Source organism: Neobacillus niacini, from assembly GCF_000759675.1.
Lineage (GTDB): Bacteria > Bacillota > Bacilli > Bacillales > Cytobacillaceae > Neobacillus > Neobacillus niacini_A.
Genome location: NZ_BAWM01000046.1, coordinates 103,234 through 160,904 on the forward strand (window position 1 = coordinate 103,234; position 57,671 = coordinate 160,904).

A 57,671-nucleotide genomic window follows, 5' to 3' on the forward strand; every position below is an offset into this window, starting at 1 on the left:
GATGGTCCCTTATTCCAGTTGGCGTTACAAAGTCAGTCCATGTTTCCTACCCTTTCTGTTGAATTAATAGAATTGACTGGGATCGATATTGAGTATGTGAACAAAGGGATGTTGAAGATTGCCGAATCAGAAGAATTAGCTCTTGAAGTAAAGAAACAGGTGACCTTTCAACAAAAATGGGATCCAATGATCACCTGGTTAGATTCCAAGGAAATATGTGAAATGGAGCCTGCTCTATCTGGTAATGTTGCGGGTGGAATGTTTCTTCCAAACGACGGGCATGTGCAACCAGCAAAATTAACAGAAGCGTTTGCAAAAGCGGCTGAATCCTTTGGCGCAGAAATTCGAGAACAGATAGAAGTCGTTTCATTTATTTTTGAAAAAGGACACGTTAAAGGTGTACAAACGAACAAAGGTGTTATCCATTGTGAACAAGTAGTTGTTGCCACTGGTGCTTGGGCTGCGAAATTAATGCGTGAGACAGGGCTGGACCTATATATCAATCCTGTTAAAGGAGAATGCTTTTCTGTAAAAACGGAAGCCCCAATCATCAATACGACGATTTTCTCCGATAAGCGCTGCTATTTGGTGCCAAAGCGAAACGGAGAAATCTATATTGGGGCGACAATGGTAGAAAACCGGATTGATAACAAGGTCACACCAGAAGGTATCCGGACATTAATCGAAAGAGCGACACAGCTCGTTCCTCAAATAAAGGAGGCGGCTTGGGAACGAGTTTGGACTGGAATTAGGCCACAGACTGGTGATGGATTCCCTTACATTGGAGAGCATCCAAGCCTACGAGGATTATATGTCGCTGCAGGTCATTTCCGAAATGGAATTTTATTAAGTCCGATAACCGGGAAACTTGTAGCAGAGCTTTTAACTAGAAGTAGTTTGCTAGATCAGAAGCTTCTCTCAGCTTTTCGCTTAGTGAGACACAAACAAACAGTAGGATAGGAGGTAGACCATGGGGGTAGTGGTAAATGGTGAGTTCATGGAATTACCGGAGCGTGTCGTATTTGTTTCAGATATGCTTAGGCATTTTGACATTCATGAAAAGGTGGTTGTCGTGGAAATAAACGGAGAAGTATTAACGCGAGTAGAGCATCAAAGTACTAGATTATCAGAGAAAGATCGAATCGAAATAGTCCATTTTGTAGGAGGCGGTTGAGATGTTAAAAATAGGTTCCTTATCCTTTCAATCACGTTTATTATTAGGAACAGGAAAGTATCCAAGCTTTGAAATCCAAAGGGAGGCAGTGGAAGTTTCCGAAGCTGAAATTCTTACATTTGCGGTGAGACGAATGAATATTTTTGAGCCGAGTCAGCCGAATTTTCTTGAGCAGCTGGATACACAAAAATACACTTTGCTTCCGAACACGGCAGGAGCAAAGACAGCAAAAGAGGCTGTGCGTATTGCCAAACTTGCAAAGGCTTCTGGCCTCTGCGATATGATTAAAGTCGAAGTGATTGGCTGTGATCAAACCTTGCTTCCTGACCCGATTGAAACACTAAAGGCTACAGAGGAATTAGTAAAGGAAGGCTTTATTGTTCTACCTTATACCTCCGATGATGTGGTGTTAGCAAGGAAGCTTCAAGAAGTCGGCTGTCATGCAGTCATGCCTGGTGCTTCACCAATCGGCTCCGGTCAAGGGATCATCAATCCCATAAACCTGCGCTTTATTATCGAGCAAGCCGTTGTACCGGTTATCGTGGATGCTGGGATTGGCGCACCAGCGGATGCCGCTTTGGCAATGGAATTAGGAGCGGATGGTGTGTTATTAAATACCGCTGTGTCAGCAGCAAAGGACCCAGTGAAAATGGCTAAGGCGATGAAGCTAGCTATTGAAGCGGGTAGATTAGGCTTTGAGGCCGGCCGGATTGAGAAAAAGAAATATGCAACGGCTAGCAGTCCGAAGGAAGGAATGAGTATCGGGTGAATCATCGCTACTCGCGTCAAGAACTGTTTTCCCCGATTGGAAAAGCAGGACAGCAACAAATTTCCACGAAACATACACTTATCATCGGGATGGGTGCACTCGGTTCAGGAAGTGCCGAAGCACTCGTCCGTGCTGGAATTGGTCAACTAACAATCGTTGACCGTGATTATGTGGAATGGTCAAATTTACAAAGGCAGCAGCTCTATACAGAAGAAGACGCGATAAATCGGCTGCCAAAGGTCATCGCGGCAAAAAGTCGCTTAACAGCCATTAACTCTTCTGTAGAGGTTAAGGCAATTATTGCCGATGCTTCTGTAGAAGAGCTTGAAGGCTTGGCGCATGGTGTCGATCTTATCATTGATGCAACAGATAATTTTGAAACAAGAATGATCCTGAATGATGTATCACAAAAGCTCGGTGTCCCGTGGATCTATGGGGCATGCGTCGGCAGCTACGGAATATCTTATACAATCATTCCTGAAAAAACTCCATGTCTTGTTTGTTTACTAGAAAACGTGCCACTAGGCGGGCTAACCTGTGATACCGCGGGCATTATTAGTCCATCCGTAAACATGGTCGTGTCGCATCAAATGAGTGAAGCCTTGAAAATTTTGGTCGGAGATTTTGATTCGCTGCGAAAAAAATTAGTATCGTTCGATTTATGGAAAAATCAGTTTAGTGAGATACAAGTAGATAGGTTGAAGAAATCGTCTTGCCAATCTTGTGGGACGGAGCGAACCTATCCTTATTTATCTTTTGAAAATCAAACGAAGACCGCTGTCCTCTGTGGAAGAGATTCTGTTCAAATTCGCCCTTCTGTTCTAATTGAGCGTGATTTAGAAACGTTAGAGAGGCTATTGGCCAACCATGAAGGAGTGGTACAACGAAATCCATACCTTTTATCGTATACGGTATCACAACATCGATTAGTTGTTTTTAAAGATGGAAGAGTTCTTGTTCATGGTACGAAGGATATTTCTGAAGCAAAAGCACTTTATCATCGATATTTGGGATAGTAAGAATTGAAAGGTTGAATGTGATGTACAAGAAAAAAGATTTATTAAATCATCTGAAAGAATTGGGAATCGACGAAAATGGATCATTACTTGTTCATTCATCAATGAAAAGTATTGGACAAGTAGAGGGTGGGGTGGATACTGTCCTTGATGCACTTTCAGAATATATGAAAAATGGTCTTTTAGTTTTTCCTACCCATACATGGTCGTATATTAATGCGGAGAATCCTCGATTTTATGTTAATGACTCACCATCTTGTGTTGGATTATTAACGGAACTTTTTCGAAAACGTCCGGGTGTTGTTCGCTCATGGCATCCAACGCATTCGGTAGCTGCCCTGGGAAAAGAAGCACATGAATTTATTGCGGGAAATGAACAATTCGACACACCTTGTGCACGCGAATCGAGTTGGGGGAAATTACTCGATCAAAAGGCAGCCATCTTGTTAATAGGAGTCGATTTACGAAGATGTACATATATTCATGGAGTCGAGGAATGGCTTGATATACCAGGTCGATTGACCGATGATCACGAAATGCTTTACACAATATTACCGGATAAAACGGAAATTCCCATACCGCAAAGAAGACATATTGGTCACACCTCTGAAAAATACGAACGAGTTGAAGATATTTTTCTGAAAAATCAAGTTATGTACAAAGGACAATTTGGCGATGCAACCGTAAGAGTATGTGACACAGTTAAAATGACAGACTTGCTAAATCATTTACTAAAAGAAAAACCAGATTTATTTTCTTGATTTATAGGGTCTTTCTCCATCAATTAACCCAATCCTGCAGTATTTCATAATTGTAAAAATAGTCTAAATTTTATATAGTTTATCTGAAGGTCCTTTTCTAATTATCAGGGAGGTATGATTTCGATGAAGTACAGACGTTTAGGGAATAGTGGGTTAAAGGTAAGTGAAATTAGTTTAGGAAGCTGGTTAACTTACGGGAAAACGGTTGAAGATAACACTGCTGAGAAAACAATACATAAAGCATATGAGCTAGGGATTAACTTCTTTGATTCTGCTAATGTTTACGAGCGTGGTGAAGGTGAACGAGTTATAGCTGGGGCTTTAAAGGAATATCCACGTGAATCCTATGTCATTACGACAAAAGCGTTCTGGCCAATGGGTGAAGGTCCGAATGATCGCGGATTGTCGAGGAAGCATGTGATTGAACAAGCCAATGCGAGCTTGAAGCGAATGAACTTAGATTATGTTGATATTTTTTACTGTCACCGCTATGATCAAGAAACGCCAGTGGAAGAAACGTTGAGAGCCATTGATGATTTAATTCGTCAAGGGAAGATTCTTTATGCTGGTGTAAGTGAATGGAGTGCGGCTCAGATTGAAGAGGCAGTCCGTGTGGCTGATAAATTCCTTTTAGATCGAATTGTCGTGAACCAGCCTGTATATAACATGTTAAACCGCTATATTGAAAAGGAAGTTATTCCAGTGAGTTCAAAGCATGGAATCGGACAGGTGGTCTTTTCACCACTCGCTCAGGGGATTTTAACAGGAAAATATAAGGGAAATACCATTCCAGAGGATAGCCGTGCCTCAAATGCAGAAATCAACAACTTCATGAAGGGTATGTTGACGGAGAATACCTTTAACAAGGTGGAACAGTTAGAGAAGATTGCTAAGGAATTAGAAATCACTCTACCTAGCCTTGCGTTAGCATGGATTTTACGCCAGCCAAATGTTTCAAGCGCATTAATTGGTGCAAGTAGACCAAGCCAAGTAGAAGAAAATGTCAAAGCCGTTGCAATTGAACTTACGAGTGAGGTTATTGAAAAAATTGAGGGGATTTTGGCATAGAGACATTTTTAGCTCGGACCGATGAAAGTAAGTAGTTCAATTTTTGAGAAAAATAACATTACAAATAGAGTGCTAAAGCTTCAAAGGTTTTAAGCACTCTATTTATGTTGTTATATTAATCGTATAAATATATAAACATTGAGTATAATCCTAGAAAATAGTTTTTAAGATTTCCGCACACTGAAAAAGGGGTTACCGTTGAGAATAGGAAAATGAAATAATAGGATAAAATGAGTTTGTACGCCATTATGTTCATTTTGCATTTAGCTACTGATCAAAAAGGTTTAAGCAGTGTGATATCGAGTATATGTTTTACTTAAAAGTTCTTGCCTTTCAGAATATACTAAAAAATAGTAGCTTGTAACGACAAGGAGTTGAGATTATGAAATTACTACTTACATCTGCAGGCATCAATAACAAAAGCATACATGACGCGCTGGTTGATATGCTGGGCAAGCCAATCGCCGACTCCAACGCCCTGTGCATCCCCACCGCGATGTACGGACACCCCTGGGTCGGTCCCGGCGTCAAAGCCTGGGAGTTCATCAGCGGAAAAGAAGAGAATCCCATGGTCGACCTGGGATGGAAGTCCGTCGGCGTGTTGGAGCTCACAGCGCTGCCAAGCATCGACGAAGACCGCTGGATCCCACTGGTCCGGGAGACGGACGTCCTGCTGGTGTCTGGCGGCGACGCCCTCTATCTGTGCCATTGGATGCGGCAATCCGGGCTGGCAGACCTCTTGCCGTCGCTGAACGCAGTCTATGTGGGAATGAGTGCTGGGAGCATGGTGATGTCACCTAACATCGGGGACTTCTTCGTTGGCTGGACTCCACCCAACGGTGGTGATGAAACGCTGGGACTTGTCGATTTTGCAATGTTCCCGCATTTGGATCACGAGATGCTGCCGCATAACACGATGGCTAATGCAGAGAGATGGGCCGCCGAGATGCAGGGGCCGGCGTATGCGATGGATGATCAAACCGCCATCAAAGTGAGCGACGGAGAGGTCGAAGTTGTCTCTGAAGGGCATTGGAAACTGTTTTCGCATTGATATTACTCCACCGCAAAACATATCAAAAATAAATTTTATTGGATTGAACAATAAAAAGAGATGCAGTAACTCCTATTTGATGGAGTGACTACGGATTGTTAAGGGAACTTTCCTATATGAAATTATATGGAATGTTCATTCGGTCAATAGAGAAGAAATAATTTGAATAAATGTAGAGTTGAAAAAGAGACATTGATCTTAAAAAAAATCAATGTCTCTTTTTATTGAAGGAATGTTTTAACTCTAAAATATGTTATGATGGGAATATATGTTCGTTATTGTGAAGTATACATATTAGGGGAGGTAACGAATGGAGAATTTAAGCTATTCTAAAGTGTGGAATCTAGATAAGGTTTTTATGGGGGGAAGCAAATCAGGTCAATTTTTGGATCATATTGATCGATTAGAAGATCTTATACATGAACTTGAAGGTAGTGTTGCTTCAATTATTACCCCACTTTCAACAAATGAAGTAACCAAATTGGTACATGTAATAGAAAACATCGGAAACATTCGCATGTACTTATCGCAAGCTACTTCGTTTATCGCTTGTCTCCTTGCTCAAAATCCAAAGGATCAAGATGCTACAATATTACGAGGCAAAATTGCTCAAAATGAATCTCGTTTTGAAAAAGAATTAACGAAAGTAAAGAAGATATTTACCTATACAAAGGAAGATGTTTGGGGTATTTTACTAAAAACCGAACTATTAAAAGAATATAGATTTATTCTAAACGAATGGCGTGAACAAGCAGATAAGAATTTGTCGGAAGAGGAGCTAAATTTAATCTCTGATTTAATGGTTGATGGGTACCATGCTTGGGGACAATTCTATCATGATCTAGTAAGTAGTATTAACGTAAAGATTCTTATTAATGGAAAAGATGAAAATTTATCAGTAGGACAAGCCATTAACTTGCGGTCGCATCCTAATGAAGAAGTTCGTAAGGAAGCTCATTATGTATTAGAAACTATATGGAAAGAGAAAGAAGAATTATTCAGTAAAATAATCAATCACATTGCTGGCTTTCGTTTACAAGTAAATAACAAACGCGGGTTAAAAAGTGCAATAGAAGATCCTTTGAAAAAGAACAGAATGAAAGAAGAAACGCTGAATACGATGTGGACAGTGATCAGTAAATATAAACAACCTTTCTCGAATTACTTGAAGCGTAAAGCTGAAATGATAGGCGGATCTAGTATGAAGGCTTATAACTTTTGGGCTCCCGTTACAAAAAGTAAGCAAGAAATAACATTCGAGGAAGCTGCTACACTTATTACCGAACATTTTAGTCAGTTTGGAACTGAATTAGAAGGCTTCGTTAAGCAAGCTTTCAATGAAGGCTGGATAGAAGCCGAAGATCGTCCAAATAAATCGGCTATTCCATTTTGTGCTGGTTTTCCACTTACAGGTGAATCAAGAGTTTTTATGACATTCAGCGGTACTTTTTTAAATGTGTTAACACTTGTTCATGAACTGGGGCATGCTTTCCATAATCATGCCATGAAGTCTGTTAATGGGTTGAATAAGCGTTATCCGTTATGTATTGCTGAAACCGCTTCAACCTTCGCAGAAATGATTATTTTTGATGCGGCTATGAAAAAGGCAAACTCAAAAGAAGAAAAACTATTTATACTGGATGAAAAATTAAAACGCAGTGTAATGAACTTTATGAATATTCATTCGAGGTTCTTATTCGAGCAGAGATTTTACAAGGAACGTAATGAAGGTATTGTTTCAGCCGATCGACTAAATCAGTTAATGGAAGAATCAATAAATGAGGCATATGCTGGTTCCCTAGAACAACCTTCAATTTATTCTTGGGTTTGGACGCCACACTACTATATTACACAATCGCCTTTTTACAATTTCCCATATACTTTTGGGTATTTATTTGCATTAGGCATTTATGCAAAGGCAAAGGAAAAAGGAAAAGATTTTGAGAAAGATTATTTAGCCTTACTTCGTGATTCAGGAAGTATGACTGTCGAAAATTTAGTTATGAAACATTTAGGAGAAGATATTACTTCAGAGGAATTCTGGAAAAAAGGAATGGAATTATGTGTAAAAGATGTAGAAGAATTCATTAAATTAACTTCTTCTTAAATTGTTGGATGAGAAAAAGTTGTATTAATCACAGGGTTAAGCGAAGGTATAGGTTTAGAAACTGCTCATATCTCGTAAATGATAGCGAGGTCAATTGGATATATACGTTAAGATGAAATAAAGTTCGTGAAAAAATGTACTCAAGCTAACGGGTAAGATTAGTTGGATTAATAGTAGAGTACTAATGCCTTATAATTAACTTCACAGAATAGTTAGATTAGGTTACATGAAAAAAGACCAGACACAGTAGAGGTTATGTTAATGAATAAATGAACATCGTTTGGAGAGTGGCTAATATAGTCACTCTTTTTATTTTTCTTAAATATTATCAAAATGTATGATCGGAGAAATACATGGTAAGTTTTCGTAATTAAAAATGAGAAAGCAAAAGCAATTAATGCTCTATCAAACACAACTTTAAAAAGTATGGAAATGGGAGAATTGCAAAAAGAACTGGACCAAATCAAGGAAGTGGTGCAAAGATTGGAAGGGAGGGGCAAATAGGTGAGTGTTAAAGCTAGTATTAATGCTATAAAAAAAATGAATGAGAAAATGTACCCGAAATTAAGTGCTGATGAACGTTTTAAAATGGTTATCAAAACATTAGTTAATGGTGACGAAGATCAACGTGAAAAGCTTGTAAAATCATGCCCAAAGGTTAATTATTCTAAATCGGATCATTCCTATACAGAAAGAATAGGGGCTTCAAGGGATATTGTTACAGTTTTTATTATTCAACTTTTAGAATACGATAAAATAATAACTATCATGAAGATAATCAATGGATTCAATTATATAGAAAGAGAGACAACTGCTGAGAGGGGAATTGTAACTGAAGTCCAGGCTTTTCTACATTCATTCGAGACCTTTTGTGGGGATTGACTCGAAGGATATGATTCAGGTTTGGTATGGCTATGATGATAGGTATATTAAAATGGTTAAAAAGATCGAGCAGTTCACGAATTTTTTTCAAATCAGCTGGATGAGGACCTAAAGGGAATATGGGTAGAAAAGGTCTTTTTAAATGCATGGGAAACCAGGGTTAAAGCTTAGATAATAAAGAAAGGCCGACCTCGGCCTTATTTATATTTCAGTATTTTTTTAGCAGCAGCTTTTAGCTTCTTGACATCCTCAGGCAAAATTAAATAGTGCATTTTTCAATGGCAATTTGGACAAATGCAGTACCAAATTTTCAATAGTATCTTTGCCACCATTAGATAACCTGTCTACATGATGATTTTCGAGACCACCATTAGTGTCTTCAAAAGGAGCTTCCTTTTCACATAACTAGGATACCCCATTGGCTAACCTTTTCACATACTCGGAGATATAAGGATTACGATCATATGCAATCGCTGTATTTGTTCTATTGGTTTTAAGTGGTCGGTACCTAGTCATTAAATTTGACTACGAAACATATATAAAGGTATTTTATCTTTAGTCAATAAAAACAGCTAAACCCTGATAAAATAAGGATTGTTCTAATTTGTGATTTTCCATATAATATAGACAAATTTATTATAGGATCTGTTAAACAATGATGTAGATTTCCTTGTTGAAGGGGGGAGTTAATTAGGCTAGATTTTTAAGTTAATCCTTCTACGGATTTAACCTTTTTTTAAAAAGATAAATTAGTTTAGGATTAATACTGTCATCCTCTTTCACCATCGATTAGGGACTAGTTATTACTGAGCTTGACTTTTATTTATTGCTAGATAAAGGATTTTGGAGAATTTTGTAGAAAAATAAAGAGAGAAGTGTTAACACAGATATGCAAATCTTCAAATACTAGACAGGGGGACTATAATGTCAATATCAGTGGCTAATATGGGCTTCATTCTTCCTATACTGTTGCTTCCATTTTTTATCTTGATTAATCGTCATCCTAATAGAATTATTCGTAAGGGCTCAAAGATGTTTCTCTTATTGTCAGCAATAGTGGCAATTATTGTTATTCCTCTAATCGGTATTTTTCAGTTAGGAACAAAGGTTCTCGTTATTCCGCTTGTCCCCTTTTTAAGTCGAGGGGTTACTTGGATACTCGAAAAAACAAATTTATTTAATACTAACTATATGGTTGTTGTCGATAAATTACTTAAGCTATCTATTGCTTCTGTTATTCTGGGGTTATTAGCGATAGCATATGAACAACCGTTAAAGCCAATTGTTGCAACCATTGTAGTATTGGCGTTTATTCTATTTGTTAATATTGGAAAATATATAATATCGGGTTATTTGTTTGGCATTGTACTAGCAGTATTTATGATCTCGCAATCGACGGATGCGATGTATACAGTAGTGTTTATTTTTATTGTTGTTATGCTTATTCTTAGATTTTTCGATAAAGTATTTTCTTTTAGTGATAAGGTAATATCAAGTACAGAAAGTACAGCGGCGATTATTGTTCTTCTTGCATCATATCCGTTAATAATTAAGGGAGGGCTTCAGTTACACTTTGAAGACTTCTTTATCCAGATAGTGGTATTTGTAGGACTTCTTTTTATTTATCTAGGAACAACGGTTTTAATTAATAAAATTAGGATTCCGGGTACGTTGCAGCACTATATTCCCACAGGAATTTCGTTAGCACTTGTATTATTAATTTTGGAATCTATAAAAAACTCAAATATTGCGAATAGTTTCGGAATAATATTCTACTTTTTAATTTTAATTTTTTTAGGGTTAACATTTCTACGAATATTGTCCCCACTTGATAAACTATTACATGTTACAAGTTTACTTAATTCAGCCAATATACTAGAGGCCTTACAATTTTACTTTGGAAAAAAGTTCGGTCAGCTACTATTTATATTTCTGTACGGAAAAAGTCCTCAGTCAATAAAGCCAATCTTCACTTTTATTATGTTGGGAGTCCATATAGTAGGTATATTCTTAATCATTAAACAATTACCCCCTGCAGTAAGCAGTTCTAGTTCACTTAATAATGACTATTTATACTACACGGTGTTATCGGTTTTTTCATCTTTTAGCTTTGTCTTTTCAATTTCAAGGGCAATTGATAAAGAAAAATTAAATGCAGGAATGGGTAATGAAGAAGCAATGAGCTGTAGCACAGCCATTGCTCTTAATTATTTTTTTACTCTTGTTCCATTCTTGCTAATCGGATACAAGTACTTAAACGAAATAGGGTTAGCGGGCATTATCTTTGGAATAGTCTATATCTTTATGATTATTATTAATACTAACTTCGCGTTATGGAGGGATTTTACAAAGCCTCAGTATAATAATTTTGCAATATCAAGAGGATACCTGTCATTCGCTATTTTAGTACTTCCTCATATTGCTCTAGCAGGTGCTTTTTATTATTTTTTTGATGTAATAAATCCATTAGAAAGTCTTAAGGGAATAATGGGAGTATTTCTTGTGGTTAGTCTAGTTTCCGCAATTGTTGCAAGAGCGATGTCTTATGATAATTTTTTAGGAAGCAAAAAGTTCCGGAAAATATCATTCTGGATTTTAGTTCTATTAATTATTGGGTTAAAACCGCTAACTATGGCCAATGCTGTGTTTTTTCTTTTGATGGGGTTCAGCCGTGAACTAGCTATGCAACTTACATTTTATCTTGAAGTTTCTTTCTTAATGAATATAGTTACTCTGATAATAATTGTTTTGTTGCCGTCTTCAAATGATGAATATAGGAATGTAACGACTCTTGTAAAAGAGTGGAGAAATGAATTGAGGAATCTTAAGAACGTTTAGTTGGAGTTGAGGACTATGAGAATAATCGATTTAATTTATCAAGAAGAGCAAGTATTAATAGAATCTCAACGCAATTTCGGTTTTTGGAAAAAGCAGAAGGAAAGATACAATTCTGATAACAGAAGTTGTCTAAGGAGTTAGTGGGATATCAAAGTTTTTACAAACAACATTGGGGGACTTTGAGTGATTTTGTTTTTGTAAAAAGAGATAACAAACAATTGACTGAAAACACATTGATGTTAGTTTTTAAATATCTAGGGCAGAAAATGAATTTCAAAGATATTACACTTAGTCGCATATGATTATTCATAGGGGGCTATTTTTTTTGCGAAAAGTAAATCGTAAGTATCATCGTGTCTTTTACCGCATTAGCCTATGTATAATCATTTCTACTATTTACAATACTTTATCATAGTTTACTGAATATTTACGCAAAACCTATCTTCTCTTAAAACTTCTCCATTAATCTATTAGTAGATTCAAAATTTACATAATGAGGAGAGATAGTCTATGAATAATGAAACTTCTAAAAATGGCTTCAACAGAAGAGACTTTTTAAAAGCAGGAGGAATGAGCACACTTGCTCTTACTCTTGGATCAACTGGTGTGCTAGCACTCGGTTCGAAAGCATTTGCGGATAGTACTAATAATCCTACCAGCGGTTTTGGCGGTTATGGTCCTTTGGTTCCGGATCCAAATGGAATTCTCGATCTTCCACAAGGGTTTCATTACAAACTTATCTCTAAAGAGGGAGATCTGATGTCAAACGGGACAAAAATCCCAGGAGCCTTTGATGGAATGGCAGCTTTCGAGGGTCCTAAGAATACGACCATTCTTGTTCGTAACCATGAATTAGGGGCAGGTGCAGCATTTGGTAGCAATCCTTATGATGCCGAAGCCAAAGGTGGTACAACAGCTTTGGTTGTAGGGGCAAACCGAGAAGTGATCGATGAATATGTAACCTCTTCTGGTACGATTCGAAATTGTGCTGGCGGAGCGACACCTTGGGGTACTTGGTTGACTTGTGAAGAAACACGTTCCGCAACACACGGATATGTATTTGAAGTAGATCCGAACCAGCCGGAAAACGAAATGTCCAGAACTCCAATCAAGGAAATGGGTCGCTTTTCTCACGAAGCCTGTGCAATTGACCCAGCGACAGGATATGTATACTTAACTGAAGATGCAAGCCCAAGTTACCTTTACCGTTTTATCCCAACTGACACTAGCCAGGTGCCAGGTGCATTACATAAAGGCGGAAAGCTTTATGCGGCGGCTATTGAAGCGGTACAACGTCCAGCAGCTAGTACCTTTAAAACAGGACAAAAATTTGAGATCGTTTGGAAAGAAGTAGATCCTCATCTGTGCCGCGAAGAAGCCAAGGCACAAAACTGTATTGAGTTCAGTAGATTAGAAGGAGCGTTCTTCCAAGAGGGTGTTTTCTGGTTCGATGACACCTCTGCCGGTGAGAAAAAACTTGGGCGCCTATACCGTTATGTTCCTCACACGAATACATTGGAGCTTTTCTATGAGGGAAATGATGCACGAGAAATGGAATATCCAGATAATATCTGCATGACTCCATGGGGTGACCTTTGGTACGCAGAAGATGGTTCAGGGCAAGATCGACTTATGGGAATTACCCCTGAAGGAAAAGTCTATCCTTTTGCTGCGAACCGTCAAAGTGGATCAGAATTGGCAGGACCAACCTTCTCGCCTAATGGAAACACGCTGTTTGTTAATATTCAAGAACCAGGTCAAACCTTTGCCATTTGGGGACCATTCCAACGCAGAAACTCTGCACGTGCAAGGGAAATGTCCTATGCTGCTCCTGCGAATCTTGCACCACAAGTTTCGGATAAAGTGGCTAAGGCTGCCGAGGAACAAGGTATGTCTATACTAGAAGCGGCAGCATTTGAGCGCCACGGAGTAAAATTAATTTAAATTGCGGATTTCAAGTTATATGTAAAGGTCTAAGTGGTGCCATGCTTGGTGCCACTTTTTTTAGAATTACAAATCACAAGGAAACATTAAAAAACAAGAAAACTTGATTTATCAGTACTTGAGGGTACATCAAGATACTAGAAAAGCAGGTGACAGCAAACTACAAAAATGCTTGAGACCTGCGTGCCAGGTCAGCTGGGTTCGATTCCCACGCAGTCCCACCAAAATAACATTTTCAATCAATCACTAAACTCCTTACCTCCACAGTCTTGTGTTCATTTTGAACGAGACTGTGTGTGACCGAGAAGCTAAAACTGTGTGTGTTCAGAGCCTTCAAATTATTATATTTGGAGGTTTTTTGCATGCGTTAAAATGTAAGAAAACATGGTAGAGTTGTAACGACGAGAACTGTCACTGAAAGCTTTACAATGTGTGAGATGTTTGAACGGTTTATGTGGTTAAAACAGTCAGAAGGTTTAGCACCTCGCACAATTGAGGAATATAGAATACACTTTCAGTGGTTACAAGATTATCTAGGTCAAGACTTATCAAGGGAGCAAATGACACTTGAATTGTTTCTTGATTGGGTTGATTTCATGTTGAATGATAAGTGTCTTCAACCAACTACTGTAAACATTCGAGTAAGAACAATGAGAGCGTTCCTCTGTTGGTGTTACATTGAGGAACTGATTGGAGAACCCGTTCATGAACGCTTCAAGCCAATTAAGACAGCTGTAGACACAATTGAAGCTCTGTCTGTTGCTGAAATAAAGACATTGTTGAGCTCCTTTAACGATAACACTTTTGTTGGTTACAGAGACAAAGTCATGGTCATGGTCTTGTTGGATACAATGGGTAGAATATCAGAATTACTTGCAATGAAGCGTTCGAATGTTGACCACAAAACTGGGACAATTAAACTAGAAGCCATGAACACAAAGACCAGAAAAGCTCGTGAGGTTCCTCTTTCAACAAAGTCTTTGAAGCTCTTGAAGGAATACATGAACGAGTCAGAGGACTTTAATGAAGACACGTTGTTCCTCACATATGACGGACGCGAAATGTTGTCGAAAACTTGGAGAACAAGTCTCCATGAAGTCGCTGGAATTGCTGGAATAAAAAAAACTGTTCGTCCACACGTTTTGAGACACACTGGAGCTTTGCTCTACATTATGAACGGTGGAGACCCTTTTAGCTTACAGAAAATACTTGGTCATTCAGACATTCAAATGACGAATATGGACATTAAACGTCAACACAATTCCTTCAGTCCATTGAAAAACGAATTTAAGTAAAGCCTCCTGTCATATGGGAGATATTTTCTCCCGTTATACCTCCTTTACTAAACTAGTATGTAGTCTATTTATGTTGTTGAAATTTGGGTATCAAGATTTTTTAGAAGAGGGATGTTGCAAAAACACAAAATATATAAACATTAGAAAAGACCAAACACTGCTTGGTGAATTTGTGTATTATAGCGTCCAGAATGAGGTTGTAAACGTCGAAACTGTCACTTTAAATAATGTAACAATATCTTTTAAAATGCCAAGAGTGTGGCAAAAAAGCGAGCGAGGACAATCAACAAAAAATTTTAAGAATCCGAGCATTTCTAAGGTCGAATGTGAAGTCATTAAATACATCCTGCATAACGAATAAAAAGCAAAAAAGAATGTTAAGATTGATGTTTTTACCGAAGAACAAATACGTCAAATGTTGAACTTCTATAGACGGTTTAAGCAACTAGAAAAGAGTTATGTTGCTTATCGTGATTACATGATGAAAGTCAATATCCTTGTAACGGGTATTATAAGAGGAGAAATCATAAATCTACAGAGGTCAGATATTGATTTTGTCAATCAAATCACTTCTGTTTTCTGAAAGAGCAGAAGGAAGATACCATTCCGATTACAGATAAGTTATTCAAGGAATTAGCAGGTTATCAAAGTTTTTACAAAAACATTAAGGGACTTTGAGTGATATTGTGTTTGTAAAAATTCAAAAGCTTTTGAGACACCAAAACATTGCTGTAACGATGAAGTATATGGCGATGTGGGGAAATGATTTGCGAGAGTAAAATGATAGGAAAAATCCATTGAATACATTAAATTTCTAAGTAAGTAAAAGCTAAGCTTGTTAAGTCTGAAGTAAGAGAATTAGAGGTTAATAAAATTTTATTTTTACGAAAGCTGTTAGCGAGACTAACAGCACTTTTTTGTTTTACTGCATTCACCCAGATAATTTATTCCCCTTTTTTTGAATAGACAGTATTGATAAAAATGGATAAAATTAGTATTAAAAGATAAAAATTTACTCGAATATTGTCAATGGCTACTAATTAAAGTATAGGAGGTTTTAGTATGGCATACGATTATGGAGTTTTATCACCAGATGAATTTGAAAAATTATCACATGACCTTTTAGAGAAACATTTACAAATAGAATTAGAACGATTTAAACCTGGTAAGGATGGGGGTATCGATTTAAGACACTATCAAAATAAAGAGGAGGCATTAATAGTTCAGTGTAAAAGATATAAAAACTATACAAGTTTAAGAAAAACTTTAGAAGATGAAGTGGAAAAAGTTATAAAACTAAATCCAAGTAGATACATAGTTACTACATCAGTTCCTCTTTCAGCAGTTAATAAGTCTGAAATCCAGAGAATTTTTAAGGGGTATATCAAGACACCCAATGATATTTTTGGAAAAGATGATTTCGATGATTTGTTAGATAGCCATCCTGATGTTGAGAAGAGACATTTTAAACTATGGTTATCAAATGTAAGCATTATGGAAAAGATGATTCATAATAATATCATGAACAGGTCTGAGTTTACAGAAGTAGAGATAAAAAAAGATATACAACTTTATGTAGAAAATGAAAGTTTGGTAGAGGCTCGTAAAATTCTAAAAGAGAGAAATACTGTGATTCTATCTGGAATACCAGGTGTTGGAAAAACAACCTTGGCAAAGATGTTAATATTGGAGTTATCTATCAAAGATTATGAGATTGTGAGTGTCTCAAGAGATATTGATGAAGCTGAATCTGTTTTCCAAAACGGAAAAAAACAGGTTTTTTATTATGATGATTTTTTAGGTAGTAATTTCTTGGAAGATAAATTAGATAAAAATGAGGATAAGAGGTTAATTTCTTTTATTGAGAAGATTAAACGGAATGGAAATAATGAAAAAAAGTTTATTATGACTACTAGAGAGTATATTCTCAATCAAGCTAGGATGAAGTACGAAGTTCTTAATAGAGAGCAGATTGAACTTACAAAACATGTAGTAGATGTTAAACAATATACCAACTTTGTAAAAGCTAAAATATTGTATAACCACTTATATTTTTCTGAAATTACTCCTCTATACATTACAGCTTTATTAATGGACAGAAATTACATGAAAATTATTAATCATAGGAATTACAATCCACGAGTTATTGAAGCTATGACAAAACAACTCAATACTCTTATCAGTCCTGAAGATTATGTGGATAGGTTTTTAGAGGCATTAAACAATCCTATTAATATTTGGGAACACGCACTAAAACACCAAATAAGTGAACAATCTAGATATATTTTATATATATTAACACTTGTAGGACAATCTTTTTCTGTAGAAAGATTAAATGAGTATTATAGAAATTATTGCTTGGAAATTACTTTACCCTACAGAGAAGATGATTATTCGAACGGATTAGGAGAGTTAGAAAATACATTTATTACAATACTTCGTGAATTTTCAAAGACAAATCCATCAAAAGTCACAGGGATTAAAGCTGGGTTTCAAAACCCATCTATAAGGGATTTTATGTTTAAATATCTGCAAAATAGACCGGAAATATTTATCTCATTTTGGAGGAGTTGTCTTGATTTTGATAATATGATTAAGGTTTTCTCAATTAGAGAAAAAGAAGGTAAAATTTTCCTTGATGATAGGATGGTTAAAATTTTTTCTGATATAATAATTGAAAAATATTCTACTTTAAAAAAGTCAGATGATGTTAATTTAGATTGGATTAAAAAATTGGTTGAATTCTTTAATATTAATATTACTAGTAATATTCGTGAATTAGTGGTAAGAGAAGTTAAAACGTTAAGGAACCTATATAAGCTAAACTACAATGATAAAGAAATTTTAATAAAAATAATTCCCGAATTGATAGGTGTATTAGAGGATAAAGAGATTTTATTAATGCTTACTGAGATAGTGGAAAATATAGAAGAATTTTATGAAGTTGAACTATTATCGGAAATAAAAATAAGTATCCCCTCTTTTTACAAAAAATTAGATGAAAAAGTAAATTTTCATTTAACTTTACGAAAATTAATACAATGGGAGATTGAATTTGCAGAAGAGGATACAAGTTATGATTATTACTCATTAATGGATTCTATATATGGATTTCAAGAAACCTTTAATTTAGATTTAGAGCAATACATTGAAAAGATTCAAGAATATGTCTCTGAAGAACCAGATTATGAACCCGATTATGATGATGATAGACATTTTGATTATGATGGACCTTCGGGTGATTCAACTGAATTAATAGATGATATGTTTGACACACTTTTACGTTAGCTTTTTAATTTCATATGGAGATATACGAGGAAACCATTTTTGTTCAAAAATTTGTTACTTGATAGTAAATGTTAAATTTACGAGAGAATGAGATAAATTTTAAATAAAAGAAGGATTTTATTCGTTTTCAATAAACAGTCCCTTGGGCTGTTTTTCTTTTTATAAGGCTATTATTTGAAAATCCATTGAAATTTAATCAAATAACTTAACATTGAGACTGTAATGCTCTGTAGGTCTTGATAGTGAAACCAAGTGACTACACAGCTGAAACACTTGATTTGATTGAATTTCTGTAAGCCCGTAGTCAAACAACGCATATAAAACCGCAGCATCTCCTGGTATGATCAACTTATCAATTTAAGAAGGTGCTTTCATATGCCAAAACGGCAACTAACAATTGTACCCGTTACATTACATACCGAAATCGAAAATACTACCTCGAAAGTTCCAGCAGTGCCTTCCTCAAATCCTACTTGCATGATCAAAACCGGCAACGTTGAAATTTCCTTCTTCAATGGCGTTGATGAGCACATCATCCAAACCGTCATGAGGGAGCTGAAAAATCAATGAAGCACGATTATACAAGTGTAAAAAATATTTACATTATTTGTGGTAAAACGGATATGAGAAAAGGGATTGATGGCCTGGCATCACTAATTCAAGATTCTTTCGAACTTGATCCATACAGCGATTCTATTTTTCTATTTTCCGGATGGAGTAAAGACCGATATAAATGCTTGTATTTTGATGGTGATGGATTCGCCATGCTTTATAAGCGTTTAGATAACGGAAAACTTCAATGGCCTAAAGATGAAAATGCAGTGCGTAATCTATCGCAAAAAGAGATTCGTTGGTTACTAGAAGGCTTATCAATTGAGCAACCAAAAGCGATTCAACCATCATTAAAAGGAGTGTTTTAAGGCAGGACCCATTACAAAAAAACTCTCTATTTTCAGCTATTCAACATGTTATAATAGACAGCACGAATACGAACGGCAAGTGGTGAATAAATTGGGGAACGCTTCTTCTAATAACGAAAAAGTCATTCAACTTCTTGAAGAACAATTGGCTTATATGAAACAACAAAACACAGGCTTATCGAAACAGATCGAAGCGTTAACTGAGCAAGTTCGCCATTTAACAAAGCTTTTATATGGATCGAAAACGGAAAAGTCAAAATACAACACACCTGACGGACAAGCATCTTTATTTGAGGGTGACTCGTCTTTTGGCGAAACTGAGCACACAGTAGAACAAAGCCAGCAGATGATTTCATATACTGTTGTACGAAGTATTCAAAAGAAAAAGAGAAACGACTCATTACATGATGGAGTCGAAATTGAAGTCGTTCACCATTATCCAGAAGATAAGGTATGCGACTGTTGCCAAGGCCAAATGATAGAAATTGGCAGCACAATTGTACGAGAAGAAGCAAAAATTATTCTTGCAAAAATGGTGAAAGTGCAGCATATTGAGCATGCCTTTGGATGCCAGGACTGTAAGGGTGATTCATCAAAGCAGGCGCAAATTAAACGTGGAAAAGCAACGTAACCAGCAATTCAACGTAGCAGTGCAAGCCCTAGCGTTCTTGCCAAAGTTATCTATGATAAATTTGTTCAATACTTACCTCTTTACCGCCAGGTAAAGGAATGGGAACGCTATGGTCTAAATACCAATGATAAGAACCTTTCAAACTGGGTCATTCGCGCATCACACGATTGGCTATTACCGATTTACGAACGGATGAAAGAGTTGATGATGACTAAATCCCTTTTACATGTCGACGAAACTTATGGGCAAATTATTAACCGATCCGACGGAAAATCTGGTCAAACCAATGCCTATAATTGGGTGATCGAAGTGTTCCGTGCCAAGGTCCTCCAATAACACTCTTTCAAAGCGCTTTATCACGGGCTCGGTCAGTCCTTGAAAGTTTCATAGAAGGTTTTTCTGGAACGATTATTTGTGATGGTTATTCTGCCTATGATAAGTTAAAAGGTGTTTCCTTCGCAAATTGTTTCGCCCATGTTCGTCGTTATTGGTTGAAAGCAGACAGCAAAAATGGCCGAATTGGTGTGAACTTTTGTGATGATTTATATCGACTCGAAAGGAAATTTAAACATTTGACTCCGAGTAAGCGACGAAAGAAACGCCAAAAATATTCGAAGCCAATAGTTGATAAATTCCTAGAATGGGTTGAAACTTCACCATTCTTGGGTAAAAATACCCTGGCAAAGACAGCTGAATACACATTGAACAGGGTAAATGGACTCAGAGCATTCTTGAATGATGGGCGCATAGAAATCGATAATAATCCAGCAGAAAATGCCATCCGACCAAATATTCTAGGGCGCAAAAACTGGTTATTTTCGGTTAGTAAAGCTGGTGCAGGATCGAATGCCATCTGTTTGAGTATCGCAGAAACAGCCAAAAGTAACAGCGTTGATTTCTATGAGTACATAAAGAAACTATTTACGGATCTACCAAATCTCAGCATCCATCAAAACCCTGAGATTTCAGATCAATACTTGCCCTGGTCAAAAATGATTCAGACAGAATGCAAAAAATAAATAAAATAAGCCGTAATTCGATCAATAAAATCAGAATTTACGGCTATTTGTAATGCGTACCGGAAGGTGCGCATTTTTATAATTCGGGCTTACTGTTTAAATAAAAAAGCAATCCTTTTTGGGGATTGCAATAAATTTAAAGAATATCTGTAACACCACTCTCAAGTTTCTCTCTTACATCTGAATAAAATTTAGTGTAATCCGTTTCCCTTATTGCTAGAATAGCAAGTTGTGTATTCGTGTTTAGAGGCTTCTCTTCATCTAGAAAACTAATCATTTGCCTATTATTTTTTACTTCATTGTACATTGATACAAACCAATAATTTAAGAGAACAACTCTCACGAATTCTTTAAGTTCCTCATATAAGGCGTATGTTATTCTATCTGTTCTTTGTCCGTGAATATACTTCGAACGTTCATCATACAATTTTTTTATTCTTGAATAGATTTCATCTTTCTTATCTTTATCAAAAATTAACTTACTTGTATAAGTTGAAACTTTTTCAGCAATTTTCTCTTTGTCGTAATTAAATAACGATTCAAGTGATGCGAATAGACATAAAAGTTTTACTGGGATGTTATTAACAGAAAAAGAATGATTAAAATACTCTAGGGCACGACTATAATCTTTATTTGTACTCATCATTTCTGTCATTAAATCCCAACGTATATGCAATCTTAGTCTATCTGATTGTAATTCCAAGTTATTTTTTGAAAACCTAGAAGTATGGTTCAATGGCGAGAAATTTTGCATAAAAAAGAACTTTTCTATAAAGTCCATTTCTTCATCGTAAACCTCAAGTTTTATTACTGGGATAAAAATATCAAGGTTTGTTACCAATCTAAGTACTTTTTCAAGGTATAGGACTTTGTTAAATAATTCATTAAGGTTCTTTTCAACGTATTTTTTTATACGATTTTTTGATGCCCCAATATTATTTGAAACCTCAATTTCAATTGGATTATCATTTTCAAAGCAACAATAATAATGTTTTTCATCGCCATTAAATTGCATACACCAAGAGAAGAGATTAGGATTTGCGAAATATGGATTAGCATTAAATGCTTCTTCGTATTTCGTTAAGTCTATTTGTTTTTGTTTGAAAACGAACTCGTCCACACTATAATCGTTTTCCATGGGATATAATCCGTATACTACTGCTTCATACTTCAATTTTAACTTTTTCATTTTTTCCCCTTTTTGATTTTTATTTTACAGCAATGGATATTAAAAGTGACCATTTAGTCTAACTTTTCTTAACGTAAGCGTCAAATTCTTCCCACCTAGCTATAAATCTCCATCTTATGTCATAATCTCCTCAAGGAAATACATGAGGAGGTTTTTTAATGGAAATAATGGATTTTCAAAAGGAATGGGAACTCCGAATAGACAATGGTTAGTTTTTGTTGTGGCATATGAAAGCACCTCCCTTAAATTGATACATTCATAGTACCAAGAGGCGCTGCGTGTTTATATGCGTTGTTTGATTGGGGGCTTACGAATTTCTTGGCTATGAAGGCAGCTCCACAGTCTTCAAAACTACTTGAGACCTGCGTGCCAGGTCTGCTGGGTTCGATTCTAGGCGGTCCCAAAAATGTTGACACTATTACAGATTTAACCCGTACAGTGAGTTTTTCACTCGTGCGGTTTTTTGTTTATTTTCGGTAGACCGTTGAAGACAGATGAATAAGGAGTGCGTAAACCAATATGGTATAAAAAATGAAAGTAAGAAAATACAATATAGTAAAGACTTCTAGTCAAATAATTCGTACAGCAAATCTCGATACCATCACTGGGTTATATGAACGGTATTGTAAATACAAGCAGATAGAAGGATTAATTTGTGCCAGGCTCCATCCAAAAAATTAGAAGATGTCTGATACTATTTTTGTATACTACAAGGAGGCTTGAATTGAAAAAATAGTGACCACTAAATGCTGGAAGTCATTTTGGTGTAGAATAGATGTATGATCATTAATACATAACACTTACAGGGGTGTAATAAATGCAATAGACATGATCGCCTGTAAAAACACTAGATAGCAGAATGGAAATATATAAAAGAGGTGTATGAAATGAAAAGGATATTAGATTGTAGAGGTTCTGATTTTCGGCAAATGGGTAGAGAAGAATTAAAACAGGCAATACGTGCAGCAGAAGGAAGAACGATTTTGGCTGAAACCGTAGTGACATCACAACCTTTACTTCCAGAGGTATCCAACCCGGAAGTGATGAAGGCATTCGGAGCGGATATGATATTACTGAATATGTTCAATGTGATGAACCCTGTAGTAAATGGGATAGAGTCATCCAGCATATTTCAACCAAGTACAGCAGGCAGTGAAGTAGATGAAAATATTATACAAAAAATAAAAGAACTAACCGGTCTGCCAGTCGGCATTAACCTTGAACCAGTTGATCCCAATGCCAATGCTTTAGAGAATTTGCATTCATTGCCGGAAGGACGTACAGCAACTGAAAATTCATTAGCGATGGCAAAGCAATTGGGGTGTGATTTTATTTGCTTAACTGGTAATTCAAAATCAGGGGTAACCAATGAGAAAATTGAACAGGCAATTACATTGGCGAATAAACATTTTGGTGGGCTTATCATAGCGGGCAAAATGCATAATGCTGGAACGGCAGGGAGCATGTTTGATTTAGATGCATTTTCTCGCTTTGCAGAAGCAGGAGCAGATGTTATTCTATTCCCCGCTCCAGGAACAGTCCCTGGTGTTCGGGAGGAAACTCTTGCTCATGCAATAGAAAACGTTAAAAACGAAGGGGCATTAACACTCGCTGCAATTGGCACCAGCCAAGAAGGAGCAGATGAAGAAACTATTCGCGCCATCGCTTTAAGCTCTAAAAGAGCAGGAGTAGATATTTTTCATATCGGGGATGCTGGTTATTCTGGTATGGCACTTCCTGAAAATATTCAAACCCTTTCGATTACTGTAAGAGGTAAAAGACATACATATATAAGAATGGCAGCATCTGCCATAAGATAATAATGAATAATAAACCCTTTCTTTTAAGAAGGGGATTTTTTGTCGAGTTGAGGATTATTTACTATTTAGACAAAGGGAAGGAAGAACTTTTTTGTTTATATTACCATCTCGTTAAAAAGAAATCATATGCTGTGGTTAGTGGAAAAATTGAACACAAGTGTTAAAATTAGGTAAAATAGTAAAAGTATTTCTATATACACATAGGAGAGAGCAGAATGAAAGATTTAATATCAAAAGTAGTAGCCTTCCGGGATGACCGAGGCTGGAGAGAATTTCACAAAGAAAAGGATTTGGCCATTTCCATTTCCTTAGAAGCAAGTGAGTTACTTGAGAACTTCCAATGGAGAACAAGTGAAGAAGCCATTTTAGAATCAAAACAAAATATAAAGGGTAGAAATGGCTGATATTTTAATCTATCTTGTTCAGCTTGCTGATAAAATGGAGATTAATCTAGAAGATGAAGTCTCCAAAAAACTGGAGAAAAATGCAGTGAAATAACCGGTGATCCAAAATGAGGTAACAAGAAAATGATCATCTTCAATGAAACCTCTTCAAACTGTTTGAACCATATTTATGAAAATAAAATTGGATATGTTCTTAAGAAAAATATCCTCACGAAGATGAATAAAGTGATTTCTGGAAGTGAATTAAAATCTTGGGAAAATTCTCTTCCACAAATGGTAAAGGTAATTAGGGATACAGATATAAAAGAGGATACACATGTATTGTTAGAATACAAGCTTCCTCCGCGAAAATAGGATTGATTTCCTTGTTGCTGGACAGGATGACCAAGGCAAGAAAAATGCAGTCATCATTGAATTGAAACAGTGGCAGAAAGCAAAGGTTTTGGAAGGAGATGGAATTGACCAGACTTATTTGGGGGGCAGAGAACGGGAAACGGTTCATCCTTCCTACCAAGCATCATCCTATAAGCGATATTTACAGAATTTCAATGAATCTTTATACAGTGAGTCTTCATCTATTCAACTTCATTCTTTTGCTTATTTACATAACTATATTATGGCTAGCATTGGAGAGCCGTTATTGGATAAAAGGTACAACAGTTATCTCAAGGAATCACCTTTATACTTCCAATTCGGTGACAGTGAATTAGCTAAAAAGATCCGAAAGTTGGTTTCAAGAGGAAATGGTAAAGAAATAGCGGAATCAATTGAAAAGGGGAAGATTCGACCTTCAAAAAAATTAGTTGAAACTGTTGGGTCATTGCTCAAGGGGAATGAAGAGTTTGTACTATTAGATGAACAAAAGGTAGCATATGAGAAGGTAGTTAGTAAATACAACCAATTTGTTGAACAAACCGACCAAAAGAATGTAATCATCATAAAAGGTGGTCCAGGAACAGGGAAATCAGTGATTGGATTAAATGTAATGAGCTATATGCTTACCAAGAAAGCATATGTCGAATATATAACCCCTAATCAAGCATTTAGGGAAGTACTTAGGAAAAAGCTAATCGGAACTTCTGGCCATGTGGAAGTAAGAGACCTGTTTAAAGGTTCGGCTTCTTATGTGCACGTACCAGAAAATTACTTTGATGTCCTTATATGTGATGAAGCCCATAGATTAAAAGAGCATGGCCATATGAAAAAAAAATCGAAGGGGAAAACCAAGTTACCCAAATCATTCGGTCCTCAAGGGTAAGTGTATTTTTTGTGGATGATTTACAAATGATCTCTAAAAAAGACATTGGAAGTGTAAAGGAAATTGAAAAGGAAGCGACTCGATTTGGGGCCGACATTCCCACAATCGAATTGGAATCACAATACCGCTGCTCAGGATCTGGAAATTACATCTCCTGGTTAGAAAATATCCTTTCAAATAGAAAAGAACCGATGAAACTTGAAGGCGACTTTGATTTTAAAGTGATTTCAAGCCCGCACCAATTAAAAGAAGAAATCGTTGATCACCGTGGCGGCAGGCTATTAGCTGGTTACGAATGGGATTGGAATAAAACCATGGTTAACGGTAAGCTTCCCGATGATGTAGTAATTGAAGAGCACAAGTTTGCCCTGCCATGGAACGATCCTAATCGGATTGATTGGGCAATTCATCCTGTATGTTCAAACCAAATCGGATGTATTCACACCGTACAAGGTCTGGAGATGGATTATGTCGGCGTGATTATTGGAAACGACCTCGGTTATGATGAAGAATCCAATCAGATCATTGTTAGGCGGGGAGCGTTTAAAGATAAAGGAGCAAAACCAGCTAAACCTAAAAAAGGACAAGCAGATCCAATTGTGGAGCTTGTTCGTAATACATATAAGACACTAATGACTAGAGGAATGAAGGGTTGTTATGTTTACTGCTGTGATAATGGGTTGGAAGGATATATCCAATCACATTTGTAGACTTTGAAAATATAGCTGTAAAAAAAAGAGAGAGATTTATTGAATATAATGGGGGAGAGGTACAATGCCGTATTTATGGCTAATAAGTCACCAAAGAAGATTAGGATATGAATAAGATCTTAGCTGATTGCTACCAAATTACAACCTTACTATTAGAACATACTGTAGAACATTTGGAAGGTGCCTGTGCCTTTTATTATTTCGACCAGATATGAATTAATTTTGTTTTGCACAAATTTTGCAAATTAATAATTTTTTTACACAAGTTTATACACACATTCTCTTGATATAAATAAAAAAAAGTTTGGTTCATTGATTAAATACATTAATAGTATAAAGGCAATGTAAAACAATAAAAGCACCACTTTATTTTATGAATATATTTTGTAATTGCTATAACTTATTCATCCAGACAAAGGATATATATATATAGATTATGTTTTAATTTTATTATAAATAATGAGTACTTTAATTTAAAGGATGGTTTCAATTAATTGGTCGATATAAAATATTAGTTGATTAAAAATGTTTAATTAGCTTTATAAAAACAATCTAATCAAGATTTATGGACTTGAGGGGAAATGAGTTATTTTTTTATACTACATTAATCAAAAAAATAATAAAGGAGGCTTTTTAGTGAAATTTTTTATAACGGGCTTTGGAGTGAAAAAATCCAAAGAGGGTATGCACTTGGTTCAAGATCATTGGGATGATTTTGGTTTTAATACTTTATATAGTATGTTCTATGTTAATGCTAAAGAAGAAATCCATATTGGTTATATAAAGATTGGACAAAAGAATATGGAGAATGGACGACCAGATTTAGAAAATGAATTTGACAATTTACATGAAGATTTTTTCTCAGTTGGCACAGATGTTAAATATTATAAAAACATAAAAATGTTAGGTAAGGCAATTCGTGAAGATATATTATCTTCATTAAACGATATTGCATATTCAGAAAGTGCATATGAAATAGCTAAAAAAGAGTTGGTTACAAAAAAATCACTTTTAAGAGATATTTATCCTAGTCAAATAAAAAATCAGTTTAACAGGATTGCTTATGGTGGAGTACCATTAACACCATACGAATTCGCTTTTATCATGAAACATTCGAAAAGTGATAAAAATCGGTTAGATTTCTCTGTTGAACCCAACTCACTACCTCCAACAAATATACATGCAATAATAGGAAGTAATGGGACTGGTAAAACTACAACCCTTAAAGGAATCTTAAACGAATATATTAACAATAGGAATGAATTAAATATTGAATTTTCTAATGCTATTTTTATTTCTTTTAGTTTATTTGATAGGAGTAATGAATTATTTAAGAAGATTAATAAAGAAGATGTTAAATTTTCTTATATTGGTTCTTGTAAAGAAGATGGCAGCAATAAATCTCACAATGAAATAGTTTCTGAATTCGTAGCCTCAGTAAATAATTTAATAAGAATGAAAAAATTAGAGAGTTTTTGCGATGCATTAGAAATTTTAGAAGGAGACATAAACTTAGCAGACTATGAAATTAAAGAAATTATTTCTGGATTTATAGAAGAGGAACAATCTAAAGAAAATATAAATAATTTTAAAGATAAATTAGCAATGATATTTTCTAATTGTAGTTCGGGTCATCAAATAACATTACTTACAACTGTAAGATTAATTGAACTTATAGTTGAAAAAACATTGATAATTATTGATGAACCAGAAACTCATTTACATCCACCTTTATTATCAGCTTTTATTAGATGTATCTCTGAATTAATAATTAATACTAATGCGGTTGCTATAATGGCAACACATTCCCCAGTTGTGTTGCAAGAAATACCACGAAATTGTATTTCGATTTTAAGAAAGAGTGGTGCCTATACTAGCGTATTTAGACCGAAAATTGAGACTTTCGGTGAAAATATAGGAGTCTTAACGGAAGAAGTTTTCGGGTTAGAAATTCAAAACACAGGTTTTCATACGTTACTGAAAAAAATAATAGATTCCTCTCAAGATTACGAAGAGGTATTAGAGGAATTTAATTATGAGCTTAGTATTGATGCTAAATCTATAATTAGAGCCTATATAAATGGTAAATGATTAATGAGTTAAGCGAGGTAAATTTGTGGATAAATTAATTGAGCCATCAATTTCTATAGAAGAGTTTTATATAGAACTTATTGAAAATAAACGAAATAATGAAAAAAATAACTTCCTCAAAAACAGACTTTCAAAAATAAAAGATGTATTAATTTCTGAGGAAAAAAACTATATTGACTTGGCCAAAACTAGTACACTCCATACTATAGTAGAACACACTGAGATACAAATTCCAAAATCTTCAGATGTTGTTACTAAAGATGAGATGGAATCTTTGTATACACAGAATCTTGTAAGCAGTCCAAATTCAGGTGATAGAGGACGTGAAGTGTATGATTATTTAAAATCTCTTGCACTTGATAAAATGTGTCCCTATTGCTCCATAACTAAAGCAAGAACTCTAGATCACTATTTACCTAAAGCTAAATTTCCTACATTTGCGGTAACACCAGTCAATTTAGTTCCTTGTTGTAGAGATTGTAATAGTGAGAAAGATGCGAGCTTTTCAAATGCTGCAAACGAGATGTTCATACATCCATATTATGATGATGTTAATAATTTTATTTGGTTGGTAGCTATAGTTGAAGAGAATGTTTGGCCAATTAGTTTTAAATATAATGTAAAAATATCTTACAATCAAAATTCCCTATTATCTAACAGAATTGCACATCAGTATGAATTATTAGACCTAAATAGTACTTTTAGTGATAAAGCAAACCGGCAATTTCGATATCGTTTAAAAAGTATAGTTGATAACTATAATAGTGGAGATATTGAGGCCGAAAAATTTTCCTACTAGAATCAGAACAGTCATGCCGAAATGCTGAATTAAATTCATGGGAAGCATGTATGTATATTGCACTATTAAATTCAGACTGGTTTTTAACAGAAGCTATTCAGAATCTTGAAGCACAATATGAATTAAAAAGTGGAGTTGAAGTATAAATTTTATAGATTTAGTTTTGTCTAATATATGAATATAAAATTGCTACACCCAGAAACCTGATAATTAGTGATTATCAGGTTTCCTAAAATTGTGATTATAGCTATTTTTTTAGGTAAGTAAGTTCACATCGGAAAAAGAGAAGATAATTTATTCTCTATTACTTTTAAAACCTAGGGACGTATTTTAATTTTACATTTCTGTAAAAGTTTCCACCACAAGTTGGTCAAATTTTCATATCTTCGAATCCTTATCATACACAACTGCTGCATTTTGTTAATTTCCTCTCTATCTAATTGCTTTCTTCTTGGTATAGAGGAAAAGAAATTAAAATTAATATTAGAGGTTGGTCCTATTAATGACGGTAATATAAGGTTAGATTTGATGGGACGGATAGTGGAACATGCGAGGGGTTTGTTTACAGCTACAAGATCAGCATTAACGAATATTAACTGAACATATACCAGAGTGATGAACAAAACTGTATAAATGACTGGCGATTCCAAACATTAATTGAACGTTAGTCATCTTTTAAAGGAATTTAATATAACAAGTTAATACTTTTGGGAGAAATATAAATTATTTTATAATTAAAATAAATTATAAGGTTAAGTTTATCTCGGCTGCAGAACTAGTAGAAGAACTCCATTTGTATAATGAAGAACACAAGCTAGGTCCATTGGAAAAGAGGTGGCTCAAATTTGAATTGATCATTATTGACGAGCTGGGTTACGTGCCATTCACGAAAATTGGGTCAGAACTCTTGGTTCTAATTCTTTGCCGGTCGCTACGAACGGTATAGCGTGATGATTACTACAAATCTAGAATTAAAGGAATGGACCTCCGTTTTTGGAGATGAAAAAATGACCGCAGCTCTCTAGACCGACTAACCCATAAAGCTCATATCCTCATTATTAATGGAGAAAAGTATCGATTTAGACAAAGTATGAAACAAAGGGATGAGAGTGACCAATAGGCCAGGCGCGCGAGGAGTTTAGGATATCTTGCCCCGAGGGGCAAGATACCCTAAACTCCAATTCCTCCCCCAAATATGGAAATAACACAGAATGAAGTGGCTCAAATTTGAAGTGATCACTCCGACTCAAATTAATATTGACAATTACACATGTCATCGAGACCACACTTTAGAGTCGCTTAGAATTGCTTAAAAGGATTCTAGTAATTATCCTCATTCAGTTAAACTTAGTAATTAATTTGATGAAACTGTGTAAGCCTGATGAGGTGTTAGGCACGGTTATACATACCTATCCAGTCGGAATATATCCAATACGACTCAAAATAATAGTTATTCTAATGAATAAATTAGTGGTGAAAGCCATTACATATCAATATAGGAAGATAAGGAATTACAAGATCTAAAAAATCTGATTGACCCGACTGTTATATTTTATCAGTACGATTAGAAAGGCTTTAAGGGACATGGAAGAAATGGTAAGATAGCACTATGTTACATTTTATTCCAAAGTGTAAACAGACAATAAGGAGAGGAGGTAGAAGGGATGAGTCAAGAAAAGTTAAGTGAGGATGCCTTAAATCAGATAATAAAAAGGGCAAAAGACTTTTTCAAAGATGAGATTGTACCTAGCCATAAAGCTAATACACTAAAACTTAAAAAATTAAAACAGTTTAACCTTAATCCTTTTTTGGACAAGTATAAAGCAAGTTTTCTAACAGGAAATGATGACCCTGAGAGTATTGCGAGAGCTTTAATCTATCCAAGAGTATTAGGTACATCCATTAATACAATTTTTGGGGACAGACTACAGAAATTTTGTAGTGAGGTATTAGAGGGATTTGCCTCCACTACATCAGGCATTGATATTGAGTTTATTGATAAGGTGGATGGGAGGAAAAAATACTGCCAAATAAAGGCAGGCCCAAATACAATCAATAAGGATGATATTGAAACAATTAAAGGTCATTTTCAAGGGGTAAAGAACCTTGCAAGGACTAATAAATTAAGTATCAGCTTTGATGATTTAGTAGTAGGAGTTTTTTATGGTACTCCTGAGGATTTAAGCAATCATTATAAGACAATCAATAAAGAATACCCTGTTATTGTTGGTCAAGAATTTTGGTACAGACTATCAGGAGAAATTGACTTTTATCAAAAGTTGACTGATGCAATTGGAGATGTTGCCTCTGAGGTAGATAGCTCTGAAATGATTGAGAATGTAATTAAAACACTAGCTAAAGAGGTTGAGGATACATTAAAGCCTAAGAAGTTAGAGCCTACAATTGAAAAGAAGATAGCTGCTGAGGATAAAGGAAAATATGATGTATAACAAAAAGAGGGAGGATGCTGCACATAACCCTGTCAAGTAGACAATGAAAAAAAGAGAACACTAAGCTGCGGCCTTTTCTCGGTATTCAATCGGGGAAAGGCCTTTAAATTTTTCTTGGAATCGTTCCTTATTATAAAACTCAATGTACTCCTGGACAGCCTGATATGCTTCCTCAAGGGTTTTAGGACGCACTAAATACAACTTCTCTGTCTTTAAATGTGAGAAGAAACATTCAATACAAGCATTATCGTGGCAATTTCCTTTTCTAGAATGACTTCCTTGGATTTTAAGCTCCTTTACATGATTCTCATATGTTCTAGTTGTATATTGGAAACCTTGATCTGAGTGGATAAGTGCATTCTTGGCAAAAGGTACTCCTTCTAATTGTTTTAACGTATTTAATACTAATTCAAGGTCGTTCCTTTCAGATAATTGCCAAGCTACAATCTCATTATTATATAAATCTAAAACCGCTGATAGATAGGCAAAATTTTCTCCTACCCGCACATACGTAATATCCGTAACTAGCTTCTCAGACCGATTTTCTGCAAAAAACTCTCTGTTAAGTACGTTAGGAAATACAACAGATCCTCTACGTCCGTAGAACGGTCTTTTCTTACGAATAACAGATTTTATTCCCAATTCCCGCATTAAACGACGTACACGTTTGTGATTTACAACAATGCCTTCTCTAAATAAAGCCCGCCTCATTCGTTTATAGCCATAGTAGGGGTGTAATTTATAAATGGCTAGAATATGTTCCTTTAGCAATACATCCTCTTCCATACGAATAGACCGTTTAGACCGACTATTACACCATTTGTAGTATCCTGCTTTAGATACCTCACCAATCTTAAGAAGCCACGCAAGTGGGTGCTTTTTCCTTAATTGATCAATGATTTGAAACCTTTCTGCCTTTAAGACCACTCCTTCCCATGTAGATTTGGATTGCGCTTTTTTAGGTATTCTACCTGCGCTTTCAAGTAAGCATTTTCATCCTCTAAGCTATTAAAATTCCTTTTATTCCACTGTCCTCTTAGATCTTCAAAAGACACATTATTCCTTACTTTCTTTACCCACTCGGCAATTTGGGCATCACTCTTAATCCCAAAGCGTTCTCGAAGCTGTCGGTAGGACCAGCCCTCCTCCAGCTTCAAACGAACTACCTCACGTTTTAATTCCTCTGTATATGTACTAAATGTTTGTCCCTTTTTGGCCATAGAAAAATCCCCTCCCAGGAAGACTATTAAGAACATCATACATGCTCTCTTTTTTTAATGTCTACCTGTAGGGGATAATACCATGCTGTATATGGCATCCTCCTCTTTTTCATTTATAAACAATACTTTAATTCTTCCTCAGCCTCTGCAAGTGTTTTAGCGATATAAGGAACATTAAAAGCATCAATATCAGTAACATCCTCATGTAGGATAAGGTATCTTTCAATTACCGTATCTTTTCCATCAAAATGGCTCTCAGGAATAAGCTCCTCTTTTTCATAAAACCAATTGTGTAATCCATACATCTTTTTAATTAGCATTTACTATCTCTCCTTTAACCCAATTATGGATTCAATTACTTAATCTGATTCAATACATTTATAATAGATAACCCAATAGCTTTTGCCATATTTACAGGTACGGCATTTCCTATCTGTTTATATGCATTATTCATTGAGCAGTCAAACTCCCAACGGTCAGGAAAACTTTGAATTCTAGCATACTCCCTAACTGTGAAAGGTCTTGTTTCATCAGGGTGACATCTCTCAGTTTGTTTCTGAGCAGGTGAGCAGGTTAAGGTTAATGATGGCTCATCCCATGAAAGTCTTCTAGCCATTCCTGTCCTGCCTCCTCCTGAGTAATAGCTCTTACCCATAAAATCCTTAGCAATCTCATCAGGAAGATCTCTCCAATAGCCTCCTGGAGGTACAAGGTCTAAGACTTTCTTTTTGGACTCAGGGTACTTAGCTCCATCAGATTTAGGTACATCCTTAAGAATATCTCCAAGAGTAAGCTCATAGCCATAAGGCTGAGGTAGACAGTACCCAAAATTGTACTTTTCAACTAGGTCATTTCTAATCCCTGTCATGACTAATCTTTCTCTTTTTTGAGCTACATCATAATCTAAGGCTCTTAATACTTTCCATTTAACTGTATAGCCAATGTCAGAGAAAACTTTGAGCATAAGAGAGAATGTCCTGCCATCATCATGATTAAGCAATCCTCTAACATTCTCAGCTAAAAACATTTTAGGTAGGAGCTGCTTCAAAATCTGAGCATAGTAATAAAACATTGTACCTCTAGCATCAGACAGTCCCATTTTCTTTCCTGCATAGCTGAAAGCCTGACAAGGGTATCCTCCTGATAATAGGTCAAGCTCTCCTTTAGGAATATCCACAAAGTTTCTTATACCCTGCTCTGCCACCTCAATAATGTCCTTTTCAATAACATTCAAATTAGGTCTATTTTTTCTCAGAGTTTGACAGGCATACTTATCAATCTCTACAAGACCTTTAGAGTGAAAACCTGCCTCCTCGAGTCCAAGAGCAAGACCACCTGCTCCTGCAAAAAGCTCTACAGCAGTAAACTTCTTATGAGCCTTAATGCCTCTTACCTCTATAAAATCATGACCCTCATAGTCTCCTACATTAATTACCTCATTCTGAGACTGCTCAACTAATGTATCTGCATCTAAAGGTAATTCAAACTGCTCAGAGTCAATAATCTCCTCAAAGTTTACATCCAATATCTCACATAGTTTCATAGCATTGGATTTAATAGGATTAAAATTAGGAGAGAGTAGCATTGAGAGCTGATTTTTACTTATGCCCAATTGCTCCGCTAACTGCATTTGAGTAGATATTCCATGCCTTTTCATATGTACTCTTACTTTTTCTTTGCTAATAGTATACATCTTATAACCCTCCGATGAGTTAAAAAAATACTTAACTTTTATAGGGTTATTATGAAGGATTGTCCAACTTTAGTCAACAATAATGAAATAGTAGAAAATAACTAGGTCACAACAATAAGTAAAGGTTTCACAGAAATTCTTTTTATTATCTATTTAATTCAAATAAATTCGAGAAGAACTGAAAAATTACCGTCAATTTAGTCAAAAAGACTGTAATTTAGGAAATTTGTTGAAATATTTTTACTTTTTATTAAAGATTTAACAATTAATAGTATAATAGGTATAAATTCAAAAAAATCAATTTTTCTATAATAGGTATAAATTAGTGAATACATATAAAGGAGTTTTTCCATGAAAACAGTAAGGAAAAATACTGTTGATTATAATCTTTGGAATAATACGTTATGCAATTACTTTTTTAATGAAAAATATAAAAATAGAACAATGTATCTTTATGTAAATGATGATTTAATTGAAAGTCTTGGAAAAGAATTACAATTATCGAAAGAAGAAAGTATAGACGACTTTTGTAAAAGTGTTATAAGCTATGCTCGAAATGATACCAGTAGATTGTTTGAAATTGCTTATATCTATGGAAATAGGTGGTTTAAACAAGGTGCTGTTGGTCTTCCGCCTTTTATTGGAGTTTTAGCGGTGACTGTACTTGCAGCAACTAAAATGAATACAGATTTAGAAGAGGGTATTCACGGTAATAACTATTATCGACGTTTAAGGAATCTTATTCAATTGGATGGACAAGGGAAGCCCAGAGATTTTGAGAAATGCAATGAATTGTGGGAAATACTTTTACAGTGGCAGCAAAAAAACAATGGGAAATATGGATATTTAAATATTTTTAAATTTGGAACAGAGTATATAGGGTATCCGAGATCCCAATGCCTGATTAGTGATAATGAAAGAGAACTACTTTATGATTTTTTCTTTTGGACTGGTCTAAAACCATCGGAGTCAATAACTGCTAAGCAACTCGAAGAACAATTAGATTTATATTTATATAATAAAAATAATCGCTTGTCTAGATTTTTCTTTAGAAATGAATTAAAGAATAGGGAATCAATAATTAATCTTGTTCTTTTTGAGTTAGAGAAGTGGGATGGGAATATTTCAATCGTATCCAATAGAACATATGGGGAGCAATGGGTTCATAAGGTAAATTCATACAACCTTTTTCTAAAAGTGGATATTGAAGGAACATTAAATAAAAGGGTTAATTTAAGTTTATTTGGAGTTTTAGAGGATATTGAGTCTGAGGAAATCAATTATAAAAGCTTGGATGGATTTGAAATCATGGAAGGTGCTATTAAACGAAACGTTAATTTTTCAAATATTAGTAGTGATTATTACTTTGAGTTGGAAGACTTAAGGATAAGAGCTAGATTTAAATCAAAGGGTACTTTTTTATTGAGAAGTGGTCTTGACAAAGGAATAAATGGATGGATAGAAAGGGAGGATATCCAATTAAACCAAAACCATTTAATATTAACCAATAGTTCTTATAAAGTAGAAAATTGGTTAAAATTAAACTCCTATAGATATAAAGAGGTTAAATTTTCAAATCAACCCAACCCTTGGAGCTTTTATGTTTTTAACCCGGAAGAGTCGCACCCAAGAAATTTAGAATTTATAGGTAGAGAAATTATCGTTTCTAAACATAATGATAAAATATCGTTTAATGGAGGGTTAAAGATACAGCATAATGAATGGTTAATGGAATACCCCCCTTTATGTATTATTGAGTGTAAGAAAAGAAGCACTGTTCTTCTAAATAATAGTCCAGTACTTTCTGTATTAGAAAATGTAGTCGAAATAGACCTTAAAACTATTAACATAAAAGAACCTGGAATATATGAATTAAGTGTAAATAATAAGTCAAATAAATGTCTTCTTAGAAATGATTATAAAAATAGACTTTCTTTTGATTATTTTAACCTGTCAGAAAGTGTACAACATAAGGAAAAAATGACGATAGCGGGAACATATATATATGAGGATTTGGAACAACTTCCTCCATTAATTGAGTATAAAGGGAAGGATAAAGCCAAAGTAGTCTCGGATGGACATCCATTTAACATTTCAGTTAATAAATTCGTTCATGCTCCACCTTTCAAATCTGGAAGAGATTTTAAGAATATTGGACTTGATTTAGTACATTACAATAAAGGTATTGAGAGAAAGATAGATATACTATTTGAATACCTATCTATTAGGCAAATGGGTAACTGGAAAGTGTTTTTGGAAGCAGTAATGCAAATTTTTGGAAAAGAAAACTATCATCTAAATGCATACAAAATAAGGAAAGGTTTGTCTTCTTTAGGATTTGTTGAATTTATAAAAAAACCATTCAGTAAATCCTTTAACTGGAGGGTTATACCACCTTCTGCAGCTATTATTCCTTGCGAAACCCCTATGGTTTATTTAACTGGTGGAAGAACAAGATCATTTCTCCAGGATATTAAAAAACAAGTTCCAAAAAACATAGAAATGAAGGTCACAATACCAAAAAATGAACTTGAACCTTTATCATTTTTTATTATAGATACAGTTTCTAACAACATGGATATACTCGGTGACTTTTTGGAATCAATCAATATAAAGTTTAATATTGGAGAAGATTATTTCGCTCATGATCTATTAAAATGCTTACCCAGTTTATCAGGAATGGTACATTCTTTGCAAATAAGAGAGAAGCCTACTTTTGGCGGCGATTGGAATGTTGAGTCTTGGGATACAAGTTTTCACAAATGGAAAAGAGGAAATCATTACAGATTAACAAAATATAAAAATTTATTTGGGCAAGAGACATGTTTTTTTTCAGTAAATACAACACAGTTTGTAGAGATAGAAAAGGAGTTAGGTAAACTTTATTTTGCTGCTAGATGTAAACCCCCATTAAGTATATTTTTGTATGCTGATTATGTTCTAAAGGTTAGAAAAGAGTACCACTTACCAGAATTATACGAAAGAGTTCTGGTATCCTGTTTTGGACAGTGCCCAACTTTGGAGGGAAACTATAGAGTATATAGAAATGTACCCTATGATATCGCTCTGGTTGTTTCAGTAAGGCTTGGATTTGACCTTAATTATTTGAAAAGAGGGTTATAAATGAATGATGTTTACAGGATATTTAATAATTTATTAGATACCTTTATTAAATATATGGATAGTCCGTTTGCTCTCGGTCATGAAAAATTGACCCAGGAGAGAGAAGAATTATTAAGAAAGCAAGGAAATATTTATCAGTTCCCATACATCGAAGCAATGCCTCCCTATGTTTCATCAGATTGCAATGTAAATCAAATGTGTGAAAAAATAGGATGGTCAAATGATTTCGGGGAATTCACAAGCAATGGTTTGTTTTCCAAAAGTCATAAATTACATTTACACCAATTTAAAGCTTTTGAACAAGTTTTAAACCACAAAAAAAACATAGTTGTCACTTCTGGTACAGGGTCAGGTAAAACAGAAAGTTTTCTCTTACCCTTAATTGCATCTATATTAGAAGAGTCTAAGAAATGGAGTGCTCCTAAAAAGGAAAATGATCATAACGTATGGGATACATCAAATGAATGGAATTATAAAAGAGAACATGAGAAAAGAACTGCGGCAGTAAGAGGATTAATTTTATACCCATTAAATGCTTTAGTTGAAGATCAGTTGGTACGTTTAAGGAGGGCTTTGGATAGCGATGCAGCCAGAAACTGGTTAGGTGATAACAGAAATGGTAACCGTATTTACTTCGGTAGATACACAGGGAAAACTCCAGTAGCAGGACAACCACATGGAAATAAATTAAAGAAAATGAAAGGCTTTATCCAAAACTTTTATAGGAAACAAATAGGACTTAGAGAATATTATGAGAACTTGATAGGATCATTGAACGGGAATGTAAAGCCAGAGGTCAAACAAAAGATAATACTAGAATTGCAAGATGAGTTGGGCGTTGATTATCTTATGAGTGAACCCTGGGATAACGATAAGTTACACGAAATTAAAAAAAATTTAATCGAAAAAAGGAATGAGAAACTAGCTTTTATTTCACAAACAGATGGAGCTGAACTCATTTCAAGATGGGATATGCAGGAGTACCCACCCGATATTTTGATTACTAACTTCAGCATGCTTAACATTATATTGACTAGAAGTATTGAGCAAAAGATATTTGAAAAGACAAGAGAATGGTTGCAAGAGGACTCTTCTAATGTTTTCTATATTGTTTTGGATGAACTTCATACTTACCGTGGTACTGCAGGAACAGAGGTTTCCTATGTCATTAAATCACTGTTGAACCGTTTAGGGCTTACTCCAGATAGTCCTCAACTTAGAATTTTGGCAACTTCAGCTTCATTAGATGAAAGCGGAAAACAGTTTTTGGAGGATTTTTTCGGTGTTCCAATAAACAATTTTGAAATTATAAACGGGGAACGTACATCAGAAGAAATATATCCTAAGGTAGATCGTTTTAGTTCACTTAAACGTGAATTTGCGGAGTACTTTACTAATAGTAGACAAGACATTAAAAATGCAATAAACCAATTATGTACAGCGTTAGGGAAACAATTTCATTCGGAACATGCGGAACAGTCCTTATTCAACTTGTTGTATGAATCGGGAGCTCTACATGCTTTTATAAAACATACTAAAAAGCCAGTTTCAATCACTGAGTTAAATAGACGTATGTTTGGGGAAGCAAATATTGAAGCAGCTGCAGGTCTTCTACATGCAATAATTAATTCACGTAGTAATGGAGAAGTCGTTGTTCCTATTCGAGCTCATCTTTTCTTTAAAAACTTCCAAGGCTTATGGGCATGTACAAATAAAAATTGTACTGAGGTTGATCCAAGGTTTCAGTTTGAAGGGCGTTCAATCGGAAAGCTTTATTCCCAACCAAAAATTCAATGTAATTGTGGATCTAAAGTATTAGACTTGTATTATTGCCAAAATTGTGGGGATGTATTCTTAGGAGGGTTTAAGTCTGCCAACCAAGATAACCTGAATCTTAGTTACCAACTAAGTGCAGAATATGACGATTTAGAAAAGCTGCCGGATAAGTTGCCGCCTGTAAAGAGGTATGGGCATTATGCATTGTTCTGGCCGTCTTTAAACATTGATGATGACATGAAAAAGAAGTGGTCTAGGAAATTAGATCCTCCTAATCAAGACAAAAAGCTAACATTAGGGTGGGTAAAAGGCTTCTACGAATCTAAGATTTCCCAACTTACAGTTGATCAATATACGAAGAAACCCAATTCATACGTATATACAATTAATGGAGATGAAGAATACGCAAATAAAATGCCTGCATTTCCAACAAAATGCCCACACTGTGCAGATGATTGGGAGATAAGTGGAAAATTTGCAAAAGGTGAACCACTATATAGTACAAAACGAACGCGTTCACCTATAAGAGGACAACGAACTGGTTTCGATACAATTGCTCAAATAATGTTAGACGCATTAATGAGAGAATTGCCTATGGATGAGAAACCAAAAGCTGTTTTGTTTTCAGACAGTAGGCAGGATGCAGCTAAACTTTCAGCTAAAATTGAATTAAACCATTATTACCATTTGCTACGACATGTTGTAGTGAAAGCCCTAAATGAATCTAACCAAGGCCTAAGAATATATTTAAAGAGATTACAAAACCAACCCTTAACTGTCGAAGAAGAGAAAGTAGCAGATAACTTCTGGGAAACAGAGTATGATAAGGTCCGATTACTAGAGGATTACTTTTCAGGAAGGAGATTACCTAATCAAAAACAAACAGAAGTTGAAAAAATTATAGCTGATGCTAATAAACCAGTACAGCTTAAAGAAATATGGTGGGATATTGAAAAAGCATTTATAAAGGTGGGGATTAATCCTGCTGGTCCTGAAAAGAAGGTTTCTAAGTATGAGGATGTACTTTGGAAAAATCTTTACGATTGGCCTACTCTTGGGCAACCAACCCCTCTTCAAATTAACCCTAATGAGGAAAATCGAAAATGGTTGAGTGATAGAATTAAAGAGATGTTAAGGGAAAATATAATTGTCAATGTCCTTTTCTCACAAAGAAAAAGGGATTTGGAATCTTTAGCAATTGCTCGATTAACCGTAGACATTGATAAAGATTTTACTAATAAATTGGGACTAACGTCAGAGCAATGGAGACAGTTAGTAGACAGCTCGATTAGAATTTTAGGAGGGATGAGAAGATACGAAGAAAATGAGCGTCGGAATCATCAAGTTGATCCACCTGCAAATTTAAAAAATTATTGGAAAGCGATTGCTCGATCCTATTCTATTAATGAGTCAGATTTAGTAAATTATGCGAATGAGATTTTTAATAACTTGAAAAGTATTGAGGGTTATAAAATCAAGTCAGATAGTATTTATCTAATTCCCGCAGGAGATTATATATATACCTGTAAAAAGTGTAATAGACACCATCTACATCCATCTTGTAATGTTTGTACTGATTGTTATTCAAAACTTGAAGAGAAGATAATAGGTGAAATTCAAATAAATGATTACTATAGGTTCCTTTCAAATGAATCTAGTGCCTATAGAAGATTCCATTCCGAGGAAATGACAGGTCAAACAGATCCAAGTGATGCATCCAAAAGACAACAGTTATTCCAGGGGATATTTGATGAAGAAGACATTCCACTTGTCGATGAGATTGATATACTAAGTGTTACAACAACTATGGAGGCGGGAATAGACATCGGTTCATTAAAGATTGTAGCTATGTCAAACATGCCACCACAGAGGTTTAATTATCAACAAAGGGTAGGAAGATCTGGTCGTAGAGGCGCACCTTTGTCAGTAAGTTTAACTTTATGTAGAGGTAGAAGCCATGATGAGTGGTACTTCCAAAATCTTGATAGAATGACTGGAGACCCTTCACCACAACCATATATTGATTTAAAGTCAAGGAAGATTTTTAACAGAGTAGTAATAAAAGAAATGCTTTTTTATGCTTTTCAGGAAACTGATTTGGCATCAAACATCAGTGGTGGAGATAGCGTACATGGAGAATTTGGGCTAAAACGTGACTGGGATAATATAAAAGCAACGGTGAATCAGTATTTTATTTCAAATCAGGGAATCAAAAGATTAGAAAGTACTATAAAAACCCTGTCATATAACTCACAATTAAAAGCAGAAGAAATTGGAGAAATAAAACAATCATTTAAAAACGGGATGGTAGTTGAGCTTATAACACATATAGCTAATGAAACTAGATACTCATCCAATTCCTTAAGTGAGAACTTAGCAACTGCAGGACTTTTACCAATGTTTGGCTTTCCAACTCGAGTTAGAAAACTCCATCACAAAGAAAGAAAATATGGTATGAGAGCCACGAATTTAGACCTAGGTACAGTGGATAGAGATCTAGAAATAGCAATTAGCGAATACTCGCCAGGATCAGAAATTATAAAAGATAAGGTAAAACATAAAGCAGTGGGAATAGCTCATTATTGGATTCAAGGTAATGATGTTATTGCAGAAGAAAATCCACTAGGGGAAATTAAAAATATTGCTTTCTGTAAGAATTGTCATATTCTCTATGATAATGATGAACATTTTCCAAATAATTGTCCGTCATGCCATAGTGTACTTGACGATGCAAATGGTAATACGTTTAATACGATTCCAATTGCTGAACCACAAGGGTTTAGAAGTGATTGGGTGGAAAGAGACTACAGGGAAGATTTTGAATGGTCTTCTAGAAGCTCAATACCTCGACTTGCAGATAGTGTTAATGATAATGAACCCGATTACGTTGTATATAACACAAAATATAAGGTTCAAGAAGGTAATGTATATACAATAAATGATAATAACAATGAATTATTTACATTTGTTAAAGCTAAAAATAGTTTCGAAGGTTGGATTGAAAAAGGGTATACTAATTTAGATGATTTTAAACCTAAATTAACTGATAAGACAGTAAACGTTGCTCTTGCATCTATAAAAAATACTGAGGTACTTGTTATTGAACCATACAGTATTAATAAATATATAAACTTAAATCCGATGTACTTAGGAGTACGGGCTGGTTTAATTTCATTTGGGTACCTTTTAAGAAGAATTGCTGCTACTCTCCTTGATATTGATGCTCAAGAAATACAAGTAGGTATTAGGTCAAAGGTAAACGGGGACGAAACTGTAGGTCAAGTATTCATTGCTGACCAATTAATTAACGGTGCAGGTTATGTAAAATATTTAGGACGTGAAAGTGTTATTGAGAATATATTAAGTGACATGTGTACCGAATTAATTGCAATGCCAAACTTAAAAACACATGATTGTGATTCTTCTTGCTACAGCTGTCTTAGAAGCTATGAAAATATGGGCTTTCATGGATTATTAGATTGGAGACTCGCATTAGATATTGCAGGTATATTAAATGATCCATCTTTTATTCCTGAAATAGATAGTAAATGGAAACCTTTGGTTGACAAATCTTTAAAATCATTAGTTTCAAATTATGAAAATGAAGGTCTAGAAGCAAAATGGCATGGAAATATTCCTGTAATTTTATTGCCTAACCAAACTTGTGTTATATTAAGACATCCATTTTGGACTAAAGAAGATAATGGAGTATTATTACCGAGTATTCATGGAATATTAGAAAACTATAAAAGAAGTAACTATAATGTTATAACTGATTATGATATTTTTGATTTAATACGGAGGCCAAGTTGGTTAATACAGGACTTGGGTAAAAAGATAAATTCAGAAGATCCATTTGATTTAATGCTTTAATTTAGTTAAAAGCTGCTTTTTATGATCTGCCCCTTAATTGTTAGACAATAAACTAACAGTTACGGGGTGTTTTTATGTCCAAATTTAAAAAGGGATATAAGATACAAATTGTATTAAATTATTTAGAGGGAGATGAAAGTATAGAAAAAATAGCGGAGGAAGTCAGAGTTAGTCATTCTGTTATAAGTGGATGGGTTAGGCTCTATAAACAACACGGAATAGAAGCATTTATAGATCCTATACAAATTATTCTGGGGAGTTTAAATTAAATGTACTCAATTATATGAACCGAAACGGGTATATCTCCTTATGACATTTGTGGAAGAAGACAACGGAATTTTTCGTACTGGCATAATTAAAATATGAGGTTGAACTACATTTCAATCATGGTATTTGATTTAGACAAGGAGTGTCAGTTCTAGCCCTACAATTGGTGTAGAACAGTGAAATTATATGCAGATTATCCAAAGAAGAATACTGGCTATTAAGCTTTCAACCTGTGTTGCTTGAGATAAGAAGAATTCTAACCACCTTACAAGAATGAAAATATTTACTTAATTCGCCATAATAAAGCTATATTCAAAATTGGAGGTAACATTATATGCCTGTTTGTAACAAATTAGTAAGAGATCGTATACCAGGTAATTGAAAAGACAGGAAAAAAATTTACTACAAGAATTTTAGATAATGAAAAGAATACATAAAAGAATTAAAAACAAAAAGCTTTGAGGAGCTTAATGAATACATAAATGCAGAAAATGATAAAGACGCAGTTGAAGAGTTAGCTGACCGCTTGGAAATTATCCATGCTCTTTCTGAATGTCATGGTGTCTATTTTGAACTGGTGGAACAGCCACGCAAGGAAAAGGCAGAAAAGGGTGGTGGTATTAAAAATAAAATCTTTCTTATAGAGGATGAGGATGTTTAAGATTCAGATGATTGCAAAAGACCTTGGTTCACATTAAAATGACAAAATAGAAGAGGCGATTACAGTCTGTGTTTTGTCATCATTTGTCATGAAATCAGGTGTCAAATTAATTAAAGATACCTTGAAGAAAACTGCGCAAAATGGGGCTGATATTAAGATTTGTACCGGTGATTATTTATATATTACACAGCCTGAGGCCTTAGAATAGCTGCTTTCAATTGATGAGCGTATTAGCATACGACTATGGGAAAGTAATGGTACTTCTTTTCACCCAAAATCGTATCTGTTTCAACCCATTGAACGTGGTGCTCTCTTTATTGGTTCTTCCAATCTTTCAAATTCTCTTTGAATCAAGTCATCGAATGGAATATCTCTGTGAGTGATGAAAAAGAGGTTTTTGATGAAGCACTAAAGGAATTTCTTGCTATTTTCTACTCTGATCGAACTGTCCCATTAAATAAAGAAAGCCTTGAAGCTTATCGAGCTAATTTATAATGAATATTAAACAGAAAAAAGCAGAATGAGTAATCTTCATTCTGCTTCAATAGTTGATGGCTTAATTCCTACTAGTAGCTTATCTAGGTTTTGGATGTTGTCTTGATTGTCTGTGTCCTGTTTGAGTAAATCATTAAAGGGTTCATCAAAAACCGGTTTTCCATATTCTAAGTTTTTTTCTCTTTTATCATTTAAAATAACGGCTGCTTTATAGTAAAAAATTGAATCATTATGATTTAATTCTCTATCTGCACCTATATATTGTGCAATTGATAGGAGAATTAATATTCCACTTAAAACAACCTGAGATGTGTGTAGTAAAGAAAGATAAATAATTGTATAGTTACCGAAAGAAAAGTTAAATAAACCTAAATTGGTGCTAAAAAGTATACTTCCTAATAAAGTTGGGTTTTGTATTTTACTTCCAAAATCTAAAAAGTAAAAAAGTAAGAAATAAGATATACCAAAAAGTAAGAATAGCTCAATTAAAGAATGTATCGCCAATGAAAGACGCCCATTTTGTCTAATCAAAGAGGATTGATATCCATTAATATATTTAATTGTATTGTGTTTTGTATCAACGAAAGATTTAGAATTAACTTTTACTACATCGTTATAAAATGCAATTGCAATTTCGACACCTCTTGAAATAATACGTAAGACAATCAATACAAAAATAAATACATAATGATTCTCTGGAGTGAACACTATTAAAATTGTAATTAAGCAAGTGAAATTGATATTACACCAATTAGAAAATTCAATAAATGACTTCTTTTCAATACGTATAGTACTCCATTGCATTAAGGAGAGCCCATCAATGTTATCCGTAATAATATTAAAATTAGAATCGGTAGCTGAGGGGGTTTTTTTAGCATGCTTTTTTATAGCCTGTTTATAAAAGTTTGCAAAGTATAGGTCAGGAGAAGCAAGACTAATTATCTTTGAAAAGCTATGAGTAAAACAAATAAATCTATATAAACTACTCCACCATAACTTAACAGATTGCCTTCTTAATCTCTTCTTATCATAGTTTTCTATGTAACCTCTGGTTTTTAATAGAGGGAAATATGCTACAAGATTTACTAATGAGCACTCATGAATTTGAAATGAACATAGATGGAGAAGAAATCAGATGGGCAGAAAAATCACACGCACAAATCTTCCGCAACTTCTGGCAGTTCTTCATGGAAAAAGATTTACAAAAAACAATTGAAACAATCGAGTTTGCAGGAATCCGTACTTCCAATTCTGAATACTTCGTAGCTAAAAATGGATGTAAAAAGAAAAACATCTTTATAAAAGACAATTACTACGTTTACACCCACTTAAACCCATCCGCAATGCAAAAAGTATATGAGAAATTCATTAAAGGCTGGGAGGAAATACTCAAACAACCGAAAGTCGAAATGCTTAACGTGGAACTTGAAGAAGCGCCTGAGAATCTGCAAATGGAAGAAAAGCGAAGTTTGAAAGATATTTATGAAAAAAGCCATGCAATTGGTTCGGTTCAGAATAATAATGACTTACATTATAGTACTCTAGTTAAAGAACCTTCCGTTACAAAATTGCCTGATGAAACCGAACCATTAAGTATTCTTTTTGGTCACTCGGCCAACAGCAATGAGCCATTGTATTGGTATCCAACTACGACGAGTAAAATCATGCATACGAATACAGGTATTATTGGCGCGATGGGAACGGGTAAAACTCAATTTACTAAATCTCTCATTAAACAGATACATGATGGAGCTCTATCTAATGTAAATGGAACACCAATAGATATTCTCATCTTTGATTATAAAGGTGACTATATCAAAGATGACTTTATAGCAGCGACAAACGCTACAGTGTATCACCCTTATCACCTTCCGTATAATCCGTTAGCTTTATATAGGGGAAAACAGCTAAAGCCGCTATTGCCTTTGCATACAGCTAGTACCATTAAAGAAACAATTGCTAATGCATTTAATCTAGGTATAAAGCAACAGCAGTTATTAAATGATTTAATCATTGAAGCTTATTCACAAGCTGGTATTCATAAGGCTGACATGGCTACATGGGACCTGGTACCACCTACATTAAATAATGTATTTGAACGCTTGATGAATCGAGAGGAAGTAAAAGAAGATAGTCTTTATGCAGCACTAAAACAAATATATGATTTTGAAATCTTCTCTCCCAAAAGTGAGGATACTAAGTCCTTATTTGACATGATACAAGGTGTAACAGTGGTAAACCTGGCCGGTTATGATCAAAGTGTTCAAAACCTAATCGTAGGAATCACGATGGACACCTTCTATTCCCAGATGTCTACAAAGGGGCACAGTACCATTCAAGGGGATTATCGTGAATTAACAAAAATGATACTTGTCGATGAGGCGGATAATTTCATAAGTCAAAACTTTTCTTCTTTAAAGAAAGTTATGAAAGAAGGAAGAGAATATGGCGTTGGTGTCATCCTTTCAACCCAATTCTTAGACCACTTTGCAACTACAGATAATGACTATGCTCAGTATATATTGACTTGGATTATACATAGAGTACCTACTATTAAAAAGAAGGAAATAAAAGCTATCTTCAGTCCAGAAAGTCAGGCTGAGGGTGAACAGATAGTTAATGAGATAGCTCGACTTCAAAAACACTATAGCTTAGTCACGTCTGTTACCAATAATAGATACGAAATCATGGAGGATATGGCGTTCTGGAAGCTTCTAAATTAAAAATACTAAATTTATTTAAGCTTTCTGATAATAAAACCCTTTGAAATTAATATTTATTAAATTCAAAGGGTTCCTCTTGTTCGCTATATATGAATTCCTCTTTCATAGTACCTTCCGAATTGCTGTTGTGGCTTTATATCTTTTTGAGCATTAAAAATTGATGGTTAGTCGAAAAGAAATAAGTAAATTATAATGAAAACAATGAATGTACTAGAATATGGAGGAAAATCAAATGAAATTTCCAAATGATGCTGATGGAAATGCTTTACATAGTCTATATAAAGATGGAGTAAATTTTAAAAAACAACAATCAGTAGACTTTTTTGTTGCAGTACCTGATAAAGCAACAGGTGAAAAATTATCGATAGTACTAAAAGAAGAAGGATTCAATTGCTTCTTAGAGCAAGACGACGAAACTGAAGAGTGGGCATGTTGTTGCTCTAAAAGAATGATATTAAATTATAATGAATTAATTCAAATACAGAATAAATTAAATAACTTAAGTAAACCACATGGTGGTTATTCTGACGGTTGGGGCGTTTTTGTAGAATAAAATGATTGAGGGAATCAAAAAGATGATTTCGACTTCTTTACGGAGAATGTAGTAAAAATCGAACAAGTACTAGAGCCCTTTGAAGCAATTGAAGGAGAAGTAGGTTAGGTACGGTACTGCAAATGACAAAAGTTCAGCATGATTCCAATTTTCGGTTAAGTTTGATTCTATCGTACGGAATAGCATGCCCATTGGTTTAAGGTTCTGTAATGATTAAACAAAAACGTCTCAAGTACTCAAACGAACTTGGGACGTTTGCAATTTGATTCAATTAGAACATATTTTTTCGACAAATTGCAGTATTTTGGAAGAAATCACCTTTAAAAAACAAAAATTGGATCTGATTAACAAGGGATCACTCGAACACTTAAGAAGGAACGAAAGATGGTATTAGGAATAAAAAAAATTTTAAAAACAAAAGGGATTTTAATAGGGGCATGTCGAAATTATTAGGTAAAAAGATGGTTATATCTAGTACTATAAAATATTAATTTCTTAGTGATTGGAGTGGCATTATGTATACAGGGAAATATGAAAGGTTATATCAATCTCTTAATAAAAAGGAGAAAGAAGTTTCACAACTTACATTATCTATGAATGAAATTGAAGAAATACTAATGTTTAAATTGCCTGCATCTGCTTATAAATATTCTGCTTGGTGGGCGAATGAATCAGAAGGAACTCACACACATGCGCTTTCATGGTTGATGGCTGGTTGGAAAACAGCAGAAGTAAAACCTGGCAATAAGGTGACATTTATAAAATAAATGGCTAGTTCAAAGGGGAGAGTTTTATTTATAGTAGAAGAAATGATAAATATTATTCTTTTAGAAATAAGGAAATTCTGACAATATATTAAAAATCCTCGAGCTCTAATTAGGAGTCGAGGATTTTTTTATTTGATTTTTATCCTTTTAAGAACACCCTTTTTCACAAGATTAATAAGGGTACCCTTATTTTTATAACGATTATGGGCAATTAATCTATTCAAATCTTTAATGGTTAGCTTGGATGGATCAATTGCCAGTTCAAATTCCTCTTTTACTTTTTCAATCAACGATAGTGCATATTCGATTTGCTTTGCTGATAACGTGTAATCTTCATCCTGGTTGGAAACTTGATTTCCCTTTTCAGCGAGTGTAGTTTCTAATGCAGCAGCATGTTCTTTTAACTTTGCTTCCACTAATGCCTCCACCTCTGCTTGACTTATCGATTGATTTTGAGGAGTACTAGTGGGTTGATTTGATTTAAAAAACTTTTCTATTATTCCTTTTAACAATTCATTCACTCCGCTTTCTGAGAGTCCTAACATTATTTTGTCTGGTCTTATTTTCCTATAATACTATTAATAAATTAATAACATGTGAAAAACAATACTTTTGGGAGACTTTTGTTAATTTTGGTAGAAGATAGTCAAAGAATATCGATTATTTCTAAAGTAATTAGAAGTATTTTGTAATATTATGGGTGAAATGGCCTAATTGTAGTATAATGGAGAAAATTGCAATTTTTGGAGCGGTTGTTATGGCGATTACGATTCCCGAGACAATTCGGTCATCTGCGACAACAGGGGAGAGGCTGTTTTTCCGAACGCTTAAGACCTTTTTACCGGATGATTACATTGTTTATTTTGAACCTGATATTCAAGGAAGAAGACCTGATTTTGTAATTATCGGGCCCGACCTTGGCATTGTCGTTTTCGAAGTGAAGGATTATACAAAGAATACACTTTTTCAAATTAATCATGATGAATGGCATATAGTAGCATCTACAGGAGATCAAACGATTGTTCAGAGCCCAATGAAACAAGCTAGGGATTATATGTTTAGAATTGTTGATGTTCTACAAAAAGATAAAAATCTTATTGAGGTTGATGGAAAATATAAATTGAGACTAAAATTTCCGTATGGTCATGGAGTCGTTTTTACACGAATGTCTTCAAGTGATTTCATTACAGATGGCTTGTACTCCGTTATTGAACCAAATCAATGTTTAACTCGGGATGAAATTGATCCAGATAAAGAGGGTTTTTCTGAAGAAGTGTTAATGGAAAAGATCCTCAATATGTTTGTGGTTCAATTCCGATTAAAAGAACCACTATCCTTTGATGACATAAATGCTATTCGTTATCACTTATTCCCTGAAGTACGGATTAGTGCTGAATTCAAACCACCTGTACCTTATCAGGACCAGCTTCTATTATCCTTGCATGATATTAAAACCATGGATCTACACCAGGAGAATTTAGCTAAACAGATAGGAGATAAGAACCGCCTAATACGTGGAGTTGCTGGTAGTGGTAAAACAATTATATTAGCAAGTCGGGCTAAAATGTTATCAAAGCAAAATCCTGACTGGAAAATTCTCATTCTCTGTTACAATATTTCTCTTTCAAATGCGATCCAGCAAATGATCTTACATATGCTTAATGAGCCAGAGGATTTATTTGATTTTGATCCTAATGCTAAGTCTGTACAAAATGAGAATATCATTGTGAGGAATTTTCACTCCTGGTTAAAGAATGATTTGAAGATAAGGGAGCAGCAGCTTCCAGATATCATAGAAAAACTAGAAAGAAATGAAGCGATTCTACCTACATATGACGCCGTATTGATTGATGAAGGACAAGACTTTGAAGCTGACTGGTTGCGACTAGTTAGTTTACTGATTAATGCAGATACCCAGTCTCTATTATTAGTAGAGGACCGCGCTCAGACTATTTATCAACGGAAGCGTTCCTATTTGCAGGAAACGGGCTTAAGTTTTCAAGGAAGATCAAAGGTTCTGTCCATCAACTATCGGAACACCCAGCAGATTGTAAAATTTGCTTGGGAATTTTACCGCAAGCATTCGATGTTTAAAAATAAAGTGGTCAATCGTGAAATTGAAGGTGAGATTATTGCACCACAGAGCACTAAGCGGAGAGGCCCAGAACCTGGAATCGTAAAGGCAGCTAATTTTTTTGAGGAAATGAGAATTGTTGCTCGCTCCATAAAGAAATTACATTTGGAGAAAAAAGTCCCGCTAGAGGACATCCTGATTCTTTACCGTGTTAAACGCACTCATAAATATCCTATTATTGATATTATTAAGCGTTCTTTGAAGGATGAAGGATTACCTTACTTTTGGATAACCGAAAACGACGTCTCAAAACGTTCTTATGCAAAAGATGATGGTAAAGTTAAAATCAGTACCATTGATAGCAGTAAAGGATTGGATTTCAGAGCTGTGTTTATTGTCAATGTGGACTCCATGCCTTTTCCACTTGAGGAGAATAAGGAAAGGGAAGTTTCATTGCTATATATAGGGATGACGAGGGCAAAGGAATACTTATGTCTGTCTTATTCTGGAGAATCAGAATTCACGCAGTACCTTGATAGCGTCAACCAAGAGAGAAAACAATTAAAACCGGACATTGAGAGAGTCAAATCTATTAAATAGACAAGCCTATTTATATATTATAGGCTTGTTTGTTTATGACTATTTTAAAGTTTGAAATCCCCAAAATGGACAAAATGTTTTTCTGCTATATATCTGTCAAATACTTCAATCTTCTCATTTTTTACATCTACAATACTTCATGAAAGGCATCAGAATATGCCTCAAAGAAATAGGAGTTTTCGTCGTAATAGTCATAAGTAATATTGCTATAGCCGTTTTCTTTAAGGATGCAAGTAATCTTATGAACCATTTCCTTTTCAAAATCGTCTTCGAAATTATCATCTGGATTATCTATTCCTAAATAGGTGATATGTGGGTTTCTGGTTCTTAACTGGTAAATCCATACCTCATCAAATCCACTTCCGTTTAGGTAAGGATAATTTTCTTTTAATTTCCCAAGAGCAGCTTCTTTTGTCGATGCAATTACAAAACCTAAGACTTGAAAATTTTCATAAATTGTATCATTTGGTGATTTCATGATTCCTTTTGGGTAAATAATCATCCAATCATTCATCTTCCTACACCACTTTCTAATTTTATGTTCGATATTGTTCGCCATTGATTCACCTAGCCGGATCATCATTTACCAATTTAATAGGATTCATACTTGAACTGGTTCGTTGTTGTGGTATCTCATTTTTATTTACTTTATTCGGGATTCATGAAAGGCAACAGTTGTTTCTGAAGCTATTAAGTATAGGTAAGTGACCTAAAATTTTAGATCTAAAAAAGGAAACTTATAGGATTTTGTCGAATTATTATATAAATATAAATTAATTTACAGGGGGAAAATGAATCGATTTAAGAAAAGAATTTCATAAGGACATGATTGCTATTTAACAAAATGCCAATGTGATTACAATGCGACACGATTTCTACAAATGGTAGCTGCTATAGAGGGGCTCACTGTATATACTACATAAGTAGAATACATAATTTGATCATTTCTATGAGAGAAGTAATAAAGATAAATTGGAACTGGCGGCATGTTGGATGTTGTTTTTAATACATTGGAAAGTAAAAGCATAACGATATGATTATTTAGGAGAGAAAAATATTGTCAAAAGAATTGTTAAACAAACATACCGCAGGGGTTTTGGGGGTTGTTATTAAGCAGCCGCATTGGAAGAAGGATGAGCTTTCCAGCAGACTAAAACAAGTATTAGACGAAATGAGACATAACGCAGGATCACAGGAAGCATACCTAGAGTCGCTCTTAAGAAACGTAACATTTCTATTCGAAAACACAAATCGTGCCATTTCTTTATTAAAGTTCTGTGTGGAAGAAGAAAAGTTTATGACCCAAGAAAACTTTCAACAAGCCATGTTAGAGGTTCCTAAACTTGTTAACGAGTCTAATTTCTTTCTTGAAAATATGCCTCGTTTTAAGGAACTTGTCTACAAGGGTTCAAGTATTGAGGAGCAAGCCGCTCATGGTGAATTGGTTTACTGTGATATCAAACTCGTTAACGATATGGTCATTGATTTTATTGGCACTTTCCTGCATCCGAATAACAAGGACATTATGATTAACTTTATGGAGTATGCTTCAGATGTTGTCGTGGAAACATTAATGCAATTTACTAAAACTTATTCCGGTCTCATGCTAAAAGAATTAAACTCAAATGAAATGATCCAAAAATGAGCGCATAACATAATCTCTTATGTGTAGAAAATGATGAAATTATCTCACAAAAGGGATTTATTTGTATAGAAAGAATAAGACTCTAAACACTATATTCCTTAAGAGCTTCTAAGGCAAACTTCATTTCATAATTGCTTTATGAAACGTCGTGAAAAAGGGAAAATACATTGGTTTGAGACAGAAAATTATAGTATGATTTAAGAGTCTAAAAATTTACTCTATTTTAAGGCGATAATTGATAGAGGAGGCGTTCATTATGAAAAATAAAAGAATCTTTATTAACAATGACTACAAGGGGATAACGCCTAATTAATAAAATTTGTTTAGCGTTTCCCCGAATTAGAGAAGGGGAATAGTATGAATACAAAAAATGTTAGAATTGTAGAATTAAATGCAGAAAATTGGTATGAATGTTGTGAATTAGAGGTTTCATTAGAACAAAAGGATTACATTGAGCCCAATGCTATATCAATAGCTCAGTCAAAGTTTGAACCTTCATTAAAACCATATGCCATATATGCTGAAGAAAAAGTTGTTGGCTTTTTGATGTACAATTCTGTTCAAGAAGAACTTGAAGGTTATTGGGTTTATAGAATAATGGTGGATAAGGAATTCCAAGGCAAGGGTATAGGAAAAGCAGCAACTAAATTAATGATTTCAGAGATGGCAAAATTACCTAATGTAAAAAAAATAGTTGTAGGTTATCATCCAGAAAATATCGGAGCACATAAATTATACTCAAGTTTAGGATTTATTGATAATGGTGATAGGTTCGGTAAGGAAATGGCAGTCATTAAATATTTAACCGAATGATAAACCATCAATAGTGTTATAAAAAAGGTAAAGGGGACCATTTTTGGTTCTCTTTTTATTCCGTTAACGGGCTCGATTGTGGACCATTCGTCTAATTCCTCGGTGAAAATGTGGAGGAATTAGACTTTTTTTATCTCTCAAAATCCTTATCAATGTAACTCCATTTTCCTTGAGTTCACATATTGATAAAAAAGTCAAAAAGCAACTTGACATTGGAGTCAACTCACATGCTATTCTGAATTCATGGAAAAACTTTATTTGATACAAGAGGTTGCTCAGATACTCGGGTTGTCCAAGGATACACTTCGGTATTATGACCGGATCGGGATCGTCTCACCGTCCCGGGAACACAATCGGTACCGCAAGTATTCGAGGAACGACCTCGTTGACTTGATGAATATTCAGATCATGCGGTATGCGGATCTTTCTCTTGATGAAATCAAGGGGAAATTAGGTTTCCACAAGATGAAAAATATCGACTCCGCTTACTGCGAAGAGGTTGCTGCTTTCCTCGATGCTAAGAATGCAGAAATTCGCAAGAAGATTACTCATCTAGAAAAGGTCTGTCAGCTGCTCAACCTAGCAGCCGACACGTTAAGGGACTTTACTAACGAAAGCGACCAACGATTAGCCGAATTCGCCCACGAGCTTTACAAGGATATCCGACAGGATAAACTGGAAATTTTCGAGGAGGGTTGTGATTATCATCAAGATTAGGAATTTCTATTATCTGATTGCAGGAGTTCTTGCGATACTATTTGCTGTCACGCATGCATGGAACGGGCAATCTGCTGTATTGCCGACGCTGGACATTAGGGCGATATCCAAGGATACCCAGACGGTATTCACGTATGTTTGGCACATTATAACCGCGGAAAATCTGGTCTTCGGCATCGCATTCATTTTCATGTCATTCCAAAGTGAGCGATGGAAGACCCGGTTTGCCGCATGGATGATTGTTGCAGTCCTGATCGTCCGACTGATTGTGATTCTTGGTGTAACGGCTATGTTTGACGTTTCTGCTCTTACGAATACGTTTATAGATTCGATTGCCATCGTAATCTATGTCGCCTTGATCATACTGGGCACAACATTGAAGAAAAAAGAGTCCAGTGGTTAGCAGCTATATACTAGAGATGTCCGAATTGTCTTCCAACTCATCAGAACCCTATTAAACTAGATAACAAGCAATCTCTGGTCATTCTTAATAAGAGAGCTTTATGATCATACTTCTATCGTAGAATCATTCAATTGAATATAGTAAGAGTGTGTTTTGATTAATCATTTTTTAAAACACACTCTTTCTTTTTGTACGTTTATCAAGATTCGCATTATTCACTAATAAATCAAAATGAATTGAAAAATCAATTTGGTGGGGGAAAAATGAAAAATAAACTTTTGTACATTGAAGATGATAAGGAAATTGGTACTTGGGTCCGCGAAGATTTAACTGGGCGGGGCTATCATGTGATCTGGCTTACCTCTGGGGATGGCGTCCTCGACCGTATGGAGGGGATCGACCTAGTAATCCTTGACATTATGCTTCCTGGATTGGATGGATTCTCCATTGGCCAGCGGTTAAAAAAAGAATATCCAGAGACACCGATTCTTATGCTTTCTGCCAGAACATCTATTGACGATAAATTACAAGGTCTTCAATTTGCCGACGATTATGTGACGAAACCATTTCATCCCGATGAATTGGCGGCGCGTGTGGAAGTACTGTTAAGACGGTTTGGAAAGATTTCACTACCGATTATTCAACTATCACACCTAAACATTTATATAAATCAAAACCGCATCGTTGATACAGGGTCGAATAATGAAATCATATTAACGGCAAAGCAATTTCAGATTTTCACTTATTTTCTACGCCACCCGAACCAAATTCTTACAAAGGAACAAATCTATGAAGCCGTATGGGGAAATCCATTTATGGAGGGGGATAAAACGTTGATGGTCCATATTCGCCATTTACGTGAAAAAATAGAGGAAAACCCGAGCCAGCCGAAAATTATTGAAACCATCCGTGGAATCGGATATAGGGTGAAGCAATGAGATTTCGACATTCCCTGTTGGCGAGGTATTTACTGATCATTATGGTAGCACTTATCTTATGGCCGTTTGTTTTACCTGCCTATCTCATACCGTCCTATCTTCTGGATAAGGATCTTCAACAAAAAACTCAGTATATTGATACGAACCTTTTAAAGGAAATGTGGCATCATGAAGCAGCAAAGTTGGATGGAGCCACACCAGAGCAGGTAGAACAGAAGCTCTACACATTAAAGGAAAAATATCCACACGCCTCGATGTTCTGGGTGGACGGGTCGGGGGAAACTAAACTAGTCCTTTCCGAACAAAACAATAATCCGGATCAATGGACCATAGAGAACAATATTGAGTTTATAAATCAAAGGGATGAAGTTCCTCTTACCTTTTTGTCTTATATTGGCGGAGATCAGAGCAATGGATATATAGCTTTCCAAATACCACTTTCTTTTACAAAACCTCCAACCTTTTCCATTATAGATGACAAGTTTTTGGCGATATATACTTTTTTTGTATTTGGTCTCTTTCTATTTGTCTCTTGGTTATTTTTCTTCAAGATACGGAAACGGCTCGTTCATCTCCAAACCGCCATGACGGATACGAAGGAAAACGGGATACCCGAAAAGATAGCTGTCAATAAAAAAGACGAAATCAGTGAATTAGGCCAAGCATTTAATCATATGATTGATGAACTGATAAAAAGCAGACAGCACGAACAAGAAGAAGAAGAGCTGCGCAAACAGCTGATTGCCAATATATCCCATGATTTACGAACACCGCTCACAGCCATTCGTGGGCATGCCTATTCATTACAAAAAGAACCATTATCTCCCAAAGGGAAAGAATCACTTCATTTAATTGAAAACAAGGTAGATCTCTTAAGCCACCTGCTTGAAAATCTCCTTTCCTACACGTTATTATCAGCCGGAAAATACACATTGCAAAGAAAAGAATCGGAAATGATACGGTTCATTCGTGAATCAATGGCAGGATGGTATCCCGTATTTGAGAAAGAGGGCTTTAAAGTGGATGTTGATCTGGCCGAAAAGACTTTGATCTGGAATATCGATCCCCATTGGTTCATGCGCATCGTAGATAATCTATTACAAAACGTGATAAGGCACGCTAAATCCGGGCAGTATATCGGTGTCCGAATTGTGGATTATGAAGGGAAAACAGCTATTCTGATCGAAGACAGAGGTCCTGGCTTGGAAGTAACAACAGACAAAAAGGGGGCCGGCATCGGCCTCTCCATCGTGTCACTCATGATTCAGGAAATGCAATTAGGATGGAAAATAACAAGTTCAACAAACGGTACGCAAATATATCTGTACGAAAATAATAAAGGGAAAACTCCGAATTAAACAAAATTTAAACGAAACCTCACCTTCATTTTAACCTATGCAGATTAGGATGAAAGTGAGGTTTTTAAATTGATAAAAACGAAAGGATGATTACTTTGAATAGCACACCGCCTCTACTGAATAAAGATACTAAAACACAATTTAACCTTTGGCCCTCATGGATTGGATATGCCGCGATTGTTTGGTCAGCGATGTATGGAGCAATACACCTTTATTGGTTATTAGGTGGAGCTGGATTTCCTTTTGAAAATGACGGTATAGGAGCCGCTATGGTTACCTATCTTCCAGCAAAAGTGGGCTGTATTGTTTTTGTTACTCTTTGTCTCATTGGCATTGGAGTAGGTTTTGTCATGCAAAAATCAAAACATGAGACTTTTTCTAGGTGGTTTGCTATTACCTATTCATGGGGGTTCTCTGTTAGTCTGCTTCTTTTTATTCCAGATACCAAGTTAATTGCTGCTATGGCGTACGCCTTTTTATTTAAATTC

43 protein-coding genes and 5 pseudogenes (2 of these 48 only partly in view) are annotated in these 57,671 nt (G+C 35.0%); 40 read left to right on the forward strand and 8 right to left on the reverse strand.

Features of this window, described 5'->3' with window-relative positions; genetic code table 11:
* The 9 genes from thiO to TR08_RS18345 form a co-directional block, all read left to right on the forward strand.
* Positions 1-960, forward strand: the 3' portion of a protein-coding gene (gene thiO, locus TR08_RS18305) for a glycine oxidase ThiO (protein ID WP_052427516.1). Its footprint begins 174 nt before the window's first position; the window shows 960 of its 1,134 coding nt (coding positions 175-1,134); its start codon lies beyond the left edge, outside the window; it ends in the stop codon at positions 958-960.
* Positions 961-970: 10 nt separating this feature from the next.
* The gene (thiS, locus tag TR08_RS18310) at positions 971-1,174 is read left to right on the forward strand and encodes a sulfur carrier protein ThiS (RefSeq protein ID WP_045520614.1); all 204 of its coding nucleotides are present in this window, start codon (positions 971-973) and stop codon (positions 1,172-1,174) included.
* Position 1,175: 1 nt separating this feature from the next.
* Entirely contained in the window at positions 1,176-1,943 is a 768-nt protein-coding gene (locus tag TR08_RS18315; protein ID WP_045520616.1) for a thiazole synthase, read from the forward strand.
* Entirely contained in the window at positions 1,940-2,959 is a 1,020-nt protein-coding gene (locus TR08_RS18320; RefSeq protein ID WP_045520617.1) for a thiazole biosynthesis adenylyltransferase ThiF, read from the forward strand. Before TR08_RS18315 ends, TR08_RS18320 begins: the two co-directional genes overlap by 4 nt.
* 23 nt (positions 2,960-2,982) lie before the next feature.
* On the forward strand, positions 2,983-3,720 hold the full coding sequence (locus TR08_RS18325; protein ID WP_045520619.1) for an AAC(3) family N-acetyltransferase: 738 nt from the start codon (positions 2,983-2,985) through the stop codon (positions 3,718-3,720).
* Between the two features lie 123 nt (positions 3,721-3,843).
* On the forward strand, positions 3,844-4,788 hold the full coding sequence (locus TR08_RS18330; RefSeq protein WP_045520621.1) for an aldo/keto reductase family protein: 945 nt from the start codon (positions 3,844-3,846) through the stop codon (positions 4,786-4,788).
* Between the two features lie 382 nt (positions 4,789-5,170).
* Entirely contained in the window at positions 5,171-5,839 is a 669-nt protein-coding gene (locus TR08_RS18335) for a Type 1 glutamine amidotransferase-like domain-containing protein (protein WP_045520623.1), read from the forward strand.
* 310 nt (positions 5,840-6,149) lie between these two features.
* A complete protein-coding gene (locus TR08_RS18340) occupies positions 6,150-7,946 on the forward strand; it encodes a M3 family oligoendopeptidase (RefSeq protein ID WP_045520625.1) in 1,797 nt (598 codons plus the stop codon).
* Positions 7,947-8,450: 504 nt separating this feature from the next.
* The gene (locus TR08_RS18345) at positions 8,451-8,828 is read left to right on the forward strand and encodes a hypothetical protein (protein ID WP_045520627.1); all 378 of its coding nucleotides are present in this window, start codon (positions 8,451-8,453) and stop codon (positions 8,826-8,828) included.
* Between the two features lie 249 nt (positions 8,829-9,077).
* Here the strand turns inward: TR08_RS18345 and TR08_RS34005 are convergent.
* Positions 9,078-9,200, reverse strand: a pseudogene (locus tag TR08_RS34005) (hypothetical protein); the annotation flags it as partial.
* 552 nt (positions 9,201-9,752) lie between these two features.
* Here TR08_RS34005 and TR08_RS18350 point away from each other — a divergent pair.
* From TR08_RS18350 to tnpC, 7 genes and pseudogenes are all read left to right on the forward strand, one after another.
* Positions 9,753-11,666 (forward strand): hypothetical protein, encoded by a 1,914-nt coding sequence (locus tag TR08_RS18350; RefSeq protein WP_045520628.1) that lies wholly within the window; start codon positions 9,753-9,755, stop codon positions 11,664-11,666.
* A 510-nt stretch (positions 11,667-12,176) separates the two neighbouring features.
* Positions 12,177-13,610 (forward strand): alkaline phosphatase PhoX, encoded by a 1,434-nt coding sequence (locus TR08_RS18355; protein ID WP_045520629.1) that lies wholly within the window; start codon positions 12,177-12,179, stop codon positions 13,608-13,610.
* A 428-nt stretch (positions 13,611-14,038) separates the two neighbouring features.
* Positions 14,039-14,905: a tyrosine-type recombinase/integrase gene (locus TR08_RS18360; protein WP_152597457.1), complete on the forward strand. Its 867-nt coding sequence runs from the start codon at positions 14,039-14,041 to the stop codon at positions 14,903-14,905.
* Between the two features lie 1,062 nt (positions 14,906-15,967).
* Complete coding sequence (locus TR08_RS30380) at positions 15,968-18,193, forward strand: restriction endonuclease (protein ID WP_052427517.1); 2,226 nt, start codon at positions 15,968-15,970, stop codon at positions 18,191-18,193.
* A gap of 375 nt (positions 18,194-18,568) precedes the next feature.
* A complete protein-coding gene (locus TR08_RS18375) occupies positions 18,569-18,763 on the forward strand; it encodes a hypothetical protein (RefSeq protein ID WP_045520633.1) in 195 nt (64 codons plus the stop codon).
* On the forward strand, positions 18,760-19,113 hold the full coding sequence (tnpB, locus tag TR08_RS18380; protein WP_045520634.1) for an IS66 family insertion sequence element accessory protein TnpB: 354 nt from the start codon (positions 18,760-18,762) through the stop codon (positions 19,111-19,113). The genes TR08_RS18375 and tnpB overlap by 4 nt, the downstream gene beginning before the upstream one ends.
* A 91-nt stretch (positions 19,114-19,204) precedes the next feature.
* Positions 19,205-20,763, forward strand: a pseudogene (gene tnpC, locus TR08_RS34195) (IS66 family transposase).
* A gap of 136 nt (positions 20,764-20,899) precedes the next feature.
* On the opposite strand, the gene TR08_RS18390 reads toward tnpC, so the two are convergent.
* A complete protein-coding gene (locus TR08_RS18390; RefSeq protein ID WP_045520635.1) occupies positions 20,900-21,952 on the reverse strand; it encodes a HEPN domain-containing protein in 1,053 nt (350 codons plus the stop codon).
* Between the two features lie 887 nt (positions 21,953-22,839).
* Between TR08_RS18390 and TR08_RS18395 the strand changes: the two genes are divergently transcribed.
* From TR08_RS18395 to TR08_RS18420, 9 genes and pseudogenes are all read left to right on the forward strand, one after another.
* Entirely contained in the window at positions 22,840-23,772 is a 933-nt protein-coding gene (locus tag TR08_RS18395; RefSeq protein WP_045520637.1) for a DUF7916 family protein, read from the forward strand.
* 215 nt (positions 23,773-23,987) lie between these two features.
* Positions 23,988-24,270 (forward strand): annotated as a pseudogene (locus TR08_RS18400) (nucleotide pyrophosphohydrolase).
* A 29-nt stretch (positions 24,271-24,299) separates the two neighbouring features.
* Positions 24,300-24,530: a hypothetical protein gene (locus TR08_RS33285; RefSeq protein WP_238579181.1), complete on the forward strand. Its 231-nt coding sequence runs from the start codon at positions 24,300-24,302 to the stop codon at positions 24,528-24,530.
* 262 nt (positions 24,531-24,792) lie between these two features.
* Positions 24,793-26,144, forward strand: a pseudogene (locus TR08_RS18405) (DNA/RNA helicase domain-containing protein).
* Between the two features lie 636 nt (positions 26,145-26,780).
* Positions 26,781-28,235, forward strand: coding sequence for an AAA family ATPase (locus TR08_RS18410; RefSeq protein WP_052427518.1), 1,455 nt, complete (start codon positions 26,781-26,783; stop codon positions 28,233-28,235).
* Positions 28,236-28,260: 25 nt separating this feature from the next.
* Positions 28,261-29,034, forward strand: a complete 774-nt coding sequence (locus TR08_RS30385) for an HNH endonuclease (protein WP_052427519.1) — start codon at positions 28,261-28,263, stop codon at positions 29,032-29,034.
* Between the two features lie 739 nt (positions 29,035-29,773).
* Positions 29,774-29,980 (forward strand): ATP-binding protein, encoded by a 207-nt coding sequence (locus TR08_RS33660; protein WP_274521028.1) that lies wholly within the window; start codon positions 29,774-29,776, stop codon positions 29,978-29,980.
* Positions 29,981-29,984: 4 nt separating this feature from the next.
* Positions 29,985-30,059: a hypothetical protein gene (locus tag TR08_RS33665; protein WP_274521029.1), complete on the forward strand. Its 75-nt coding sequence runs from the start codon at positions 29,985-29,987 to the stop codon at positions 30,057-30,059.
* A 639-nt stretch (positions 30,060-30,698) separates the two neighbouring features.
* The gene (locus tag TR08_RS18420) at positions 30,699-31,484 is read left to right on the forward strand and encodes a PmeII family type II restriction endonuclease (protein WP_045520639.1); all 786 of its coding nucleotides are present in this window, start codon (positions 30,699-30,701) and stop codon (positions 31,482-31,484) included.
* Positions 31,485-31,544: 60 nt separating this feature from the next.
* Here TR08_RS18420 and TR08_RS18425 read toward each other — a convergent pair.
* From TR08_RS18425 to dcm, 3 genes are all read right to left on the reverse strand, one after another.
* Positions 31,545-32,704, reverse strand: a protein-coding gene (locus TR08_RS18425; protein WP_152597458.1) for an IS3 family transposase whose coding sequence is annotated in 2 segments (ribosomal slippage) — positions 31,545-32,446 and positions 32,446-32,704 — 1,161 coding nt in all. Because the reading frame shifts where the segments join, the coding sequence is not laid out codon by codon here.
* A 113-nt stretch (positions 32,705-32,817) separates the two neighbouring features.
* Positions 32,818-33,024 (reverse strand): hypothetical protein, encoded by a 207-nt coding sequence (locus TR08_RS18435; protein ID WP_045520645.1) that lies wholly within the window; start codon positions 33,022-33,024, stop codon positions 32,818-32,820.
* A gap of 35 nt (positions 33,025-33,059) precedes the next feature.
* Complete coding sequence (gene dcm, locus TR08_RS18440) at positions 33,060-34,361, reverse strand: DNA (cytosine-5-)-methyltransferase (protein ID WP_081954554.1); 1,302 nt, start codon at positions 34,359-34,361, stop codon at positions 33,060-33,062.
* 387 nt (positions 34,362-34,748) lie between these two features.
* Here dcm and TR08_RS18445 point away from each other — a divergent pair, with 387 nt between their 5' ends.
* From TR08_RS18445 to TR08_RS18460, 4 genes and pseudogenes are all read left to right on the forward strand, one after another.
* Positions 34,749-37,520: a hypothetical protein gene (locus TR08_RS18445; RefSeq protein WP_045520646.1), complete on the forward strand. Its 2,772-nt coding sequence runs from the start codon at positions 34,749-34,751 to the stop codon at positions 37,518-37,520.
* The gene (locus tag TR08_RS18450; RefSeq protein ID WP_045520648.1) at positions 37,521-43,169 is read left to right on the forward strand and encodes a DEAD/DEAH box helicase; all 5,649 of its coding nucleotides are present in this window, start codon (positions 37,521-37,523) and stop codon (positions 43,167-43,169) included.
* Between the two features lie 74 nt (positions 43,170-43,243).
* A complete protein-coding gene (locus TR08_RS18455; RefSeq protein ID WP_052427521.1) occupies positions 43,244-43,438 on the forward strand; it encodes a helix-turn-helix domain-containing protein in 195 nt (64 codons plus the stop codon).
* A 332-nt stretch (positions 43,439-43,770) separates the two neighbouring features.
* Positions 43,771-44,097 (forward strand): annotated as a pseudogene (locus tag TR08_RS18460) (nucleoside triphosphate pyrophosphohydrolase).
* A 531-nt stretch (positions 44,098-44,628) separates the two neighbouring features.
* Here the strand turns inward: TR08_RS18460 and TR08_RS18465 are convergent.
* The gene (locus tag TR08_RS18465) at positions 44,629-45,396 is read right to left on the reverse strand and encodes a hypothetical protein (RefSeq protein ID WP_045520650.1); all 768 of its coding nucleotides are present in this window, start codon (positions 45,394-45,396) and stop codon (positions 44,629-44,631) included.
* Positions 45,397-45,662: 266 nt separating this feature from the next.
* Here TR08_RS18465 and TR08_RS18470 point away from each other — a divergent pair, with 266 nt between their 5' ends.
* The 3 genes from TR08_RS18470 to TR08_RS18480 all read left to right on the forward strand — a co-directional run bounded on the left by TR08_RS18470 (position 45,663) and on the right by TR08_RS18480 (position 48,635).
* A complete protein-coding gene (locus TR08_RS18470) occupies positions 45,663-47,315 on the forward strand; it encodes an ATP-binding protein (RefSeq protein ID WP_045520652.1) in 1,653 nt (550 codons plus the stop codon).
* 232 nt (positions 47,316-47,547) lie between these two features.
* Positions 47,548-47,868, forward strand: a complete 321-nt coding sequence (locus TR08_RS18475; protein WP_152597460.1) for a ribonuclease E inhibitor RraB — start codon at positions 47,548-47,550, stop codon at positions 47,866-47,868.
* 515 nt (positions 47,869-48,383) lie between these two features.
* A complete protein-coding gene (locus TR08_RS18480; RefSeq protein WP_045520654.1) occupies positions 48,384-48,635 on the forward strand; it encodes a DUF7662 domain-containing protein in 252 nt (83 codons plus the stop codon).
* Positions 48,636-48,763: 128 nt separating this feature from the next.
* Here TR08_RS18480 and TR08_RS18485 read toward each other — a convergent pair whose 3' ends face one another.
* Complete coding sequence (locus TR08_RS18485; RefSeq protein WP_238579183.1) at positions 48,764-49,156, reverse strand: ABC transporter ATP-binding protein; 393 nt, start codon at positions 49,154-49,156, stop codon at positions 48,764-48,766.
* Between the two features lie 236 nt (positions 49,157-49,392).
* On the opposite strand from TR08_RS18485, the gene TR08_RS18490 reads away from it, so the two are divergent.
* Positions 49,393-51,309, forward strand: a complete 1,917-nt coding sequence (locus TR08_RS18490) for a 3'-5' exonuclease (RefSeq protein WP_045520759.1) — start codon at positions 49,393-49,395, stop codon at positions 51,307-51,309.
* Between the two features lie 127 nt (positions 51,310-51,436).
* Here TR08_RS18490 and TR08_RS18495 read toward each other — a convergent pair whose 3' ends face one another.
* On the reverse strand, positions 51,437-51,868 hold the full coding sequence (locus TR08_RS18495; protein WP_193747785.1) for a hypothetical protein: 432 nt from the start codon (positions 51,866-51,868) through the stop codon (positions 51,437-51,439).
* Positions 51,869-52,366: 498 nt separating this feature from the next.
* Between TR08_RS18495 and TR08_RS18500 the strand changes: the two genes are divergently transcribed.
* The 7 genes from TR08_RS18500 to TR08_RS18530 form a co-directional block, all read left to right on the forward strand.
* Positions 52,367-52,954, forward strand: coding sequence for a hypothetical protein (locus TR08_RS18500; protein ID WP_045520658.1), 588 nt, complete (start codon positions 52,367-52,369; stop codon positions 52,952-52,954).
* A 357-nt stretch (positions 52,955-53,311) separates the two neighbouring features.
* Positions 53,312-53,767 (forward strand): GNAT family N-acetyltransferase, encoded by a 456-nt coding sequence (locus tag TR08_RS18505; protein WP_045520660.1) that lies wholly within the window; start codon positions 53,312-53,314, stop codon positions 53,765-53,767.
* Between the two features lie 243 nt (positions 53,768-54,010).
* Positions 54,011-54,484, forward strand: coding sequence for a MerR family transcriptional regulator (locus tag TR08_RS18510; RefSeq protein WP_045520661.1), 474 nt, complete (start codon positions 54,011-54,013; stop codon positions 54,482-54,484).
* Positions 54,465-54,887: a hypothetical protein gene (locus TR08_RS18515; RefSeq protein ID WP_193747786.1), complete on the forward strand. Its 423-nt coding sequence runs from the start codon at positions 54,465-54,467 to the stop codon at positions 54,885-54,887. The genes TR08_RS18510 and TR08_RS18515 overlap by 20 nt, the downstream gene beginning before the upstream one ends.
* Positions 54,888-55,150: 263 nt before the next feature.
* The gene (locus tag TR08_RS18520; protein ID WP_045520662.1) at positions 55,151-55,825 is read left to right on the forward strand and encodes a response regulator transcription factor; all 675 of its coding nucleotides are present in this window, start codon (positions 55,151-55,153) and stop codon (positions 55,823-55,825) included.
* Entirely contained in the window at positions 55,822-57,183 is a 1,362-nt protein-coding gene (locus tag TR08_RS18525; protein ID WP_045520663.1) for a sensor histidine kinase, read from the forward strand. The genes TR08_RS18520 and TR08_RS18525 overlap by 4 nt, the downstream gene beginning before the upstream one ends.
* Before the next feature lie 86 nt (positions 57,184-57,269).
* Positions 57,270-57,671, forward strand: partial view of a hypothetical protein gene (locus TR08_RS18530; RefSeq protein ID WP_045520664.1) — the 5' end (the start) only. It continues 663 nt past the right edge of the window; the window shows 402 of its 1,065 coding nt (coding positions 1-402); the start codon lies at positions 57,270-57,272; its stop codon lies off the right edge, out of view.

What these genes read in the sequence shown, in the direction of transcription:
- thiS (WP_045520614.1), top strand. Translation starts at nt 971, where the DNA reads ATGGGGGTAGTGGTAAATGGTGAGTTCATGGAATTACCGGAGCGTGTC.
- TR08_RS18315 (WP_045520616.1), top strand. Translation starts at nt 1,176, where the DNA reads ATGTTAAAAATAGGTTCCTTATCCTTTCAATCACGTTTATTATTAGGA.
- TR08_RS18325 (WP_045520619.1), top strand. Translation starts at nt 2,983, where the DNA reads ATGTACAAGAAAAAAGATTTATTAAATCATCTGAAAGAATTGGGAATC.
- TR08_RS18330 (WP_045520621.1), top strand. Translation starts at nt 3,844, where the DNA reads ATGAAGTACAGACGTTTAGGGAATAGTGGGTTAAAGGTAAGTGAAATT.
- TR08_RS18335 (WP_045520623.1), top strand. Translation starts at nt 5,171, where the DNA reads ATGAAATTACTACTTACATCTGCAGGCATCAATAACAAAAGCATACAT.
- TR08_RS18340 (WP_045520625.1), top strand. Translation starts at nt 6,150, where the DNA reads ATGGAGAATTTAAGCTATTCTAAAGTGTGGAATCTAGATAAGGTTTTT.
- TR08_RS18350 (WP_045520628.1), top strand. Translation starts at nt 9,753, where the DNA reads ATGTCAATATCAGTGGCTAATATGGGCTTCATTCTTCCTATACTGTTG.
- TR08_RS18355 (WP_045520629.1), top strand. Translation starts at nt 12,177, where the DNA reads ATGAATAATGAAACTTCTAAAAATGGCTTCAACAGAAGAGACTTTTTA.
- TR08_RS18360 (WP_152597457.1), top strand. Translation starts at nt 14,039, where the DNA reads ATGTGTGAGATGTTTGAACGGTTTATGTGGTTAAAACAGTCAGAAGGT.
- TR08_RS30380 (WP_052427517.1), top strand. Translation starts at nt 15,968, where the DNA reads ATGGCATACGATTATGGAGTTTTATCACCAGATGAATTTGAAAAATTA.
- TR08_RS18375 (WP_045520633.1), top strand. Translation starts at nt 18,569, where the DNA reads ATGCCAAAACGGCAACTAACAATTGTACCCGTTACATTACATACCGAA.
- tnpB (WP_045520634.1), top strand. Translation starts at nt 18,760, where the DNA reads ATGAAGCACGATTATACAAGTGTAAAAAATATTTACATTATTTGTGGT.
- TR08_RS18390 (WP_045520635.1), bottom strand. Translation starts at nt 21,952, where the DNA reads ATGAAAAAGTTAAAATTGAAGTATGAAGCAGTAGTATACGGATTATAT.
- TR08_RS18395 (WP_045520637.1), top strand. Translation starts at nt 22,840, where the DNA reads ATGAAAAGGATATTAGATTGTAGAGGTTCTGATTTTCGGCAAATGGGT.
- TR08_RS33285 (WP_238579181.1), top strand. Translation starts at nt 24,300, where the DNA reads ATGATCATCTTCAATGAAACCTCTTCAAACTGTTTGAACCATATTTAT.
- TR08_RS18420 (WP_045520639.1), top strand. Translation starts at nt 30,699, where the DNA reads ATGAGTCAAGAAAAGTTAAGTGAGGATGCCTTAAATCAGATAATAAAA.
- TR08_RS18435 (WP_045520645.1), bottom strand. Translation starts at nt 33,024, where the DNA reads ATGCTAATTAAAAAGATGTATGGATTACACAATTGGTTTTATGAAAAA.
- dcm (WP_081954554.1), bottom strand. Translation starts at nt 34,361, where the DNA reads ATGAAAAGGCATGGAATATCTACTCAAATGCAGTTAGCGGAGCAATTG.
- TR08_RS18445 (WP_045520646.1), top strand. Translation starts at nt 34,749, where the DNA reads ATGAAAACAGTAAGGAAAAATACTGTTGATTATAATCTTTGGAATAAT.
- TR08_RS18450 (WP_045520648.1), top strand. Translation starts at nt 37,521, where the DNA reads ATGAATGATGTTTACAGGATATTTAATAATTTATTAGATACCTTTATT.
- TR08_RS18455 (WP_052427521.1), top strand. Translation starts at nt 43,244, where the DNA reads ATGTCCAAATTTAAAAAGGGATATAAGATACAAATTGTATTAAATTAT.
- TR08_RS18465 (WP_045520650.1), bottom strand. Translation starts at nt 45,396, where the DNA reads ATGCAATGGAGTACTATACGTATTGAAAAGAAGTCATTTATTGAATTT.
- TR08_RS18470 (WP_045520652.1), top strand. Translation starts at nt 45,663, where the DNA reads ATGCTACAAGATTTACTAATGAGCACTCATGAATTTGAAATGAACATA.
- TR08_RS18475 (WP_152597460.1), top strand. Translation starts at nt 47,548, where the DNA reads ATGAAATTTCCAAATGATGCTGATGGAAATGCTTTACATAGTCTATAT.
- TR08_RS18480 (WP_045520654.1), top strand. Translation starts at nt 48,384, where the DNA reads ATGTATACAGGGAAATATGAAAGGTTATATCAATCTCTTAATAAAAAG.
- TR08_RS18490 (WP_045520759.1), top strand. Translation starts at nt 49,393, where the DNA reads ATGGCGATTACGATTCCCGAGACAATTCGGTCATCTGCGACAACAGGG.
- TR08_RS18495 (WP_193747785.1), bottom strand. Translation starts at nt 51,868, where the DNA reads ATGGCGAACAATATCGAACATAAAATTAGAAAGTGGTGTAGGAAGATG.
- TR08_RS18505 (WP_045520660.1), top strand. Translation starts at nt 53,312, where the DNA reads ATGAATACAAAAAATGTTAGAATTGTAGAATTAAATGCAGAAAATTGG.
- TR08_RS18510 (WP_045520661.1), top strand. Translation starts at nt 54,011, where the DNA reads ATGGAAAAACTTTATTTGATACAAGAGGTTGCTCAGATACTCGGGTTG.
- TR08_RS18520 (WP_045520662.1), top strand. Translation starts at nt 55,151, where the DNA reads ATGAAAAATAAACTTTTGTACATTGAAGATGATAAGGAAATTGGTACT.
- TR08_RS18525 (WP_045520663.1), top strand. Translation starts at nt 55,822, where the DNA reads ATGAGATTTCGACATTCCCTGTTGGCGAGGTATTTACTGATCATTATG.